Origin of the sequence: Pseudoalteromonas sp. CuT4-3 (genome assembly GCF_035666335.1) — a bacterium.
Lineage (GTDB): Bacteria > Pseudomonadota > Gammaproteobacteria > Enterobacterales > Alteromonadaceae > Pseudoalteromonas > Pseudoalteromonas atlantica.
Window position 1 is genome coordinate 3342501 of sequence record NZ_CP142030.1, and the last position, 57342, is coordinate 3399842.

57 protein-coding genes (2 of these 57 running past the window's edge) are annotated in these 57342 nt (G+C 42.5%); 20 read left to right on the forward strand and 37 right to left on the reverse strand.

Annotation, left to right across the window (positions count from 1 at the left end; all coding sequences use genetic code 11):
• The gene (locus tag VOI46_RS15475; protein WP_095206617.1) for an IS3 family transposase occupies positions 1-807 on the forward strand; it begins 362 nt to the left of the window's first position. Within the gene, positions 1-807 belong to an annotated coding region that runs on past the window's edge; the region does not span the whole gene.
• Positions 808-928: 121 nt separating this feature from the next.
• On the opposite strand, the gene rplQ is transcribed toward VOI46_RS15475, so the two are convergent.
• The 18 genes from rplQ to VOI46_RS15565 all read right to left on the reverse strand — a co-directional run bounded on the left by rplQ (position 929) and on the right by VOI46_RS15565 (position 11652).
• Positions 929-1330 (reverse strand): 50S ribosomal protein L17, encoded by a 402-nt coding sequence (gene rplQ / locus VOI46_RS15480; RefSeq protein ID WP_004589197.1) that lies wholly within the window; start codon positions 1328-1330, stop codon positions 929-931.
• 39 nt (positions 1331-1369) lie between these two features.
• Entirely contained in the window at positions 1370-2356 is a 987-nt protein-coding gene (gene rpoA, locus VOI46_RS15485; protein ID WP_004589198.1) for a DNA-directed RNA polymerase subunit alpha, read from the reverse strand.
• A 24-nt stretch (positions 2357-2380) separates the two neighbouring features.
• The gene (gene rpsD, locus VOI46_RS15490) at positions 2381-3001 is read right to left on the reverse strand and encodes a 30S ribosomal protein S4 (RefSeq protein ID WP_004589199.1); all 621 of its coding nucleotides are present in this window, start codon (positions 2999-3001) and stop codon (positions 2381-2383) included.
• 21 nt (positions 3002-3022) lie between these two features.
• Positions 3023-3409, reverse strand: a complete 387-nt coding sequence (gene rpsK / locus VOI46_RS15495) for a 30S ribosomal protein S11 (protein ID WP_002959471.1) — start codon at positions 3407-3409, stop codon at positions 3023-3025.
• Positions 3410-3421: 12 nt separating this feature from the next.
• On the reverse strand, positions 3422-3778 hold the full coding sequence (gene rpsM, locus VOI46_RS15500; protein ID WP_004589200.1) for a 30S ribosomal protein S13: 357 nt from the start codon (positions 3776-3778) through the stop codon (positions 3422-3424).
• Positions 3779-3903: 125 nt separating this feature from the next.
• On the reverse strand, positions 3904-4017 hold the full coding sequence (gene rpmJ, locus VOI46_RS15505; RefSeq protein ID WP_002959476.1) for a 50S ribosomal protein L36: 114 nt from the start codon (positions 4015-4017) through the stop codon (positions 3904-3906).
• A gap of 22 nt (positions 4018-4039) precedes the next feature.
• Positions 4040-5368, reverse strand: coding sequence for a preprotein translocase subunit SecY (gene secY, locus VOI46_RS15510; RefSeq protein ID WP_004589201.1), 1329 nt, complete (start codon positions 5366-5368; stop codon positions 4040-4042).
• 10 nt (positions 5369-5378) lie between these two features.
• Complete coding sequence (gene rplO / locus VOI46_RS15515; RefSeq protein ID WP_004589202.1) at positions 5379-5813, reverse strand: 50S ribosomal protein L15; 435 nt, start codon at positions 5811-5813, stop codon at positions 5379-5381.
• A gap of 4 nt (positions 5814-5817) precedes the next feature.
• Complete coding sequence (rpmD, locus tag VOI46_RS15520; RefSeq protein WP_004589203.1) at positions 5818-6000, reverse strand: 50S ribosomal protein L30; 183 nt, start codon at positions 5998-6000, stop codon at positions 5818-5820.
• Positions 6001-6002: 2 nt separating this feature from the next.
• Complete coding sequence (rpsE, locus tag VOI46_RS15525) at positions 6003-6509, reverse strand: 30S ribosomal protein S5 (RefSeq protein WP_004589204.1); 507 nt, start codon at positions 6507-6509, stop codon at positions 6003-6005.
• Between the two features lie 9 nt (positions 6510-6518).
• Positions 6519-6869, reverse strand: coding sequence for a 50S ribosomal protein L18 (rplR, locus tag VOI46_RS15530; RefSeq protein WP_004589205.1), 351 nt, complete (start codon positions 6867-6869; stop codon positions 6519-6521).
• Positions 6870-6878: 9 nt separating this feature from the next.
• On the reverse strand, positions 6879-7412 hold the full coding sequence (gene rplF, locus VOI46_RS15535; RefSeq protein WP_004589206.1) for a 50S ribosomal protein L6: 534 nt from the start codon (positions 7410-7412) through the stop codon (positions 6879-6881).
• Positions 7413-7425: 13 nt separating this feature from the next.
• Positions 7426-7818, reverse strand: a complete 393-nt coding sequence (gene rpsH, locus VOI46_RS15540; RefSeq protein ID WP_004589207.1) for a 30S ribosomal protein S8 — start codon at positions 7816-7818, stop codon at positions 7426-7428.
• 21 nt (positions 7819-7839) lie between these two features.
• Complete coding sequence (gene rpsN, locus VOI46_RS15545; RefSeq protein ID WP_004589208.1) at positions 7840-8145, reverse strand: 30S ribosomal protein S14; 306 nt, start codon at positions 8143-8145, stop codon at positions 7840-7842.
• Between the two features lie 10 nt (positions 8146-8155).
• Positions 8156-8695 (reverse strand): 50S ribosomal protein L5, encoded by a 540-nt coding sequence (gene rplE / locus VOI46_RS15550; RefSeq protein ID WP_004589209.1) that lies wholly within the window; start codon positions 8693-8695, stop codon positions 8156-8158.
• Positions 8696-8711: 16 nt separating this feature from the next.
• Positions 8712-9026, reverse strand: a complete 315-nt coding sequence (gene rplX / locus VOI46_RS15555; protein WP_004589210.1) for a 50S ribosomal protein L24 — start codon at positions 9024-9026, stop codon at positions 8712-8714.
• Between the two features lie 10 nt (positions 9027-9036).
• Positions 9037-9405 carry a 50S ribosomal protein L14 gene (gene rplN, locus VOI46_RS15560; RefSeq protein WP_004589211.1) on the reverse strand — a complete coding sequence of 123 codons (369 nt, stop codon included), beginning with the start codon at positions 9403-9405 and terminating at the stop codon, positions 9037-9039.
• A gap of 276 nt (positions 9406-9681) precedes the next feature.
• The gene (locus VOI46_RS15565) at positions 9682-11652 is read right to left on the reverse strand and encodes an AsmA family protein (protein WP_004589212.1); all 1971 of its coding nucleotides are present in this window, start codon (positions 11650-11652) and stop codon (positions 9682-9684) included.
• Positions 11653-11862: 210 nt separating this feature from the next.
• Between VOI46_RS15565 and VOI46_RS15570 the strand changes: the two genes are divergently transcribed.
• The 4 genes from VOI46_RS15570 to VOI46_RS15585 all read left to right on the forward strand — a co-directional run bounded on the left by VOI46_RS15570 (position 11863) and on the right by VOI46_RS15585 (position 14764).
• Entirely contained in the window at positions 11863-12282 is a 420-nt protein-coding gene (locus tag VOI46_RS15570) for a hypothetical protein (RefSeq protein WP_004589213.1), read from the forward strand.
• Positions 12283-12290: 8 nt separating this feature from the next.
• Complete coding sequence (locus VOI46_RS15575) at positions 12291-12491, forward strand: helix-turn-helix transcriptional regulator (protein ID WP_004589214.1); 201 nt, start codon at positions 12291-12293, stop codon at positions 12489-12491.
• 145 nt (positions 12492-12636) lie between these two features.
• Positions 12637-13800: a hypothetical protein gene (locus tag VOI46_RS15580; protein ID WP_004589215.1), complete on the forward strand. Its 1164-nt coding sequence runs from the start codon at positions 12637-12639 to the stop codon at positions 13798-13800.
• A gap of 277 nt (positions 13801-14077) precedes the next feature.
• Positions 14078-14764 (forward strand): TorF family putative porin, encoded by a 687-nt coding sequence (locus VOI46_RS15585; RefSeq protein WP_004589216.1) that lies wholly within the window; start codon positions 14078-14080, stop codon positions 14762-14764.
• Between the two features lie 264 nt (positions 14765-15028).
• Here the strand turns inward: VOI46_RS15585 and VOI46_RS15590 are convergent, their stop codons facing one another.
• Positions 15029-18607 (reverse strand): M1 family aminopeptidase, encoded by a 3579-nt coding sequence (locus tag VOI46_RS15590; RefSeq protein WP_004589217.1) that lies wholly within the window; start codon positions 18605-18607, stop codon positions 15029-15031.
• Positions 18608-18616: 9 nt separating this feature from the next.
• Positions 18617-19498, reverse strand: coding sequence for an ABC transporter ATP-binding protein (locus VOI46_RS15595; RefSeq protein ID WP_004589218.1), 882 nt, complete (start codon positions 19496-19498; stop codon positions 18617-18619).
• Positions 19499-19684: 186 nt separating this feature from the next.
• Here VOI46_RS15595 and VOI46_RS15600 point away from each other — a divergent pair, with 186 nt between their 5' ends.
• Positions 19685-20362: a nitroreductase family protein gene (locus VOI46_RS15600; protein WP_039972480.1), complete on the forward strand. Its 678-nt coding sequence runs from the start codon at positions 19685-19687 to the stop codon at positions 20360-20362.
• A gap of 6 nt (positions 20363-20368) precedes the next feature.
• Here VOI46_RS15600 and VOI46_RS15605 read toward each other — a convergent pair whose 3' ends face one another.
• Complete coding sequence (locus VOI46_RS15605) at positions 20369-20677, reverse strand: metalloregulator ArsR/SmtB family transcription factor (protein ID WP_004589220.1); 309 nt, start codon at positions 20675-20677, stop codon at positions 20369-20371.
• Positions 20678-20776: 99 nt separating this feature from the next.
• On the opposite strand from VOI46_RS15605, the gene VOI46_RS15610 reads away from it, so the two are divergent.
• The 3 genes from VOI46_RS15610 to VOI46_RS15620 all read left to right on the forward strand — a co-directional run bounded on the left by VOI46_RS15610 (position 20777) and on the right by VOI46_RS15620 (position 23154).
• On the forward strand, positions 20777-20965 hold the full coding sequence (locus VOI46_RS15610) for a DUF2892 domain-containing protein (protein WP_004589221.1): 189 nt from the start codon (positions 20777-20779) through the stop codon (positions 20963-20965).
• Positions 20965-21309: a rhodanese-like domain-containing protein gene (locus VOI46_RS15615; RefSeq protein ID WP_004589222.1), complete on the forward strand. Its 345-nt coding sequence runs from the start codon at positions 20965-20967 to the stop codon at positions 21307-21309. Before VOI46_RS15610 ends, VOI46_RS15615 begins: the two co-directional genes overlap by 1 nt.
• 66 nt (positions 21310-21375) lie before the next feature.
• Positions 21376-23154, forward strand: a complete 1779-nt coding sequence (locus tag VOI46_RS15620) for an alkaline phosphatase D family protein (RefSeq protein WP_004589223.1) — start codon at positions 21376-21378, stop codon at positions 23152-23154.
• Here the strand turns inward: VOI46_RS15620 and VOI46_RS15625 are convergent.
• Positions 23151-23690 carry a PH domain-containing protein gene (locus VOI46_RS15625; RefSeq protein WP_004589224.1) on the reverse strand — a complete coding sequence of 180 codons (540 nt, stop codon included), beginning with the start codon at positions 23688-23690 and terminating at the stop codon, positions 23151-23153. The genes VOI46_RS15620 and VOI46_RS15625 overlap by 4 nt on opposite strands.
• A 248-nt stretch (positions 23691-23938) precedes the next feature.
• Here VOI46_RS15625 and VOI46_RS15630 point away from each other — a divergent pair, with 248 nt between their 5' ends.
• The 3 genes from VOI46_RS15630 (at position 23939) to VOI46_RS15640 (ending at position 27151) form a co-directional block, all read left to right on the forward strand.
• Positions 23939-24856, forward strand: a complete 918-nt coding sequence (locus VOI46_RS15630; RefSeq protein ID WP_004589225.1) for a homocysteine S-methyltransferase family protein — start codon at positions 23939-23941, stop codon at positions 24854-24856.
• Positions 24857-24888: 32 nt separating this feature from the next.
• The gene (locus VOI46_RS15635) at positions 24889-26214 is read left to right on the forward strand and encodes a basic amino acid/polyamine antiporter (protein WP_004589226.1); all 1326 of its coding nucleotides are present in this window, start codon (positions 24889-24891) and stop codon (positions 26212-26214) included.
• A gap of 187 nt (positions 26215-26401) precedes the next feature.
• Positions 26402-27151, forward strand: a complete 750-nt coding sequence (locus VOI46_RS15640) for a MipA/OmpV family protein (protein WP_004589227.1) — start codon at positions 26402-26404, stop codon at positions 27149-27151.
• Between the two features lie 86 nt (positions 27152-27237).
• Here the strand turns inward: VOI46_RS15640 and VOI46_RS15645 are convergent, their stop codons facing one another.
• From VOI46_RS15645 to VOI46_RS15665, 5 genes are all read right to left on the reverse strand, one after another.
• A complete protein-coding gene (locus VOI46_RS15645; RefSeq protein WP_004589228.1) occupies positions 27238-31542 on the reverse strand; it encodes an alpha-1,6-glucosidase domain-containing protein in 4305 nt (1434 codons plus the stop codon).
• 22 nt (positions 31543-31564) lie between these two features.
• A complete protein-coding gene (locus VOI46_RS15650; RefSeq protein ID WP_004589229.1) occupies positions 31565-34438 on the reverse strand; it encodes a TonB-dependent receptor in 2874 nt (957 codons plus the stop codon).
• Between the two features lie 166 nt (positions 34439-34604).
• Positions 34605-35222 carry a LysE family translocator gene (locus tag VOI46_RS15655; RefSeq protein ID WP_004589230.1) on the reverse strand — a complete coding sequence of 206 codons (618 nt, stop codon included), beginning with the start codon at positions 35220-35222 and terminating at the stop codon, positions 34605-34607.
• The gene (locus VOI46_RS15660; RefSeq protein WP_004589231.1) at positions 35223-35405 is read right to left on the reverse strand and encodes a hypothetical protein; all 183 of its coding nucleotides are present in this window, start codon (positions 35403-35405) and stop codon (positions 35223-35225) included.
• Positions 35406-35585: 180 nt separating this feature from the next.
• The gene (locus VOI46_RS15665; RefSeq protein WP_004587550.1) at positions 35586-35984 is read right to left on the reverse strand and encodes a DUF3224 domain-containing protein; all 399 of its coding nucleotides are present in this window, start codon (positions 35982-35984) and stop codon (positions 35586-35588) included.
• Positions 35985-36075: 91 nt separating this feature from the next.
• On the opposite strand from VOI46_RS15665, the gene VOI46_RS15670 reads away from it, so the two are divergent.
• Entirely contained in the window at positions 36076-37854 is a 1779-nt protein-coding gene (locus VOI46_RS15670) for an ABC transporter transmembrane domain-containing protein (RefSeq protein WP_004587549.1), read from the forward strand.
• Here the strand turns inward: VOI46_RS15670 and VOI46_RS15675 are convergent.
• Complete coding sequence (locus VOI46_RS15675; protein WP_004587548.1) at positions 37851-38483, reverse strand: OmpA family protein; 633 nt, start codon at positions 38481-38483, stop codon at positions 37851-37853. The genes VOI46_RS15670 and VOI46_RS15675 overlap by 4 nt on opposite strands.
• A gap of 215 nt (positions 38484-38698) precedes the next feature.
• Between VOI46_RS15675 and chrA the strand changes: the two genes are divergently transcribed.
• On the forward strand, positions 38699-39853 hold the full coding sequence (gene chrA / locus VOI46_RS15680; RefSeq protein ID WP_004587547.1) for a chromate efflux transporter: 1155 nt from the start codon (positions 38699-38701) through the stop codon (positions 39851-39853).
• On the opposite strand, the gene VOI46_RS15685 is transcribed toward chrA, so the two are convergent.
• From VOI46_RS15685 to speA, 4 genes are all read right to left on the reverse strand, one after another.
• Positions 39813-41069: a mechanosensitive ion channel domain-containing protein gene (locus tag VOI46_RS15685; RefSeq protein WP_004587546.1), complete on the reverse strand. Its 1257-nt coding sequence runs from the start codon at positions 41067-41069 to the stop codon at positions 39813-39815. The genes chrA and VOI46_RS15685 overlap by 41 nt on opposite strands.
• Entirely contained in the window at positions 41066-41986 is a 921-nt protein-coding gene (locus VOI46_RS15690; RefSeq protein WP_282337909.1) for an acetyltransferase, read from the reverse strand. The genes VOI46_RS15685 and VOI46_RS15690 overlap by 4 nt, the downstream gene beginning before the upstream one ends.
• A 28-nt stretch (positions 41987-42014) precedes the next feature.
• Positions 42015-42893 (reverse strand): acyltransferase, encoded by an 879-nt coding sequence (locus VOI46_RS15695; protein ID WP_004587544.1) that lies wholly within the window; start codon positions 42891-42893, stop codon positions 42015-42017.
• A gap of 64 nt (positions 42894-42957) precedes the next feature.
• On the reverse strand, positions 42958-44838 hold the full coding sequence (gene speA, locus VOI46_RS15700) for a biosynthetic arginine decarboxylase (protein ID WP_282337910.1): 1881 nt from the start codon (positions 44836-44838) through the stop codon (positions 42958-42960).
• Between the two features lie 197 nt (positions 44839-45035).
• On the opposite strand from speA, the gene speE reads away from it, so the two are divergent.
• Complete coding sequence (gene speE, locus VOI46_RS15705; RefSeq protein WP_054983340.1) at positions 45036-45899, forward strand: polyamine aminopropyltransferase; 864 nt, start codon at positions 45036-45038, stop codon at positions 45897-45899.
• A gap of 55 nt (positions 45900-45954) precedes the next feature.
• Here the strand turns inward: speE and VOI46_RS15710 are convergent, their stop codons facing one another.
• On the reverse strand, positions 45955-47178 hold the full coding sequence (locus VOI46_RS15710; protein WP_282337911.1) for a hypothetical protein: 1224 nt from the start codon (positions 47176-47178) through the stop codon (positions 45955-45957).
• Positions 47168-47791, reverse strand: coding sequence for a methylamine utilization protein (locus tag VOI46_RS15715; RefSeq protein WP_324738086.1), 624 nt, complete (start codon positions 47789-47791; stop codon positions 47168-47170). The genes VOI46_RS15710 and VOI46_RS15715 overlap by 11 nt, the downstream gene beginning before the upstream one ends.
• Positions 47792-47950: 159 nt before the next feature.
• Between VOI46_RS15715 and VOI46_RS15720 the strand changes: the two genes are divergently transcribed.
• Positions 47951-49993 carry a glycoside hydrolase family 97 protein gene (locus tag VOI46_RS15720; RefSeq protein WP_282337913.1) on the forward strand — a complete coding sequence of 681 codons (2043 nt, stop codon included), beginning with the start codon at positions 47951-47953 and terminating at the stop codon, positions 49991-49993.
• A 45-nt stretch (positions 49994-50038) separates the two neighbouring features.
• Here the strand turns inward: VOI46_RS15720 and envZ are convergent, their stop codons facing one another.
• Positions 50039-51355 carry a two-component system sensor histidine kinase EnvZ gene (envZ, locus tag VOI46_RS15725; RefSeq protein WP_024033891.1) on the reverse strand — a complete coding sequence of 439 codons (1317 nt, stop codon included), beginning with the start codon at positions 51353-51355 and terminating at the stop codon, positions 50039-50041.
• 5 nt (positions 51356-51360) lie between these two features.
• Positions 51361-52080, reverse strand: coding sequence for a two-component system response regulator OmpR (gene ompR / locus VOI46_RS15730; protein ID WP_004587537.1), 720 nt, complete (start codon positions 52078-52080; stop codon positions 51361-51363).
• A gap of 497 nt (positions 52081-52577) precedes the next feature.
• Here ompR and greB point away from each other — a divergent pair, with 497 nt between their 5' ends.
• The 4 genes from greB (at position 52578) to VOI46_RS15750 (ending at position 56660) form a co-directional block, all read left to right on the forward strand.
• Positions 52578-53051 carry a transcription elongation factor GreB gene (gene greB / locus VOI46_RS15735; RefSeq protein ID WP_004588245.1) on the forward strand — a complete coding sequence of 158 codons (474 nt, stop codon included), beginning with the start codon at positions 52578-52580 and terminating at the stop codon, positions 53049-53051.
• A gap of 132 nt (positions 53052-53183) precedes the next feature.
• Positions 53184-53495, forward strand: coding sequence for a hypothetical protein (locus VOI46_RS15740; RefSeq protein ID WP_004588244.1), 312 nt, complete (start codon positions 53184-53186; stop codon positions 53493-53495).
• Positions 53496-53545: 50 nt separating this feature from the next.
• Entirely contained in the window at positions 53546-54127 is a 582-nt protein-coding gene (locus VOI46_RS15745) for a CBS domain-containing protein (RefSeq protein WP_004588243.1), read from the forward strand.
• A gap of 211 nt (positions 54128-54338) precedes the next feature.
• On the forward strand, positions 54339-56660 hold the full coding sequence (locus VOI46_RS15750; protein ID WP_004588242.1) for a Tex family protein: 2322 nt from the start codon (positions 54339-54341) through the stop codon (positions 56658-56660).
• Between the two features lie 83 nt (positions 56661-56743).
• Here the strand turns inward: VOI46_RS15750 and VOI46_RS15755 are convergent, their stop codons facing one another.
• A protein-coding gene (locus VOI46_RS15755) for a putative metalloprotease CJM1_0395 family protein (protein ID WP_004588241.1) crosses the window boundary here: on the reverse strand, positions 56744-57342 show its 3' portion. The gene runs 253 nt beyond the window's last position; only the last 599 of its 852 coding nucleotides appear in the window; the start codon falls outside the window, past its right edge — the gene reads right to left on this strand; the stop codon is at positions 56744-56746.

A 57342-nucleotide genomic window follows, 5' to 3' on the forward strand; every position in this document is an offset into this window, starting at 1 on the left:
TTATGTAAGTTATTATCTGTTTCTAAGGCTGGGTATTACAAATGGTTGAAACAGTCGTCGAATCCAGTTGAAAGAAAAAATGATTTTTTACTTCAGTTTTTAATAAAAAGAAGTAATGAAGAGCACTGCATACCTGGTTACAGAAAATTGTGGCAAGCCGCCATAGCCGACGGATATGATTGCAGTAAAGGCCGAGTGCAGCGTTTATTACAAAGCGTAGGTTATCGCTCTAAATCAGGTAAGCGTCGCTACACCAGTGGTAATAAAAAGCAGGGTTTTATAACGACAGAGAATCTACTTGCTCGTCAATTTGATGTTGAAGAGCCTAATAGTGTATGGGTATCGGATATAACTCAGGTGCGCTGTAAAGAAGGCTGGCAGTACTTATGTGTCATTTTAGATTTATACTCACGCAAAGTTGTGGGCTGGGCAACAAGTCGAATTAATAATGCGGTTTTAGTGATTAAAACACTAAAGAAGGCTTGGAATGTGCGCAAGCCGAACGGGCAACGTTTACTGTTTCATTCAGATCAAGGGAGCCAGTATCGAGCTAAAGAGACTATATCGTGGTTGAACAAGCGAGGTGTAACGATTAGCATGTCGAGAAAGGGGAACTGCTGGGATAATGCCTGTTCAGAAAGTTTTTTTGCTCAGTACAAAAAAGAATGGATGAGTAATCTAAATGAACTGAGTCGTAGCGAAATGACAATACAAAGTCGTTTTTATATTGAGAATTACTACAACTCAGTGCGAATGCATGGGACGATTGGAAATGTTAGCCCCATACAATATGAATCAATGAATTAAAACCCCGTGTCTACTTTATCGGGGTCAGATCAATTATCAAGTAACTATTTGGAGGGATGTCAAATTTTAGGCATTAAAAAGCCGAGCATTAAGCTCGGCTTTTTGGTGTCTCTTTAAAGACTTACTCTGCAGACTGCGCGTCTTCTTGAACTTCTTCGTTAGTCGCTGGGCGACCTACTAGTTCAATATAAGCCATTGGTGCATTATCACCAGCACGGAAGCCACACTTAAGAATACGAGTGTAACCACCTGGACGGTCTGTATTACGAGGACCGATTTCGCTGAACAATTTACCAACTACTTCATTATCACGCGTGCGAGCAAACGCTAAACGGCGATTTGCTACACTGTCAGTCTTAGCCAGTGTGATTAAAGGTTCAATTACACGGCGTAACTCTTTCGCTTTAGGCAAAGTAGTTTTGATGATTTCATGTTTCACCAAAGAACCTGCCATATTGCTGAACATCGCTTTACGATGGCTACTGTTACGGTTTAATTGACGACCACTCTTACGATGGCGCATGACCCTATCCTTCTAACTAAACTAATATAGTGATTTAGATTATTCAGCTAGGCTTGCAGGCGGCCAATTTTCTAGGCGCATGCCTAGAGAAAGACCACGTGAAGCTAGCACGTCTTTTATTTCAGTTAGAGACTTCTTGCCTAGGTTAGGCGTTTTAAGAAGCTCAACTTCAGTGCGCTGAACTAAATCACCGATATATTGAATTTGCTCGGCTTTCAAACAGTTTGCTGAACGTACTGTTAGTTCAAGATCATCAACTGGACGAAGTAGAATAGGATCGAATTCTGGCTTCTCTTCTTTCTCTTCTGGCTCAGTTACATCACGTAAATCTACGAATGCATCTAATTGCTCAGCTAAGATAGTAGACGCACGGCGGATCGCTTCTTCAGGATCTAAAGTGCCGTTTGTTTCCATATCAATGATTAACTTGTCTAAGTCTGTACGTTGCTCAACACGGGCTGATTCAACCGAGTACGCAATACGTTCAACTGGGCTGAATGATGCATCAAGCAGCAATCGACCAATTGGACGCTCATCGTCATCAGAGGATAAACGACTAGATGCCGGCACATAACCACGACCACGCTCAACACGAATACGCATGCTGATCTCGCTGCTATCTGTCGTTAAATGACAAATAACGTGATCTGGATTAGCAATTGTTACATCGCCATCGTGCTGAATATCAGCCGCAGTCACAGGGCCTACACCAGATTTAGTCAGGGTCAGAAAAACTTCATCTTTGCCTTCTAACGTTACTGCTAAACCTTTTAGGTTTAGTAGTATTTCAATGATGTCTTCTTGTACGCCTTCTTTCGCGCTGTACTCATGCAATACACCGTCGATTTCAACTTCAGTTACTGCACATCCAGGCATAGATGATAACAGTATACGGCGTAAGGCATTACCCAGAGTATGGCCAAAGCCACGCTCTAGTGGTTCTAAAACTACTTTAGAACGCGTTGGGTTGATAGCGTCGATATCGACTAACCTTGGTTTTAGAAATTCTGTAACAGAACCCTGCATTTTATCCTCTCTTAACTCTTAACTTTACTTAGAGTAAAGTTCGACGATTAGTTGTTCATTAATGTCCGCAGACAGATCTGAACGCTCAGGTAGGCGCTTGAAGCTACCTTCCAATTTCTTACCGTCAACTTCAACCCAAGTCGGCTTTTCACGTTGCTCAGCCAACTCTAGAGCAGCGATGATACGTGCTTGTGTTTTAGACTTCTCACGGATTACTACAGTATCTTCTGGAGCAATTACGTATGAAGGAATGTTCACAACACGACCATTAACTAAAATCGCTTTGTGGCTTACTAACTGACGTGCTTCAGCGCGTGTGCTAGCAAAACCCATGCGATATACAACATTGTCTAAACGTTGCTCTAAAAGCTGTAACAAGTTTTCACCTGTATTACCTTTAAGGCGAGCAGCTTCTTTGTAGTAATTACGGAATTGCTTTTCTAATACACCGTAGATACGACGTACTTTTTGCTTTTCACGTAATTGTAAACCGTAATCAGATAAGCGACCTTTACGAGCGCCGTGCTGACCAGGTGCAGTCTCAAGTTTACACTTAGAGTCGATAGCTCTTACGCCGCTCTTAAGGAACAGGTCAGTACCTTCACGACGACTCAGCTTGAGCTTAGGGCCCAAATATCTTGCCATGTTATTTCTCCTAACCTATTGTTAAACGCGACGTTTCTTCGGTGGACGACAACCATTGTGTGGTATTGGCGTCACGTCAGTAATGTTGGTGATACGGTAACCAGCAGCATTCAAAGCACGTACAGCAGATTCACGACCTGGACCTGGACCTTTAATGAAAACTTCTAGATTTTTTAAACCGTATTCTTGAGCAGCAGTACCTGCACGCTCTGCAGCAACCTGAGCAGCAAATGGTGTAGATTTACGTGAACCACGGAAACCTGAACCACCGGCAGTAGCCCATGATAGTGCATTACCTTGACGGTCGGTAATTGTTACAATAGTGTTGTTGAAAGACGCATGAACATGAGCCATACCATCAGCAACTTGCTTTTTAACCTTTTTACGACGAATTGGTGTCTTAGCCATAATACTATCCCCTTATCGCTTAATAGGCTTACGAGGACCCTTACGGGTACGCGCGTTAGTCTTTGTTCTTTGACCACGTAGTGGTAAAGAGCGACGGTGACGTAGGCCACGGAAACAACCAAGGTCCATAAGGCGCTTGATATTTAGAGTAACTTCACGACGAAGGTCACCTTCTACAGTGTACTTGCCAACTGCATCACGCAGTACGTCAAGAGTTTCGTCTGAAAGTTCACCGATTTTTGTGGTCTCGGCGATACCAGTCGCTTCTAAGATAGCCTTAGAGCGAGTCTTACCTATGCCATAAATAGCTGTTAAACCAATAACTGCATGTTTATGATCAGGGACGTTAATGCCAGCGATACGGGCCACTAACACATCTCCTATATTTGAATTTGGTAATCAAAAGTTTGAAAAGCCCGTAAGGATACTCAAACGAAGACCAAATCACAACTAAAAACACAGGCCGAGAAATCTCAGCCTGCACGACTGTTTACTTAGCCTTGCCTTTGCTTATGCTTAGGCTCACTGCAAATTACGCGTACTACACCAGCACGTTTAATAACTTTACAGTTACGGCATATTTTCTTAACGGAAGCACGTACTTTCATTGCTCAACTCCGTAAACTGACCTTATCGGCCGTAGCCTTTAAGGTTCGCTTTTTTCAGCACAGAATCATACTGATGTGACATCAGGTGAGTCTGTACTTGTGCCATAAAGTCCATGATTACTACAACGATAATCAAAATTGATGTACCGCCGAAATAGAATGGCGTTTGCCATGCCATAGTCATGAATTCGGGCACCAGACAGATAAAGGTTATATACAAAGCACCTGCCAATGTCAGGCGTGTCATCACTTTATCAATGTATTTAGATGTCTGCTCACCTGGACGAATACCTGGGATAAATGCGCCAGATTTCTTCAGGTTGTCTGCTGTCTCACGCGGGTTAAAAACCAACGCTGTGTAGAAAAAGCAGAAGAAGATGATAGCTGCTGCTAGCACCATCGCATACAAAGGCTGACCTGGAGTCAACGTTGTTGCAATAGCTTGTAGCACATCAGCGACCGGACCTTCACCCTGGCCGAACCAGCTTGCAATTGTACCAGGGAACAGAATTATACTGCTAGCGAAGATTGGTGGAATAACACCCGCCATGTTTACTTTTAGTGGTAAATGCGTGCTTTGAGCAGCAAATACTTGACGACCTTGTTGGCGTTTAGCGTAGTTAACAACGATACGACGTTGTCCACGTTCGAAAAACACTACAAGATAAGTAACAGCGAATACTATAACCGCAACCATCAACAGTACAAAAACATTCAAATCACCTTGGCGCGCCATTTCGGCTGTCGAACCAATAGCAGACGGCAGGTTAGCTACAATACCAACAAATATAAGAACTGAGATACCGTTACCGATACCGCGTTCTGTTATTTGTTCGCCCAACCACATTAGGAACATAGTACCAGTTACTAAACTCACCACTGCGGTGAAATAGAAACCGAGACCCGGGTTAACAACTAACCCTTCCATCATGCCCGGTAAGCTAGTTGCAATACCGATTGATTGGATAGTAGCAAGCACAAGCGTGCCATAGCGTGTGTACTGGCTAATTTTTTTACGCCCTTGCTCACCTTCTTTCTTAAGCTCTATAAACGGAGGATACATATGCGTTAATAGTTGCGTAATAATCGAAGCCGAGATATACGGCATAATACCCAGTGCTAACACTGAAGCTCGCTCAAGCGCACCACCGCTAAACATGTTGAACATCTCAACAATGGTGCCCTTTTGTTGCTCGAAGAAATCGGCAAGTACAGCGGCGTCAATCCCAGGGATTGGCACAAATGAACCTAGACGGTAAATAATGATAGCACCTAAAACAAATAGTAATCGACGCTTCAATTCCGAAAGTCCACTTTGTGCACTTTGTGTATCTTGACCTGGTTTAGCCATTAGTACTTCCTTAGTCTTCTACCTTGCCTCCGGCAGCTTCAATAGCTTCGCGAGCACCTTTAGAAGCCTTAAGGCCTTTAACGGTAACAGCGCGTGAAACTTCGCCAGATTTAACAACTTTAACGAACAGAACGTTCTTTTTAACTAGACCAGCTGCTTGTAACGCGTTTAGGTCTACCACATCGCCTTCAACTTTAGCGATTTCAAAAAGGTTTACTTCTGCAGATACTAACGATTTGCGTGAAGTGAAACCAAATTTAGGTAGACGACGTTGCATAGGCATTTGACCGCCTTCAAAACCAACGCGTACTTTACCGCCAGAACGTGATTTTTGACCTTTGTGACCACGGCCACCAGTCTTACCAAGACCAGAACCGATACCACGACCAACACGTTTTGGAGCAGTTTTAGAACCTGCAGCAGGTGAAAGTGTATTCAAATGCATGAAATTAACCCTCTACCTTAACCATGTAAGAAACTCGGTTGATCATACCACGTACACATGCTGTGTCTTCTAACTCAACAGTGTGGTTGATACGACGTAAACCAAGACCGCGTAATGTAGCTTTATGCTTCGGTAAACGACCGATAGAGCTCTTTACTTGTGTTACTTTTACAGTTTTATTTGCCATGGTTACCCCAGAATTTCGTCTACGCGCAGACCACGTTTAGCAGCGATTGACTCAGGAGAATTCATGTTCTCTAGAGCTTGAATCGTTGCACGTACTACGTTGATCGGGTTGGTAGAACCGTAACATTTAGAAAGTACGTTCTGCACACCAGTAACTTCTAGTACTGCACGCATAGCACCACCTGCGATGATACCAGTACCTTCAGATGCTGGTTTCATGAACACTTGTGAGCCAGCATGACGTCCTTTAACAGGATGCTGTAATGTGTTGCCATTTAGGTCTACATTGATCATGTTGCGACGTGCTTTTTCCATTGCTTTTTGAATAGCAGCTGGAACTTCACGAGCTTTACCATAACCAAAACCTACTTTACCTGCGCCATCACCAACTACAGTTAGTGCAGTGAAGCTAAAGATACGACCACCTTTAACTACTTTAGACACACGGTTTACCGCGATTAGCTTTTCAGCTAAATCAGGCTGTTGTTGCTTTGCTTCTACGTTAGCCATTGTCTACTCCTAGAATTGCAAACCGGCTTCACGCGCAGCATCAGCTAGCGCCTTCACACGGCCGTGATATTTAAAGCCACTGCGATCAAAAGCAATCTTTTCGATGCCTTTGTCAGCCGCACGTTCTGCAACCGCTTTACCAACTGCTTGTGCAGCTGAAACGTTGCCTGTGCCTTTAACTGTTTCGCTAATAGCTTTCTCAACAGTAGAAGCAGCAGCCAGTACAGTACCCTCAGCATTAACTACTTGAGCGTAAATGTGACGTGGCGTGCGGTGGATAACAAGACGCGTTGTGCCTTGTTCAATATAATTTCTACGAGTGCGTTTAGCACGACGTAGACGAGCTGTTTTTTTATCCATCGTCTTACCTTACTTCTTCTTAGCCTCTTTACGGCGTACATTCTCATCTGAATAACGAACACCTTTACCTTTATAAGGCTCAGGTTTACGGTATGCACGAATGTTAGCAGCTGTTTGACCAACTAACTGCTTATCTACGCCCTTAACTAGAACTTCTGTTTGGCTTGGAGTTTCAATCGTAATTCCCTCAGGAACTTCGAAATTAACTGGGTGCGAGAAACCAAGTGTTAAGTCTAAAACTTTACCCTTAGCTGCAGCACGGTAACCAACACCTACTAACTGAAGTTTCTTCTCGTAACCTTCATGCGTACCAACAACCATGTTGTTGATTAGAGCGCGAGCAGTACCTGCTTGAGCCCATGCATTAGCTACGCCTTCACGAGGTAAAGTTGTAATAACGTTGTCGTTAACTTGTACTTCAACAGCGTTGTTGATAGTACGAGTAAGTTCACCGTTTTTGCCTTTAACTGTGATGTCCTGGCCTTTTAATGTAACTTCTACACCGGCAGGAACATTGATTGGTGCCTTTGCTATGCGAGACATAGTTCCCCTCCGATTAAGCTACAAAGCCAATGATTTCACCACCAACACCAGCACTACGTGCTGCGCGGTCTGTCATTAGGCCTTTAGAAGTTGATACGATAGCGATACCAAGACCACCCATTACCTTCGGTAATTCGTCACGTTTCTTATAGATACGTAGACCAGGGCGGCTAACACGCTGGATATTTTCAATTACAGCTTTGCCTTCGAAGTATTTCAACTCGATAGAAAGCTCAGGTTTCGCTTCGCTGTTTACAGCGAAATCTGCGATGTAACCTTCGTCTTTTAATACTTTAGCTACTGCTACTTTCAGCTTTGAAGTTGGCATCGTTACAGATACTTTCTTCGCTGATTGACCGTTACGGATACGTGTAAACAAATCCGCGATAGGATCTTGCAAGCTCATAGTCTTACTCCCGTGATACTATTACCAGCTAGCCTTTTTAAGGCCAGGAATTTCACCGCGCATAGCTGCTTCGCGAACTTTAATACGGCTCATGCCGAATTTGCGAAGGAAACCATGTGGGCGGCCCGTAATGTTACAACGATTACGTTGACGTGCAGGGCTAGAATCACGTGGTAAAGCTTGAAGCTTAAGTACCGCGTCCCAACGATCATCTTCAGATGCGTTAACATCGCTGATGATAGCTTTTAGTGCTGCACGCTTTTCAGCGTACTGAGCAACTAGTTTAGTGCGCTTTGCTTCGCGCGCTTTCATAGAATTCTTTGCCATAACCCTACCCTTATTTCTTGAATGGGAAGTTAAACGCTTCTAACAACGCACGGCCTTCCTCATCAGATTTCGCAGAAGTTGTGATTGTGATATCCATACCGCGTACACGGTCTACTTTATCGTAATCAATTTCTGGGAAGATGATTTGTTCACGTACGCCCATGCTGTAGTTACCACGTCCATCAAAAGACTTAGCACTCACACCACGGAAGTCACGGATACGTGGGATAGCGATTGATACCAAACGCTCAAAAAAGTCCCACATACGCTCGCCGCGTAAGGTTACTTTACAGCCTATTGGGTAGCCTTCACGCACTTTGAAGCCAGCAACAGATTTGCGTGCTTTAGTGATTAAAGGTTTCTGACCAGCGATAGCTTCTAGATCCGCAACAGCGTTATCTAAAATCTTCTTGTCAGCTAGGGCTTCGCCCACGCCCATATTTAATGTGATCTTTTCGATCTGAGGGACTTGCATGACAGAGCTGAAACCAAACTTCTCTTGAAGCTCAGCAACTACTTTGTCTTTATATACTTCATGCAGTTTCGCCATCATTCTACTCCAACTATTAGATAGTTTTACCAGTAGATTTAAAGATACGTAATTTCTTACCATCTTCAATCTTGAAACCTACACGATCTGCTTTACTCGTTTCCGAGTTGTAGATCGCAACGTTTGATACGTCGATAGACGCTTCTTTCTCAACAATGCCGCCAGCTTGGTTCAATTGTGGAACCGGCTTTTGGTGTTTCTTGATTAAGTTAATGCCTTCGACAAATACTCGACCAGACTCGGTAACAACTGAAAGCACTTTGCCGCGCTTACCTTTGTCTTTACCTGCTAGTACGATTACTTCGTCATCACGACGGATTTTTGCTGCCATGATAGACTCCTTACAGTACTTCTGGGGCTAGTGAAACAATTTTCATGAACTTATCATTACGAAGTTCACGAGTCACAGGGCCGAAGATACGAGTACCAATTGGCTGCAAGTTATCATTTAAGATAACAGCCGCATTGCTATCGAAACGGATCAGAGAACCGTCCGGACGACGAACGCCTTTTTTGGTACGCACAACTACCGCGTTTTTAACATCACCTTTCTTCACTTTACCGCGAGGAATAGCTTCTTTCACAGAAACTTTAATGATATCGCCAACTGCCGCATAGCGACGGTGTGAACCACCAAGGACTTTTATACACTGCACTTTGCGAGCGCCGCTGTTATCAGCAACTTCCAGCTGAGTTTGCATTTGGATCATGTTAATGACCTCCGGTGTAGTAATTACAACTTGCCTTAAATTTGTTTAAAATCAAGGCACTTCGATTAAATCCCACTCAAAAAACAACAGAGTTGTCTCTTAAGGGCGGGCAATTGTACCAGCATTGGCTAGTGAGTGGTAGGTTATTTTTTAATTAATTTAAGGGAAGGACAGATTAAAACTGAGTAAAAACCGCTATGTAGCTATTTTACAAGTGGTTATAAAACAATCAAGGCGCAAATAGCGCCTTAATTATTTATTTGTGGGGTTTAATAGTTAGCCAAATAAGCCTTTTAGTTTATCTTTGACTTTGTCCTTGGCTTTTTCTTTTGCTTTCTCTTTGGCGTCATCGAGTTTTTGTTTTGCTTCATCTTTAAGCGCGTTGCTTACATCTAGCTTAAAGCCAACGTCATGAAATGGGCCTTCTATACGCAGTGGGATTTTAAAGCCTGTACTATCATCTGTAGTGCCTTGCCCTTCAATCGAATCAACAATGCCGGTCACTAAGCGATAATCAACATTGGTTTTAGGCAAATCTACATCGCCCTCACCTGTAATACGAATAAGTGGGCTCATCAGCGATAGGTCGTTATTATGGCCCACGCCATTAGTAAAGTTAAAGCTACCGGTGAGCGCAGAAAAATCTGTTTGCTCTGATTCTTCAAAGCCTGTATCTAGCCCTTCACTCACAGCTCCAAGGTTACCCGTAATAAGCTCTTTGCCTTTGCGAACCATCTCAGCCACGTTTGCGCCTTTAACAGCACCATCGGCAAATTCAAAGCCAACCTTGCCATTTAATGCACTAATAAAGGTTTTTTGACTTTGCCCAGTTGTGGTTAAATTCCAATTTAATGACCCTTTACCCATAAGCTTATCAAAGCCAGCCGCATCAGTGAGTAACGGTTGTGCGTCTATGTCGGCTAAATCAAAATTTGTGCTTATTTTATACGGCGTTTGCTGCGCATTTATGTTGATAACCCCTTTACCAGTGCCCTCATATGCTTTAAAGCTATCTAAGCTTAATTTAGCAACGCTGTTGTTTAAATCGACTGTAAATTGATTAGCACCTAGCTCAATATCGTTAGCTTTTAAACCGCTTGAGCGAATAACTACATTAGCATTAAGTGCATTTAATGCGCTTAAATCAATTTTAGTATCGTCCCAAACAATCGGCTGCGCAGCTTTAGGTTCTTCGCTTTGCGGCGCTTGCTGCTTAGCGACTACCTCCGGTAAGTAGGGATTCAAATCAAGCATACCTAGGTCTATATTGGCATTAACCGCTAGTTTATTGCCTAAGTTTACTTCACTTTTTCCTTTAATCTCTAATTCATCTAGGGTAGCAATCAGCTCTTCTAAGTTAAACGTATCATCTATAAGATGCATTTTACCGTTTACACTAAACGCATTAAATGCATTTTCTTTAGCGTCTAAGTCTACCCCTTGCCAAGTTGCTAGCTCTTTAACAGAGTCGCCACTTAGCGCTAACTCGCCTTTTATATCTTTACCTTGGCGAGCAATACTGCCGTTAAAAGTAAGATCGACCAAGCGAGAGTCTACGCTTTGAGCAACCTCAAATGTCGCCCCTTCAATTGCCTTTGCCGGCGTATCCAGTTTTACATCAAGCTCAAAGCGCTCTTGCATATATGTAATGCCGCCTTTGATCTCTAGTGTCTTACGTAGTGAAGGAAGTAAAATAGCCAATTCCAAGTCACTAATTTGTTGTTTAGCGCCTGTTTGCCCATCTAGGTAAGTAAAGGTACCACCGTAAATAGCCACTTCACCTAACTCTATATCAAAGTTCTCTGGTAGTTTAACTGACTCGCCTGATTGAGTTTGCTCTTGCGGCTGCTCTGCTACAGCATCAAACAACTGCCAGTTAGCTTTACCGTTTTTATCAGTTTCTAATAAAATATTGGGCTCGTTAATAACAAACTTATCTAGTTTGAATTCGCCGCCAAATAACGATAACCATGGTATATGCACAGCTAATTGCTCCATACTTGCCATGTCGTCGCGCGAGCCTGTCTGCATGTTTGCAAAGTGCACATCGTTAAGCTCTAACTTTAATGCAGGAAATACACTAAGCGTTTTATCACCTTTAATAGTAAGTGTGCGCCCTGTTGTTTTTTCAACCTGCTCAGATACTTTATTAAAAATAGTATCGGTTGGGATTAAAAACGGAGCGGCAATAATTAACGCAATACAAAGTAAGAGTATTACACCAACAATTTTGAGTAAGGTCTTCATGATCATCCTTTCAAACGTGCAAATAATGTTCTTATCATAGCGAGTGTTAGCTTTAAAATCATTGTCGTTGTGATAAAAAAGCACTTTATTAAATATTACCGTCTTATCCTGAACCGCCCCTGAAACATTTTGATACCTTTAGGTTACAAAAAAATAGTGACACTGTGAAACCTATAGGTTACATAATGTAAATTTTAAAAGGAAATGAGTATGTCGAATCATGATATTAAAAATGAAGAAAAGTTTATGGGCCAAAATGCTTGGTTCTCATTATTCATGGGAGTCACTTTATTAATCATCAGTGTTTACCCACTGCTTACTCAAACATCAGCCCCACTATTGTTTTTTGGCACTGCTGCCTTTTTAGGTTCATTCTGTATGTTTGTGATCAGAGGCGGGTTTACATGGAAAATGAAATACCACCTTACCTACAAAGATGAGTACTTAAACACTATCGACACTATTGCCTATAAACATGTAGTTCTTGGTTTACTTTTTAGTATGGGTGGCGTGTATTTACTCTCAGATGATTTGGCTTTAGAAGTGTCTCACACCATGATGGCCTCGTTTTACCTTGCTGTAATGTGTTTAATATACGGCGTATCAATTCTTTGGCAAAGCAAAGATTAGGAGCAAAAGTGCAAAATCAAATTGCAAAATACCGTAAAGAAGCAGGCCTTTCGCAGCAAGAGTTAGCAGATCTAATTGCAGTTTCACGTAAAACTATAAGTACTGTGGAAACGGCAAGGTTTACTCCTTCGGTAATAATTGCGCTTAAAATAGCGAGGCACTTTAAAACTTCTGTTGAAAGCTTGTTTACGCTGCAAGAGCATGATTAAACCTCGGCAATCATGGTGCTTATATTAAGCATCATGATTGCATCCCTTGAATTGTTAGGTATGATGCACGGCCCTGTTGCTATTGGCGTATTTGCGCTAAAATAAAGCAGCTAAAAAATGTATCTACTCGGAGACTCTACAAGGCATGAAAAAACTGCTAATTTCACCGTCAAAAATGGCGCTAGGCGAACAAGAAAGTCAAATTTACCAAAACATCTTGAAGCAAGCTTCAGAACTAAGCCTAAACCTAATGGCCGTGAAAGTAGAAAACCACCCAGAGGATTTTTTAGGCTGGTGTTATGAGCTGCTAAGTGCAAGTAAAGACCGTATAAATTACGATTTACTAGAGCCACAGCAACTACCACTTTTAAAAAAGCTGCATGACCAGTTAACTTCTGCAATTAGCTTTTTACAGCTTAAAACACTACGTGTAGCACCTTGGCCTGTTATTAGTATGTTTGTAGAACAACACAAAGAACTTATTGCACTGGACGAACAGCTTCGCCTTACCACGTATTTGCACAGCATCCGTGAGCAAGCACTAAAAGATATGATCCCAGAGGATTTACTGGCATTTAGTGGTAAACACACTGCCACGCTCGACCCAAGCACCTATAACTTTGATGTTGAATGGTTCGCATCAACAAAAAGTGCAAAGGGTTTTCATCAAATGCTAGCCGACTTGCCTGGCGCGTTTGACGATGCACTTGCTAACATCCCGCTTGAAGGTGATGTGAGCGAAGCTGATTACCAACAGTTTGTTGTTGCTTATTTACTTGCCTTTAACGGTAGCGATGAAAAGCCAACCCTTGCTCCTGCTACACGTTTATTAGCAATGCGCCGCCCAGATGTGTTTACGCCAATTAGTAATAGCCGTCTTGATGCATTATGCGCAGCTTTAGGTATTACAAAATTAAACAATCGCGACTTTGAGCGCTACTGGCAAGATATAGTACAAAGCATTCATGCTATGTCGTGGTTTAAAATGGCTAATGGCAGCAATGAACTAGAAGAGCAACTAGTTAGTATAAAAGCGTTATTACCGTGCTTTTTTTACTATGCAGATGCCAGCACGGCCGACAACTCAAATTATATTAAGCTATTAAATAAACCTAAACGCAGCACAACAAGTGCGGGAAAACCACAGCGTAGAGGTAAAGAGTCAGCCGAAATACTTGTAGACCGTGCACTTGCAGCCGATGACATTCCCGAGCATATTCGTAGCAAACGCGACTCTATTATTAGCGAAGTACAAAAAGGCCGCGGAGTAAACGAAACAATTAGTCTTATGCGCACTATATTTGGCTAAATTTACCTAACCTAACTGTATTTTTCTGGTGCAGTTAGGTTAATTTATGCACCAGCAGTGTGCGTTTTTTAATTAACCACCTCAATCATCCCCTCTTCTAAAACTTCTCAACATATTGTTTTATAAAAGTAAAAAACCAGTTTTATAGAAATTATTTTAAGCTGGCACATACAGTGCAATTGCATTCCCAGTTAAACAATAAAACACCGCCAGTCAAAGGGTTGCCAATAAGAGAATAAAAACCTAGGCGATAAAAATCATATAACGGGAAATGGACATGCTAAAACTAAAAAAAACCATCGCAATTAGCGCAATAGCTTTATTAGGTGCTACATCTTTAACATCAACAGCCGTACATGCAGAAGTAACAGCAAACGCAGCGGCTACGTCTAACTACTTATGGCGTGGTCAAGAGCAAACTGGGGGCGATGCTGCTATTTCTGGCGGTATTGATTACGCTGACGAGTCAGGCTTTTATGTAGGTACTTGGGCATCAAATGCTTCATGGGCCGATGAAATGACTTACGAGCTTGATGTTTACGCGGGTTTTGGTGGCGATATTAACGACACATTTAGCTACGATGTAGGTTACATTTATTACGCTTACCCAGATGCAGCTTCTGAGGCAGATGCTGATTTCTCTGAAATTTACGGTAGCATCAGCGCAGAAGGTTTCACCTTTGGCGCTGCAATCCTTGCCACTTCAGCGGCAGATGGCGATGGCACCGACTTTGGCGATTCATTATACCTAAATGCCGATTACAGCTTTGCTGTTGGCAGCAATGGTACTGAGGTTGCGCTACACTTAGGTCACTACTCTGGCGACTTTATAGGTGATGATAATATTATTGATTACGGTATCTCTGTATCAAAAGATGGTTTTACTTTTGGCGTATCTGACACCGACATGGATGAGTCAGATGTTAAAGTTTACGTAGGCTACGCTGTAGACTTTACGCTTTAAAACAAAATGTGTTACTTGCTGCAACACTAAGGGCCTTTTGGCCCTTTTCTCGATTAGGGCACCTAAATACCCACAGCGCCTTTTAATTTTAGCGACTAAAGCACCTTACTATATAACCCACTTCAGTTAACCGCCGAGCTCCTCGCTGCTATTACCTCTTTTTACCAATATGCTAATTCGCTTTATTAAGCTTTATTGCACATTGGTATTAGCAATTCGCTAAAACAAAAAAGGCCGCATTAAATGCGGCCTTTCCGTTAATCGTTAAAACTTAGCTAGGTTGTTTTTACTGTCTTTATCTACAAGCTTAATGTATGGGTCTACCCCTGCGTACACTGGCTTTTCTTTTACTTTTAGCTCAATAGTATTAGTACCAGAGACTATTTGATGCTTTTGCGAGTAAATCACAAAGTCTTCAGCGAGAAGGTTTTCAGGATCATCGCTAAATAATGCAATATCAATTAGCTCATCGAGTGGCTGCTCGGTTTCTTCACCTTGTCCATCGGCATGCTGCTTAGTTGCTTCAACGCTCAGTGTTACTGTATAAAAACCTTCGCTATCAACATCATCTGTAACCGACACTGCTTCCATTTCAAGCTCATAAAGCGTTATATATTTAAACTGATCATCAATAAAACGTTGTTCAGCTTGTGTTGCATCTCGCTTTAAATAACTAAGTAAATCAAGTGTGGTTGGGTATGGCGTTGCTTGGTATTTAAACTCATTCAAAAATGCTTTAAGTGCGGCATTTAAGCGTTCTTCACCTAATCGGTCATACAAAGCCATCATCGCAACCGAGCCTTTATTGTAATGAAGATATTGTTGAGACTGCGTTTTATACAGCGGCATTTCTTCAAAGGCTTCGCCTGTGCGGCCCATTAAGTATCTATCTAACTCGTACTTTAAGAACTTACGAAGCTTCTCGGCGCCAAAGCGTTTTTTTAGCACCATAAGCGCACTGTATTGGGAGAGCGATTCAGAAATAACGGCACTGCCCTCTACATTAGCCCCAGATACTTGATGCCCCCACCATTGGTGTGCAACTTCATGTGCGGTTACATAGTAAGGTAGGTCAACTTTACTCTCATCTCTTAAGTCTGTAATAAAGCCAATACTTTCTGAGTAAGGTACCGTATTGGCAAAACTTTGCGCAAACGAGCGATACTTAGGAAATTCGATAATACGTAACTGCTTATGCTGATATGGCCCAAAGGCTTGCGTGTAGTAATCTATTGAGTCTTGTACCGACTCAATCATACGGTCAACATTCCATGCATGATCTTTGTGGTAGTACACCTCAATATTTACACCGTTATGTTCAACCTTTTTGCTTTCAAGCTCCGCCGAAAGAACAGAATAAAAGTTTATAATTGGAGCATCCATTTTATAAACAAAAGTACGTCGTCCGTCTTTTACACTTTCACTTTTTAAGTAACCAGGTGTAATAGCAAATTGTGACTCATCGGTGGTTACCGTTGCCTTGTAGTTTATAAATCCATTAGCAGGCCCAAACTCATTTTGCGTATAATAGCGGCTGTCTTCTAGTTTATGTGCACGTTCAAGCTCGGGTAAGTCGTGCTTACGGCGCTCATACTTATCCGCAATTTGAAAATACTTTTGATAACCAAAATTTGGGAATAATTCTCTATTATTTACAAATGTACCGTTATGCACGAGTTGAGTATCAGAGCCTCTATCAACAAAACCGTCGTGTTCACGAGAAACTGAAAGCTCACCTTCGCGTACTTCATTAGGCATTAGCGGTTGTTCAAACTCAAACCATACCATGCCAAAATCGGTTAAACGCTCAACTATTTTTCCGCCCGCCATTTTTACATCCCAGCTTTTAGATTGGCTAGGCTCGTTAATTAACACACGGGTTATTGGCTCGTTTGCGGTATTGGTAAACTTAATTTTAGCCACGGCGTTTAAAGCACGCTTTTTAGGATAAATATCAATGTGTAAATCAACATCAGTTATTATAGGCAGCGGTAAGTCTTTGTATTGTGAGAACTCTTGCTCATACCTTACTTGTAGCGCTTCGTTATCATCACTTGTTACAAACTCATTGATTACACGGGTGTTGTAATAAATGTTATAACCCGCGCCCACAAATACCAATAAACTTATAACGGCTGCAATCTGGCCTTTTAAAGACATGTTGTAACGCACTAAAGATAAACGCGTACGCAATGTTTGCGATGGACCACGGTGCCATAAAGCAAACCCTACAATAGCTAAAAACACACTCAATGCACCCCAATATAGGGTATACCAATGCGCGCCTTGTAAAAAATGCCCGTAACCGTTTATGTCTGAATACGGTACGCTGCTGCTTTGTGAAAAATGATACATATGATGCTCAAACCCGTAAGCACCCATTACCATTTGAGCAATGTAATATAGAATAAACAAACCCATACCTATGTATTTATTAGGGCTAATTATTTGTAAAAAGAACGCCAAAATAGCCATCATAATTAAAGGCAATAATGTAAGGTAACCCAACCTAAATAAGTACTGGCCAAGCTCTAAGTTAAATTGCCCCTTAAATAGTTGCACCGCAATGGTAAACATCATACCTACTAAATAAAGGCCACAAACCGCAGTGATTAGCGCAATAATTTTAGATACCCAAAACACACTGTTATGCACCGGGTAGCTGTCAACAATATCGCCCATACCACTGTGGCGTTCTCGCCAAACCAGCTCTGCGCTGTAATAAGCAATAATAATAAACATAAATATAGCGGAGGCGTTTTGAATAATGCCCACCATGTTTTGTGTGAGCGGCCAATCTGTTGTGCCATATGCGCCAATAGGCGCAAAAAGTGGTGCGAGTAACGTAATAATACTGACGCCCGCTAAAATCATAAAAGGAGCACTTAATATAACCTGCTTAAGCTCAAATAAGCTGCGCATTACTAATTGCGATTGCGTATTGACCCCTTTTGACTTGTAGTTTTTAGCGCTGCTAATAAGTGCTGCTTGTTTATTTTTTACAAACGTAGAGACAGCAAATTGCTTTTTCTGTTTTTTAGTGACTACGCGGTTAGCTAACTTTCCGAGGCCAAAAAACATCGCTAAACTTATTGCTACCCATAAAATACGGTTAATTAAAAAATCGCCCGAAAGCGTTAACACTTCAGTATTTTTATCACTTACAGTCCAGTAACGGGTTAAGTCAATTAATGAACCAGTGCCAAATGGGTCTGCGTAAACAACAATATTTCTAAACGCTAAATCGTCAAAATAGATACTCGCCAATTGGTAGCTTATATAGATCACCACGGCCGTTACATATACCGCCATTATGGTTTTAAAATAAACCGCCACACTATTAAAAATAGCACTGAGGACCAATAAGCTTGGCACTGCTAAATATAAGAAAGGCGCAGCGTAATATATAAACTTATTAGGGCCAACTAGCTCACTATCAAGCCAGCCAACCAACAAGCCAAACTGAGACCCCAAAAATACGCCTAGTGGCACGCTTAAAAACACGATAAGTACAACTAAGTAAGCACCAAAAAAACGCCCTGATTGATAAGCAAGCGGGTTAACGGGCTTACTAAACACCAGCTCATCCATTTTGGTCTCGCTGTTGCGAATCGCTGAGCTTGCAACAAAGTTAACCACTAAAAACATAGCAAGCGTACAAAAGGTAACCGTTAAAACCATAATGGTATAAGGCGAGTTCATATGAACATTAGCCCCACCTAGCGGAAACTTACTACTGGAGCTTATAAAAAACGCCATAAAAAAGAAGATTAATGAGGTCACATAAAACGAAGGCTGGCGCACAAAATAGCGCAGCTCAAACGCGAGCATATTAAAAAACATAGCGCCCCCTTATGCTACTTGGCTGTTACGATGATTAAGCAACGTAGAAAAATATACATCTTCTAGGTTTGCACTGCTGAGATCAAAACCTTCAGGGGCTTCATTGGCTAATACATGTAATATGGTTTGCCCTGCAAATAAGCGTTTTGAAATAACAGGCAGTTGCGGCTCAAGCTCTAGTGCTTCTTCTTGGCTCATGGCTTTACGCCAAATTTGGCCTTGGAGTTTATCGGTAAGGGCAATGGGGTTACCCTCTAATAATATTTTTCCGCCTGCCAGTACGGCCATGTTTGGGCAAAGCTCTGCCACATCTTCAACAATGTGGGTCGATAATATAACGACTTTTTGCTCGCCTAAGCTTACTAACAAGTTATGAAAACGATTTCGCTCTTCAGGGTCTAGGCCTGCTGTTGGTTCATCAACAATTAGTAAATCAGGGTCACCTAGTAAGGCTTGTGCAATACCAAAACGCTGGCGCATACCGCCCGAAAAGCCACTTACCGCTTTTGAGCGATGTTGATATAAATTAGTATGTGCAAGCAAGCCTTCTACCGACTCTTTACGCTCGCCTTTGTTATGAATGCCCTTTAAAACAGCCATATGGTCTAGCAAGTCGTAAGCACTTACGCGAGGGTATACACCAAAATCTTGCGGTAGATAACCTAAACGTTGGCGCAAAGCCTGTGGGTCTTTAAAAACATCAATACCATCAAAAGTAATTGAACCCGAATCGGCAGATTGCAACGTAGAAATAGTACGCATTAGTGATGATTTACCGGCGCCATTTGGCCCTAGCAGCCCAAACATTCCTTTTCCTATAGATAAATCAACACCTTGTAGTGCATGTACGCCATTATCGTAGGTTTTAGATAACCCTGTTATTGATAGCATTTTTACTTCCTTGAATTTTAAATAGTTTTTTTATTGCGCTTTTTATACCACATTAAAAAAAGGAACATAAGTTACACCACGGTTAATTTTGTAACAACAAATAAACACGATAGGTAATAATACTTGCCTCGCATTTATTCAGTCGGTATAAAAACCACACACACACTTTATAAGAAGCGTAAAGCCATGCAAAAACATCAAAGCCAACCACTAAACGACTTTATAGAATACCCTCACGATGAAATGCTAAAACGGGCAAACGAATTTTTACAAACCAGCCAGCGCCGCCATAGTATTCGCAGCTTTAGCGACCGACCTGTGCCTAAAAATATAATTGAAGCCTGTATTAAAGCAGCAGGTACCGCGCCAAGTGGAGCGAATCATCAGCCGTGGCATTTTGTAGCTATAAACAGTAGCGATGTAAAAAAACAAATAAGAGAGGCCGCTGAAAAACTAGAGCGCTCTTTTTATGAAGGCAGAGCAGGAGAAGAGTGGCTTGATGCGCTAAAACCATTAGGTACCGACGCCAATAAACCTTATTTAGAGCATGCGCCTTGGCTTATTGCAGTGTTTAGTCAAAAAAAAGGCGGTGTGAATACGGATGATAAAAACACCAATTATTATGTGCACGAATCAGTAGGGCTAGCTACTGGGTTTTTAATACAAGCCCTGCACCGCTGTGGCTTAGCTACGCTTACCCATACACCTAAACCAATGAGTTTTTTAACCGACATTTGTAAGCGCGACAAAGACAACGAACGTCCTTACATGTTACTTATTGCGGGCTACCCAAGTGACGATGCAACTGTACCTGCCCATGCACTTGATAAAAAGTCGCTTGATGAGATTGCCACTTTTATTTAAAGCAAATTACTCAGCGGTACTTTGCTTACAAAACCATTCGTATAGTAACGTAATAATCGACTCGACCTTTGGGTCGATTAACGAATAATAAATTGTGTGTCCCTCACGGCGAGTTGCCACTAGCTGGGCGTTACGTAAACTCGCCAAATGCTGAGACAAAGCAGACTGCGCCAACGGAACATTTTGATTTAACTCACCTACACTTTGTTCACCTTGCAATAAACTACATAAAATCATTAAACGGTTTTTATTTGCCATTAATTTTAAAAATTGCTCTGCCTGCTGAGCGTTTTCGGCAAGTTGTTCAATATTCATTGTGATACTTAATTATTTTGCGTGTTTTAATTATAGACTTTTACATTAGTAAGTTCTAATATAATTAACATTAGAAAAAACTAATGTTAAGGTCAATTCATGAAAATAAGTGACGCCATACTCTTAATTGGCGGAAGTGCCGTTACAATTTCTGTGCTTTTAAGCTACTTTGTTGATAGTAACTTTCAATTTTTAACGTTATTTATTGGTATTAACTTAGTGCAATCCGCCTACACTAAATGGTGCCCATTAATGACTTTTTTGCGCAAAAGAGGATTTACAGACTAATGCTTACTTCAATTCCTGATTTACTAAAAATTATCACACCTAACCAACGCCGTATTGATGCAGCGCAAGCTAAGCAAGAGCTAGAACAAAATAAAGGTTTACTTATTGATGTACGCGAACCCGCTGAGCATGCCAATGTAGCTGCGGTAGGGGCAATAAATATTCCACGCGGATTACTCGAAATGAAGCTAATGGAAATAGAAAAAGACGCTGCACGCCCTATTTACTTACATTGTGCCAGCGGTGCCCGCGCCACTTTAGGTGCAGAAGCGCTAACCCGCGTCGGCTACGAAAACGTTACCGTTATTACGTGTAATGCAACGCAAGTAAGTGAAGTTTTTTAATTGCTTCACAAAAAAGTAACCTAAATTGCCTACACTTTGCTTTTTACACTTTACAGGTACAAAGCAATGGCATTTACACGGAGAAGTTTTTTAAAAGCATCGGCAGCAGGATTTGGCGCTGCCGTATTATCACTTGGTTTAACAGGTTGTCGATTTGACGATGATGACGACACACCCGTTAGCTTTGACCACGGCGTTGCCAGCGGCGACCCGCTAAGCGATAGCTTAATTATTTGGACCCGTGTAACCCCACTCGATGTAACAACTAAATCGTTAAAAGTACAATGGCAAGCCGCCACCGACCAAAGCTTTACAAATATTGTTCACGATGGTGAAACACATATCAGTGACACCACCGACTTTACTCTTAAAGTTGATTTACAAGGGCTTGATGCCAACACCGTTTATTACTATCGCTTTAATGCACACGGAAAAACCTCCCCTATCGGACAAGGTAAAACGCTTCCTGTCGGTGCGGTTGATCAGGTGAAATTAGCCGTTGTATCGTGCGCAAATTACCCTGCCGGGTATTTTCATGTGTATGGCGAAATTGCTAAGCAAAGCGATTTAGATGCGGTACTGCACTTAGGTGATTACATATACGAATACAGCAATACGGGTTATGCAACCGAAGACGCCGCGCAGTTAGACCGCCTGCTACCCTTAGATAACAGCAGCGAAATTATCGCACTGACCGATTATAGAAAACGCTATGCAAATTATCGCCTCGATGCCGACTTACAAGCAGCCCATAGCCACTGTGCATTTATAACAGTGTGGGACGACCACGAAATCACCAACGACACATGGCGCGAAGGCGCAGAAAATCATAACGAAGGTGAAGGCGAATTTAGCCAACGTAAACTCAATGCACTACAAGCCTACTTTGAGTGGATGCCAATTCGTAATGTAGCCGACAAAGAACGTATTTACCGACGCTTTGAGTTTGGTAATTTAGTCTCTTTATACATGCTAGATACTCGTGTATTAGCCCGTGATGAGCAGCTTAACTATAGTGATTTTGATCTTACCTCCCCTGCCGGGCAAAGCGCATTTGCTGCAGCAATAGGCGCAACTGACCGTGCATTATTAGGCAGCGAACAACTTACCTGGCTTAGTGATGCCATCACGACCTCAAGCACACAGTGGCAAGTGTTAGGGCAACAAGTACTAATGACAAAAATGCACTTACCAGTAGAGGTCATGTTACTACTTGCTAGCTTACAAAGTGCTCAGGCAAACGGAGGCGATCCAAGTGAATTGCTCGCACAGGCCAATGTATTATTTGCAGAGCTGGCGCAAATTAAAGGCCGTGTATTAGCGGGCGACCCAAGTGTAACCGAGGCAGAGCTTGCGCGTGTTCAAACCACCATACCGTATAACCTTGATGCCTGGGATGGCTACGCCTACGAGCGAGAAGTATTATTAGGTACCGCTATTGCAGCACAAAAAAACTTAGTAGTTTTAGCCGGAGATACTCATAACGGCTGGGCGGGACAACTTAAAACTGATGCCAGTAACCCTATTGCAGCCTCACAAAATGCTGGGGTGGAATTTGCAACGGCATCGGTTTCATCACCAGGGCTTGAAGAATATTTAGCGCTAAACACACAAGATGCGCAAACCGTAGCGCAAATAGAGCAAGTAATTGCCTTATTAGTTGATGACCTTGCTTATAATAATTTAGTAGAGCGCGGCTATTTAACCGTTACATTTACACCTGCAAAAGCCAGTGCTAAGTGGAATTATATAAGCACAATTAAAGCGCGCGAATATCAGGTTGTTGAAAGCCGTACCAAAGAGCTAAGTATGCTGGCAGGTCAGGCTCAATTACAAAACGCTTAACGCTTCGCCTCTAAAGCTGCCAAACGCGTATCTATGCGCTCTACTACCTCAACTAAGCGAGCAAGTAATACTTGGTTGAGGTGTTCTTCAGCAAGCTCCTGTGTTTTAGGGGCTTGCGCAGCTAAGTTATCTTTTTGCTCAAGTATGGCTTCTCTAAACTCACTGGCATTTTCAACACCAAGTAATGACACCAATGCGCCATGACCCGACTGCCCTGCAGTTTCAAAGCTTAAGCGGTATAACCCAAAAAAGCGCATAAGCGGCCCTTGGTTCAGCCCCACATCGGTTATTTTTTCAAGTGGTATAGATTTTTCTTCTTTAAATAAAATGCCGCGTTTAACAACCAGCTTTTGCGTGAGTAATTGCGCCGACATAGCGGCCAAAATTTTACCTGCCACCAGCCATACAACAAATAACACCACAGGTATAAGTGGAATGGTTACTAATGCAACGGCACTAAAAAAGCATGCCATGGTCATCCAGTATTGCTTCACTTTGGGATCAAAGCTGGCACTTTTTAAAATAGGGTTGCTCATTGGTTTATCCTTAATCTACTCAAACACAGCGCTTTACTGCTAGTAAATACACTGCTTGTTTAAGTTACGTGATCAATTACTTCAATGCAATTTAACGAGGTTGTTAAGCAATGATAACGCTTAGTTAATACGCCTATTATTTTAATTTATAGGGTTGTTTAACCTAATTGTGTGCTTTATATTCTGGCTAATGGCTTTATAGACGTCTAAACATCCAAAGTGAAATTATCTCATACAAAGGAAACATAATGACAACTCATACTCTAACTTTACTCGATGGCGGCATGAGCAGAGAGCTCACTCGTATTGGTGCGCCATTTCAGCAACCTGAGTGGTCAGCATTGGCAGTAATAGAAGCCCCTGACAAAGTAACGCAGGCTCATAGTAACTTTATACAAAGTGGTGCCACTGTTATTACCACAAATAGCTATGCATTAGTGCCTTTTCATATTGGCGAAGAACGCTTTAACCAATCTGCTAAATCACTGGCTGCAACCGCCGGACTAGCGGCTCAAAAAGCGGTTGAGCAACACAATAAAGGCACAAAAATAGCGGCAAGTTTACCTCCTATGTTTGGCTCATATCGCCCAGATTTATACCAAGCAGAGCAACTAACACGCATTGCCACGCCTCTAATAGAAGGCCTAGCACCTTATGCCGACCTGTGGTTAATAGAAACCCAAAGCCTCATTCAAGAAGCGCTCGATATTAAAGCACTAATCAGTAAAGTAAGTGATAGTCAAAAACCTGTATGGGTTGCCTTTACCCTTGACGATGAAAACCCCAACGAGCAAGCCACGTTACGCTCGGGCGAGTCGGTGCAAGATGCGGTCACTGCAATGCTAAAAGAAAATGTAAAAGGCATTTTATTTAATTGCTGCCAGCCTGAGGTAATAGAGCAAGCTTTAGTTCTAACCCAAAAGGAATTAAAAGCACAAAGAGCAGAGCATGTTCAAGTGGGGGCTTACGCAAATGCATTTGCGCCACAAACTAAAGAAGCCACAGCTAACGAAGGGTTAGATGAGGTTCGCAAAGACTTAACCCCGCTTTCTTACTTGCAATGGGCTAAGCAATGGCAACAACAAGGTGCCAGCATAATTGGTGGCTGCTGCGGTATAGGCCCTGAACACATTGCAATGTTAAATCAGCACTTTGCCTCTTTATAACGCTAATTATTAGCTTACATGTAAGTAGTAAAATGAAAGAAAATAAAATTGGATTAGTCGCACTTACCGCGCTGGTATTTAGTGCAATGGTAGGGGCTGGGATATTTAGTCTGCCACAAAATATGGCCGAAGTGGCCGGTGTAAATGCTGTTTTAGTAGGCTGGCTTATCACCGGTGTAGGTATTTTATTACTTGCAGGGTGTTTTTTACAATTATCTCGCGCTAAGCCAGAGCTCGACGGCGGCATTTATATTTATGCTAGAGAAGGCTTTGGCGAACTAGCAGGCTTTTTATCTGCATGGGGCTATTGGCTTTGCGCCACCATTGGGGTGGTGGGTTATTTAGTCGTGGCTTTTGCTGCTTTAGGCGCATTTGTAGATACGCCAACATTCACTCTATTTGGCCAGGGTAATACCCTTATGGCGTTTATTTGCGAATCTATTATTTTATGGGCTGTGCATTTAATTATTGTTAAAGGCATTAAACAGGCCTCTTTCATTAACCTGCTTGGCACTATCGCTAAAGTGATCCCGCTGTTGCTATTTATCGGCTTTGCTTATGCTTATTTTGACCCTAACATATTTAAGGCAAATCAAAGCCATGTGAGCGTGCAAACAGACTTTATTGATCAAGTAAAAAATACCATGCTTATTACTTTATGGGTATTTACCGGTATTGAAGGGGCTGCGGTGCTCTCTGCTCGTGCCAAAAACCGTAATGATATTGGCCTAGCAACGGTGATAGGCGTTGTTGCAGCGCTTATTTTATATATTGCTATTACCATGCTGTCATTTGGAATAATGAATCAAAGCACTATTGCCCAACTTAGTAACCCTTCAATGGCGGGCATTATGGCCATGATAAGTGGCACTACAGGCAAAGTTATTATAAGTGCGGGGCTTATTGTGTCGGTACTGGCTTCTTACTTAAGTTGGATTATTTACGCCGCCGAAGTGCCTAACAGCGCGGCTAAATACGGCGCATTTCCTAAGGTTTTTAAAAAGCAAAATCATAACGGAACCTCTATAGCGTCATTAACTTTAACCAGCCTTACAGTGCAACTTTGCTTAGTGCTTATTTTATTTACTGGCGAGAGTTATAACACCTTAGTGCTTGTATCAACGTCTATGATATTGGTGCCGTACTTTTTAGTTGCCGCCTATATGGTAAAAGTCGCCTTTGCACAAAAGCTCTCAGTCCCAATTAAGCTAATGGGGTTAGGCGCAAGTGCGTATGGTTTATGGCTTGTTTATGCTGCGGGGCTGAACACATTAGCGCTTTCACTTATTTTATATATTCCAGGCACGCTATTATTTATGTATAGCCGTAAACAATTTAAATTAAATCAACACGCTTAAAGCATCCATACTCAGGTTTTATCTGTATTAAAAGCCTGAGTATTAACCCACTTACATTCAGATAAACTTTCATACACTCTCTTACAAACGCCAATCAAAAATATAGCTACACTAAAGCCTAATAGCGTTGCGGCACACTTTACTTATCGCAAACAATTTTCACTTTTTACTTAACACCAAGGCTCCCATGAACACTTATATACAAAACTCACTACGGTTATTAGTTGGCACACTTGCACTTGGCAGTATTACTGCTCAAGCTGAGTCGCAGTTTTCATTAGGGGGCGGTGTCATTTCTACCAGCTCACCTTATGCAGGTACCGACAGTGAAACGCTATTTTTACCTATCATTACTTACGAAGGCGAAAGGCTTAGTTTTAAAGGTTTGTCGCTTGATTATAAATTAGTGGAGGAGCAAGGTTTTAACTGGTCATTAGTTTTAGAGCCAGGTGATAACTTTGATACCTCAGATTCAGACCTTGCAGCCATAAAAGCCTTAGACGATAGAAAGCTATCACTCTACGCAGGCACGCAGGTTAGCTACACTGCAAGCTTTGGTAAAATAAGCGCCAGTGCTACTCATGATGTAATAGGCCACGGCGATGGCGCTAAATTTAAAACCAATTACAGTTACCCTATTAAGTTATCTAAACAACTAATGATCGTTCCTTCTGTGGGTGTTGAGCTAAATAGCAGTGATGTATCTAACTATTATTATGGTGTAGCACAGGGCGAATCTACCACCTATGCGCCTTACGAACTTAGTTCTACGGTTAACTACAATGCGGGTTTATTTTTAATGTATTACATTAATAAAAACTGGAACGTAAATGCCATGGTTAACTATAAGCAGCTCGATTCTGATATTGAAGACTCACCCATTATTGATACCGATAACACCACGACTGTGATGATGTCGGTTAACTATCGTTTTTAATGTCCCTTTTGTTAGGCATTAATTAAGCATTAAAAAAGCCGAGCATACAGGGCTATGCTCGGCTTAGGTTTGGAAAAATATAACTGCTACTGCTTATTAATAAGTATGCTTACATTTTCTCTATCTGGGCCTATTACATTAAACGTGTAGGTACCTTGTTCGGTAATATTCAGTGCTATATTGGCACCTACCGCTTCAAGTGGTGTTAGTTCATCAATTACCACTACCGGCGTATCGCCTGCTCCACCGTAATCCACTGTGCTCCAATCTTCAGACGCTACTTTAAATTCGTAGTCGCCTACTTCTAATTCAATAGAAGCAGAGTAAATTGCATCACCCTCGTACATAAGCGGGTTATCAGTACTCCATTCATTTAAGCTGCCGCGAATAAATACCGGTGTTTGTGCAAACATTTCGCCGTTGAGCACTTTTAGCGATACGTTATTTAAATCACTGGCGTCAAATGTAAATTGGTATTCACCTTGCTCGGCAATGTCTATGGTCATATTCGCGCCCGCAACCGACAACTGCTCAGCAGTGCCAACCATTACACTGGCATCACCCTCTGCCGAGCCATAATCAACCGTGCTCCAATCTTCTGACGCTATTTTAAATTCATAGCTTGCAGCGCTCAGTGTTTTAGTAAAGGTGTAAATGCCTTTACCTTTATAACTTAGCTCATCGGTTACTCCCCAATCATTAAGCGTACCGCGCACATAAATAGCGGTGCCTACAAATGGCTCTTCGTTGTATAAAGTAAGCGTTGGATTTTCTGGGTTTGAAGCATCAAGCGAAAATACATAGGTTGCATCAATGGCAGCGCTGAAGGTCATGTTTGCACCTGAGCGCGTTAATGGCTCACTTTGATTTTCAACTACCTCTTTATCAGCGTCTGTAAGCGCACCAAAATCAACTGTAGACCAATCTTCTGAGGCAATTTTAAATTCGTAGTCGCCAGCACTTAGTGCAATTGCTATACGGTATTCACCCTCGCCAATATATTCAAATGCATCACGTGTGCCCCAGTCGTTTAAAGTTCCGCGCACAAACACAGCGGTGCTGCCATAAGGTACTACATCAGGCGCGCCTACGGTCGCATTTGCACTTAAACCAACACCTTGGCTCTCACCTTGGTTTTTAGTAAAAACAGCTAGTGTGTAAGGCGGTACAGTAAATGTGCCTTCGTTATCGCCTTGGGAAAAATTGGCGCTGGCCATGCTTGCATCAACACTGTTTTTTAATACGTCGTGTAATTCAAAACCCGCTGCAGTGGCAATAGTATGGCTAAGGGTTTGCTCGGTTGCGTTAATCACCACAACAAGTGCGTCAAATGCTGGGTCTAAGTCTGTGAGTCCTTCGCCATCATCAATGCTCATTACAATTAAGCCATGTTGCTGCGCTTTACCTACGTTATGAAAACCCACTCGCTCAATGACATCTTGCTCTGTGGTTAATCTAAATAGTGAGCTGCTGCTACGTATTTGTAAAAACTCGTTAAATACATCGCCTGCATAAGCTATGTCTTGCGGCATTGCCTGTGCATCTGGATTAGCAGAGATAGGCATAATTTCAGACCATTTTTCTTGGTTCTTCTCTGCGTTTGGTAAACCAATGTTCCAGTTATTATTCTCTTTGGTTAAATCAACAGCATTAAACCAATCACCGGCATTATAGCTATCACGATCCATTGACTTTGAACGCAGTAAATCAGCGCCCAATTGCATAAATGGAATGCCTTGGCTCATAAGTGGTATAGACAATGCCATGTTGTGCGCGCGCACACGTTGCTCAATACTCATGCTTGATGCATGTTTGTATTGCAACTGATCCCACAGTGTTTCGTTATCGTGTTTTGATACGTAATGAATGCTATCCGCTGGGTCTAGTGCATACGCCGTTGGCTGAGTGTTCCAAGTAAAGCTATTACCTTTAGATGAATTACCTTTAAAGTCTTTTAAAATGTAATTTTGTAAGTTGCCCGCCAGCGATAACCGTAACGTGTCTTGTTCGGCTAGGTTGCCATCTGTCGGGTTATTGCTAAACATTGCACCACCACGCACGGCTTCACGAATACGGTCGTTAAATGTACCCACCTCTGAGCCTGCCATATCAGCCTGTTTAGCTTGTGTGAATAAACGATTGTTAGCTACTTCACCAAAATCCCAGCCTTCACCGTAAAAATAGTTATCAGGGTCAACGGCTTGCACGGCTTCACGCGCAGCTAATATTGATGATTTAGGCATATGCCCCATTACATCAAATCTAAAACTGTCGTAGCCAAATTCACGCGCTAAAATAACCAATGAATCAGTAACAAACTTATCCATCATTACATGCTCTGTCGCTGTATTTTCACAACACGTTGAGCGCTCTATTTCACCACTTACTTCGTTATAGCGATGGTAGTAACCCGGTACTAGCTTATCAAATACCGACTTATCCCAAATACCCGATGATGTTGTGTGGTTATAAACCACATCAAGCACAACACGAAGTCCTACTTCTTGCAGTGATTGCACCATGGAGCGGGTTTCTTTAACGCGGGCAATGCCCTCTGGACTTGAGGCGTACGAGCCTTCAGGCGCTATAAAGTAATGCGGGTCGTAACCCCAGTTAAAGCCGTCTAAATCACGCATCGCACTGGCTAATGCTTGTGCATCGTCTGAGCCAGGTAGGTAACTTTGCATAATATCGACAATCGTGCTGCTTTTATCTTCGATTTTACATGCATCAGCTTCATCGTTAATACGCTCACATAATTTACCTAAGGTGTCTGTAATTTCCACACGCTGTGAGGCATCCTCTTCAATGGTGCCAATATCAGTCACTGGCAGTAAATGAAAGTGTGTTAAGCCTTTATCTGCTAATTGCTTAAGGTGCTGCATTGGCACGCTTTCAAGTTCAGTGAATGCAAGGTATTTACCACGGTTTGCTTCGCTTACTGACTGATCACGCACACTAAAATCACGTACATGGCCTTCATAAATAACCGCATCTTCTGGGTTAGTAATAGTAGGCACGATACGCTCGTCCCAGCCCTCTGGTTTAGTGTCATCATCGGCTAAATTAATCAGCTGGCTGTATAAACCATTGGTAGATACATTGAGTGAGTAAGGGTCTGTACTCCAAAGCGACTCTATTTGCTGAGTCAGTGGGTGGTAAACATCAAAATTAAAGCGGTAATAGTGGCGGTCGTATTGCGTATCTAAACTTGCCTGCCAAATACCTGTCTGTGTATTTAATGTCATTGGTATAGAGTGCACTTGTGTTTTTGCATCATCAAACACGTTTAGCACCATGTTATTCGCGGTGGGTGCCCACACAGTTACATCAATCGCGTTATTGCCATAAGTTACGCCAAGTACAGCTTCGTTAGCATCGTCTTCGCCTTGTGTATAAAGGGCATCGAGTGCTTTAGCGGTTTGCACATAGCTTGCTTCTAGCAGCTTACCTTCACTATCGTAACCGGCAATAACAAGCTGCGATTTTATAAGCGCTTTAGCCGTGTTTGTATCCCAACTTCCTTCGTATGCGTTCCAAGTGGTTAAATGCGGTACTTTTGCCGCTTGCTCATCAGTTAAACTGCTTGATTGCAGCGTAACAGTATCGCCGTTTAAACCAGTATCTATATCCACTTCCAGCTCAGCCGTAGCTGATGAATGCAACTTAATTAGGCTTGTAAGCTCGTTACTTGGTTTATACAAAATAGTATTTAAATCAATCCAATGCGCTGAAGCACCTGTTATAGCAACTGCGCGTTCGCCCAAACTTAAAATAGGGTATTCAAACACCGAAGGCTCACCATGAATGGTAAAGTTCATACGTTGAAAGGTTTCATCGTCTTGCATCAGCGGCATAGTTAAATCCACATCACCAAACGCTTTACCCGTGCCTTCTGTACCAATATGAATAATAAAATTGGCACATTCGTTATAACCCTCTTTAAGGTTAATTATCCAGTACGCACCGTAGTTAGGGTCAATACCATCGTATTCATGGCCGTTAGCCCAATCGCTGGTATCAAATGGCGGTGCATAAGCATCGCATACCTCGTTATTCCACGAATGTAATCGGTAGCCTTCGTAGTTATCATCGGCTAGGCGGTTATAAAATAAAACCGCCTCTCCTTCCCCTGCAAATACCACAGGGTCTGGCAGGGTTGGGTCGGCACCAACCACACAGCTTTCGTTATTTTCATCAGGTATTGTCGGTGCGGGGCACGATATAGGTTCAGGATCGACACATTGCGAGCCTGCTTCGTTTGGTACTTGTGGCACATTACAGGTTAAAAGCTGCTGCCCCGACTCAACTTCATCTGTCCCACCACATCCTGCTAATATCATTAACCCTAAGGCTATTAGCAAATATTTAGACATTGTTATAATTTTCATTTTTAAACGCTCCGTTTGCTAATTAATGACTGTATGTAAAACCAAGATAAAACTGACGACCAAAGTACTGAGTCGTCCCTGTTCGTTGCTCTGAGCCAAAGTAACTTTGGGTTGGTTCATCGGTTAAGTTATTAACTTGCAAAAGCATTGTTAGCGAGTCGCTAAAGCGATAAGAGGTTTGAAAGTCGACAACGGTTTCGGCATCAAAATTAACCACTTGCTCGTTAATGGCAACCTGCTCTGATACAAATTCATCGCGGTAACGCACATTAAGGCGGGTTTCAAAATCATCCATTGAGTAAAACACCGTGGCATTAAGCACGTTATTAGACAGCCCAGGTAAAGATTGCGCTAATGTATCGCCCCCTAAACTGGTAATCGATTCAATTTCACTTTCGGTGTATGAGTAACTTGCATTAGCGCCTAAGCCATTAAATGGCGAAGGTAAAAAGCTAAACACTTGCGTATACGCAAGCTCTAGCCCTCTAATGTAGCCACCTTCACCGTTATTAACTGCCGTGGTGTAAATACCGTTAGTTGTGGCAACTTGCTCGCCACTAACGGGGTCTTCTATAAAGTCAGGAACGTTAAAGCCGTTGCCTTTAAAGTCGAAGTTTTCGATTGATAGGGTTTCAACAAACGAGTCTATATTTTTATAAAATAACGCCGCAGCGATAGTGCCATTACCTTCTTCAAAATAATATTCGTAAGATAAGTCGTATTGGTCGGCATAAAAGGGTTTTAAAAATGGGTTATTAGTACTTGAACCATTAATAACACCATCATCACTCACATTTGCACTGGCATCGCCCGCTAAGCGGTTAATTGGCGCACGCGACATTACTTTAGCCGCAGCAAAGCGTACAAGTGAATTATCGTTAAGTTGCAGGTTTAAATTTAATGATGGTAAGTAGTCGGTGTATTTAGTGCCTAATACATTAGGTGCGTATAAATTATTTACAATGCCGTTCTCATCAACAATATTTTGCGCACCTAAGCGCGCATCGCCTGCTACGTTCTCTAGTACCGTTGCAGATTGGTCGGTTTCAACGCGGCGCACACCCACATTACCCGATAGGTCGAGCCCGGCAATTTGCGTGTTAATGTTTACCATAACGTACGCAGCTAGCACATCTTCAAACACCGAGCCGCTTTGCAGCACTGACCACGAATAGTTAGTTGTGTAACCTTGCGCGTCGTCTACGCCATCGGCATTACCCCATGTTTGAACAGGCTCTGGCGTACCATCTGGAAACCACGCATTAAGTGCTTTGTCTAAATCAATGGCTAAATACGACGGGAAGTAACTAAACTCGCCCTGCCAATCAACCACTGACGCCATATCGTCGGTTAAACGCAAAGGGGGTTGCGTTGCTGAAAACGCCCCGTCGTTACCGTACTCAAATACCGAGCGTTTACGGCTGTATTCTCTATCTGAGTAGCGCGCACCAAACTCTACTGAGCTAAATATGTCGCTTTCTAGCTCGTATTTAAAGTCGAGCCTAAATGCCGTTACTTCATCTTCTGTTTGATCTGGGTAAATACCGTATTTGCTGACCATTACACGGTCTATATCACTAAAGGCGGCTGCCTGATTAAACCCAACGTCAGGTAAATTTAAGCCGTTTAATTGATAGTTAATTGCTACGTTGTTATCAAATACTGGCGTTTCTGCATTGGCATCTTCTGCTACTAAGCTCCACAGTAAGCCATTTCTAAAATTACTTTTTGCGCGAGAAAGCGACACATCGGCATTTACGTTTAATCTATCGGTTACCTGCCAATCGGCATTAACGCCAAAGCTGTCTACTTCGTCAAAGTCTTGGTTGTCGTCGTTCACTATTTCAACGCGGGTATAACTTTGCGAAGTGCGGTTAACCGCTGCGCCTATTACGGCATTACCATCAAGCTGAGCGTTAGCATATGCAGCTGTTGGCCCGCCTAATTTAACCCTCAGGCCGCGAGCAAATGACTCTTTATCAAAGCGAGATAAAAACGCATCACCTTTTAATTTAAAGTTATCTACCGGCGCCCACTCTATAGCTGCTAAATAACCATTACGGGTTTCTTCGCCGCCTAAATGCTGTAGCTCAAAACCTTCGCTAATGTATTCGTTTTCTGGGTTAGCTAAAGGGCCATTGGTATCGTTAGCTGCGCCATCAACGTCTTTTGTGTCGTTGTACGCAAGGCCAATAAACTGCGTTGCTACACTTGGCTGAAACAAACGCGCATAGCCCAGCGCTACGCCTAACGTGTCGTCTAGGTATTTTCCTTGATACGAAAAACTAATCCGGTCGCCAAATTCAGTGGCATCCGATACCTCTGAGGCGCGGTCGTTATACATACCGCGCACATTAGCTACAAATTTATGCGTTTGATCATTATTAAGTGGACTGGCGGTTTCAAGCTCTACCGTACCGGCCACGCCACCTTCAATAAGCGATGCCTTTGGCGATTTGTATACCGCCGCAGAGCTAATTAATTCTGACGGATATTGGTCAAACTCAATACTGCGGCTGCCACTTGTAGATACTTGCTCGCGGCCATTAAGTGTTGAAAATACAAACCCGCCCGACAGCCCGCGTATATTAATTTGCGCCGCTTGCCCACCCGTTCGCACCGCTGAAATACCAGGTAATCGTGTAAGTGCATCGGCCATTGAAATATCAGGCAGTGCCCCTAAATCATCGGCAGAAATTTGTTCTGACACAGTATCGCTAAAACGCTTTTGATTTAAAGATTGAATTAAACTGCGACTAAAGCCTCGCACTTCAATAATTTCTAAATCTTCAGCTTGTGTGCTGGGTGATTGATTTGTTGAGTCTTCGTTTGCAGCCAATGCACTATTAGCGGCAAATAAAGCCAGCATAAGTGCACTTAGTTTAAACTTGTCCATGTGTGTGAACCTTTGAGTTATTGTTGTCAGGTGTTGCTGTGTTGTTTAAAACACAACCAACAAATTGTAACTAAAAGGTAAAATTAATGTGATGAATACGTATGCAGGGCATGAGGGTTAGGCTGCAGGGGCATATAGGCACGCGCCCCTGCATCGGGAACGCGATTTAAAGGCTTAGCACCACTTTTATCGCAAGGGCAATAAATACGACTCCCAGTATTTTATCAAGCCACGGACTTTGCTTGGTAAAGCCAAAGCGATTCTTTGAAACCTCTGTCAGCAACGCCACCAGCAAATACCAGCCGGTATCAATTACAAACACGGTTAAACACATAATTATGCCCACGCTTAAAGTAAGTAGCTGAGGGTCAATAAACTGCGAAAACAAGGCTAAAAAGAAAATAGCGAGCTTGGGGTTCAAAAAGGCAATAGCAAAACCATCTTGTAAAGCTTGGCCAGCACTTACTTCACTTTTTTGTACTTCAAGTTCGTTATTGCTCGGTTTTGCTAGCAATATTTTTATACCTAAATACGCCAAATAGGCTGCGCCTAAATACACCAGTATTTGATAAACAGTCGGAAACTGCATCATTAAAGCGCCTAGCCCTAATAACGATGCACCTGCGTATAACCCAACACCGGTACCATGGCTGAGCGCGGCAAGCATTCCGTTTTTCATACTGCCGTTAAGTGAGTGCTTTAAAACCACCGCTAAACTTGGCCCTGGCGACATTGCGCCCATCATACAAATAGCCGCTAGGCTTAACCATACTGTAAATGTCATTTAAAGCTCGTCAGTTTCAATAAATAATGTATAACCATGCACTTGCCCATAAAAACCGGTTATTGGCACTGCGCTAATTACTTTCCAGCCATCTTGATTTAATTCCTGTATGCGGTCATTCAGTGCGGCTATATCTACGCCACCCAAAAAACGAGTCTTTCTAAATTCGATTACTTTTTGCATTTTAATCCTTGTGTATCTTATACCAATTCGCTTATTTAAGTGATCTTTTTTGAGGACGGAAAAACGTGTTGATAGCTAGGCAAAAAATTCGCTATTTAGTTGTTCTAAATTAGAATTTTTTAACGCAGGTAGCGACACGTTTAGGCCCGCAAAATGATTAAGTAATATTGCGGATTGGTATTATAAGGTGTATTCAAAATCGTAGTAGTGAATCCCTTGCTCAATACGTATTTTCATACTGCCCGTTAACCCTTCTAGCTCATGAGTGCCTGAATCGGGAATTACATTTAAAATTAGGCTGTCTTGGCCTTTATCCATAGTACCAAAATGCTGTAATACAAAGCTGCCTTTTTTACCTTCAAGCTCGCCTATTACTTGCTCTATAGCAACATAACCGGCACTGCCTTGTGTAGGAGTCATGGCGCTTAGCATTTCGCCTTGGCTGGTGGCATTTAAGCTACCTTTAAATGTTTTATCTATCGACATACGCCCTAAATTAACGCCGTTTTGGCCGCTTGCGTAGCCTTCTATTGGGGCCAGATTTACATTAAATTCTCCACTTACGGTTGCAGTAGTCATAACGTTTCCTTATTGATGCTAATGTTTAAAAGTATTGATTTTTATTATCTTAGTGCCATATCTATACCTTAACCTTTAAAAAGAATCCACTATGTCAAAAACAAGCCCTAAGCCCGAAAAAGCCGCTTTTAGTAGTTTATTACCTATTTTTGCGTTTATTAAACCGTATAAATGGATGGTAGTGGCGGCACTTGGCGCCCTTTTAGTCACCGCTGGTGTTAACTTATCATTAGGGCAAGGGGTTAAGTTTGTCATAGATCATGGCTTTATTGCTGGCTCCCAAGCGCAGCTACAACAAGCTGTATTAGTGCTTATTGGTTTAATTAGTTTATTGGCCGTGGGCACCTTTAGCCGCTTTTATTTAATGTCGTGGATTGGCGAACGCGTTAGTAACGATATTCGCAAAGCGGTGTTTAATCGCATTGTTACCTTGCACCCCAGTTACTTTGAAGAAAACCGCAGTGGCGAGCTTATGTCGCGTTTAACAACCGACACCACTTTGCTGCAATCGATTATTGGCTCTTCCTTTTCTATGGCGCTGCGCAGTGCATTAATGTTAGTGGGTGGCTTGGTAATGCTGTTAGTGACTAACTTAAAGCTTACGCTCGTAGTGGTTGCGTGTGTGCCGCTAGTATTAGTGCCGATGATGGTATTTGGCAAAAAGGTTCGCAAACTTGCAAGTTCTAGCCAAGATGCAATAGCCGATATAAGCACCTATGCCGGCGAGATCATTCAAAATATTAAGGTAGTTCAAAGCTATAGCCACGAACAGCGTGAGCAACACGCCTTTGCACTTGAAACCGAAAAAGCCTTTAACGTTGCCAAAAGCCGTATTAAACAGCGCTCTTTTTTAATTGCTGCGGTAATATTTTTAACCTTTAGTGCGATTAGCGTAATGCTCTGGGTAGGCGGTAGTGACGTACTGGCAGGCACTATGACAGGCGGTGAGCTAGGCGCCTTTGTGTTTTACGCCATTATGGTGGCCATGTCGGTGGCTACCGTAGCCGAGGTTTACGGCGAGCTACAACGAGCTGCTGGTGCGGCAGCGCGCCTACTTGAATTACTGGCCGTTAAAAGTGAAATAGAAAACCCTGTCACTCCACAAGACGAAAAGCTATTAATAAAGACTGACAGCCCCGCCATTGCACTTGAAAACATTAGCTTTAACTACCCATCTCGCCCCGATGTAAGCGCCCTTAACAAAATAAACTTAACTATAGAGCAAGGTAAAACAGTGGCTATTGTAGGCCCCTCTGGCGCAGGTAAAACTACGTTATTTGAATTACTACAGCGCTTTTACGACCCTGCTCACGGCGAGATTAAATTTCATGATGTAAATATTAAAGACATATCGCTTACCACCCTTAGGGACAAAATGGGCATGGTGGCACAAAACCCTATTTTATTTAGCTCAGATGTAATGCATAACATTCGTTACGGCAACCCAAACGCCACTGACGAGCAAGTATATGCGGCCGCAAAACATGCTCATGCCGATGAATTTATTAAGCAATTACCGCAAGGTTATAACAGCTTTTTAGGTGAGCAAGGCGTAAGACTCTCGGGTGGGCAAAAGCAGCGTATTGTATTGGCACGCGCTATTTTAAAAGACCCAGAAATACTGCTTTTAGATGAAGCCACCAGTGCACTCGATGCGCAAAGTGAGCACCACGTACAAGCCGCGCTTGAGCATTTAATGCAAAATAAAACAACGTTAATTATTGCCCATAGGCTGGCAACGGTTAAACATGCCGATGCGATTGTAGTAATGGAAAATGGGGAAATAAAAGCAACAGGGAGCCACCAGCAATTGCTAGCAAGCTCCCCTTTGTATCAGCGTCTTTGTGAATTGCAGTTCAACAAAAACTAACCCTCTGTGTTTGGCACTATTTGAATTTCTACACGGCGGTTTTGAGCTCGGCCGTTAGCGCTATCGTTAGTGGCTATTGGGCGGGTTTCGCCGTAGCCTGTAGTGCTAATACGTGCAGCCATAATTTGCTGGTTCACTAAGTAGTTTTTAACGCTTTGCGCACGCTCGCGCGACAGGTTCATATTGTAGCTGTCTTTACCTGTGCTATCTGTGTGGCCTTCCACACTTAGGTAGGTTTTTTCGTATTTGTTCATTACTTTAGCGATGGCGTTTAGGGTATCGTTAAAACCTGATGAAATATAAGATTGGTCTGTCGCAAAGGTAATATTTGATGGCATAACCAAACGTAAGTTATCGCCCTCACGTACAACTTCAACCCCTGAGCCTGCTAGTTCATCACGAAACGCTTCTTCTTGCTTATCCATGTAATCACCTACAGCAGCACCCGCTAGTGCGCCAATAGCTGCACCAATAAATATACGCTTGTCTTTATGATTACCCGTTGCTTTACCTAATACGCCACCTGCGGCTGCGCCAATTGCGGCGCCCTTGCCTGTGTTGTTCATTTCGCAACCACTTAGCAATACAGCTACTACGGTTACGCTTAAAAGTGATTTAGTTAAAGTCATGTGATGTCCTATTCATTAAGAATTATAAAGCGAGTATGCAAATACATGTATGAACAAACTATGAAGAGCATGTTAAAAGCAGTTCGCTTTATACCAATCCTCTTAATTAAGTGGATTGGTATTATTTGTAGATTACGAATTAATGTATGCATTTAATAAAAGTGTCATACTCCTTTGTGACAATTTAATGAACTTTAAAAAAGGATATAAGCTCAATGTTAGTCGCTATTTTTAGACAGTTTTTTTTACTTGGCTGCATGAGTTTTGGTGGCCCTGCTGCCCATTTAGGCTATTTTAAACGCCACTTTGTAGACACATTAAACTGGTTAAGCGATACCCGCTACGCGCAGCTTATTAGTTTAAGCCAAGCGCTGCCCGGGCCTGGTTCAAGCCAAGTGGGCTTTGCAATTGGTGTTGAGCGAGCGGGGGTTATTGGTGGCATTACCGCATTTATCGCTTTTACCTTACCGTCTTTTTTAATCATGTTGTTATTAGCGGTAAGCGCGCATCAGTTTGATGCTGTTTACTTTGCTATTATTGCAGGCTTAAAACTGTTTGCGGTTGTTATTGTGGCCGATGCAACACTTACTATGGCAAAAAGCTTTTGTACCAGCGCTGCGCTCAAGCTTATCGCAGTAATGAGTACCTTGGCTTTATTACTATTTCCTTTACTTGGCACGCAAATAGCTATTTTAGTGAGTGCCGCTGCTATAGGCGCAATTTGGCCTCTGTTACAACTCAACACCCATACTGATGCTAAAGCAGATACTAAAAGCGCGTTTAGGTGGCTCCCTTTAGGCTTATTTGTATTACTACTCGCTGTTAGCTTTATACCTTTAGGTGATGACCTTGCTTTGTTTGCTCCTTTTTACCAAGCGGGCGCTATGGTGTTTGGAGGCGGGCATGTGGTATTGCCTGTATTGCAAGCTGGCGTACCGGCGCTAAGTAACGATCAATTTTTAAGTGCGTATGCCAGTGCTCAAGCTATCCCTGGCCCCATGTTTACAATAGCCACTTACTTAGGCGCGCAACTTACTTCAGAGCAACCCTTAATAGGGGCCATAGCTGCAACCCTACTTATTTTTACACCGGGTTTTTTATTAATGCTGGCGTTTCAAAAAAGCTGGTTAAACCTGGCAAGTAAACCTCGCTTTGCAAGCTCTATTGCGGCGCTTAACGCTGCCGTAGTTGGCTTTTTAGCGGCGGCTTTGTACTCACCTATTTGGACATCGGCCGTTCACAACCTATGGCAGGTTGCACTGGTTATTGCTGCTTTTGCATGGCTAAGAATGAAAAAGCCACCTATTTGGTGGCTATTAGCTTTATTTATTAGTGTGGGTCTTGTTCTGCACTATTTGCCATTACTTTAAAGGTCGGCTTATCGGTTTGCTGTGCATTAGGCGGGCTTAATTGCCCGCTAACACTTTGATATGCTCTAAGGCCAAATACTGGCAACACTGCCAATAAGTGATCCATAATTTCGGCTTGTAAATGCTCGTAAGATATCCAGCGTTTGTCTTCACTAAAGCAATAAAACTCAATTGGTAAGCCGTGGTTCATTGGTTGTAGCTCACGCACCATAAGCGTAAGTGAGGTATTTATTCTATTATGCTGCTTTAAATAGCCCTCCGCGTAGCGGCGAAACAAGCCTAAGTTAGAGACCGGATCAGGCAACGAGGCAACACGTATATATTCGTGCAGTGGTATAGCTGCATCTATTTGTTTTCTAAATTCGTCACTTACTAAGCATATGCTGTGCATATCAATATTAAGCGAGCGCTTAATACGTCGACCGCCAGACTCTTGCATTCCTCGCCAGTTTTTGAACGACCCTGCTACCAGCATATAAGTAGGAATAGTCGTAATGGTGTTATCCCAGTTACGCACTTTTACGGTGTTTAGCCCTAAGTCTATTACTTCACCGTCGGCGCCGTAGTTTTCTACTTGAATCCAATCGCCGTAAGTAACTAATCGGTTTGCCGCAATTTGAATACTGGCTACAAAGCCTAAAATAGTGTCTTTAAAAACCAATAAAGTAACAGCGGCTATCGCACCAAAACCCGACAAAATATAGGTAGGCGATTTTTCAAGCACAATGCTGACTATTAAAATTGCACACACAATAAAGGTGATCAGCTTAACAACTTGTAATAAGCCCTGAATTGGCACTTCGCGGGCAAAATCTAGCTGGTTATAAATAGCGCCGGCAATGCTTACAATGCTGCTAAAAATAAAGCCTACATGAATAATTAATATACCTTGGCCAATGGTTTTTAGTATTTCGGCACTGAGCTCATTAACAGGGTAAACGCTGTCGAAGGTTGCTAAAAAAAGCACGCTACATAACATACCGGCTATGCGCTTATTAAGTTTTGTGAGCAACGGAGAAAGTAACCCTATGCGCTCTGGAGATAACTTAGTCACCACTTTTTGAATGCCTGGCAGCATTAATCGGCGTGTAAATAAATACACCACTAACAACGAAAAAACACCAATAGAGGCTGCAGTAATTGCACTTAAAAAATCTGCGTCGGGTACTTTTTCAAACCAAGGAGCGATTAGCTCCTGCAGGTGGGTATTGGTCATAGTGTTTCTATTTCCTTACAAATGGGTGGCTCAGGTAAATCGTGTTGGGCATAAATGCTGGCAAGTTGCGCGTCTTTAGCAACCCATAGCTCATTAACGTACTTTTGAAAGTGGCTTCTAAATGCTTTGTCGTGTTGGTAACTACCTAACATTTTCTGGTTTATAGCAACCACGTCAATAGAAACATAAATTGAATCAAGCTCGCCCTTTAAAATATTACGACAAACATGGCTCGTGCTGCCGCTGTACACCACACTAGTATTTAGCATGGCGTCAAATTGCTCGCCAAGTACCTCAAGTGCAAAGGCAATGCCGCCCGCTTTGGGCTTGAGTAAATGTTTAAACGGGCTTTGCTGGCTTGCATGCTTTGCGTGCGTGTAGCGGGTGCCTTCAACAAAATTAATTATGGTGGTGGGATTATTCCTAAAATTACGACAGCTTTGCTTGGTACGCTCAACATCTAGCCCTTTAAGCTTGGGGTTTTTAGCAAGCTGCGCTTTAGTTACGCGCTTCATAAAAGGCATGCCCATAGCCCATGCGCCAGAGCCAATAAATGGCACATACTTTAATTCGTCTTTTAAAAAAAACTTTGGCGCAGGTAAAACATTAATTGAGCTAAGTACCACAATATCTGACCAGCTCATGTGGTTACAAATTAGTAAGTACCAACTTTTTGAATTTACATCGCCGTTTATGTTTACTTTTATGTTGGCGCAGCCCAGCCACAAGCCAAACCGATTGCCGTTACACCAGCCTCGGTACACGCTATGCAGTATGGTGTTAATTATAGAAAAAGGCAGGACAAGCTTTATTAACCCTAGCATTAATACTAAGGTGCCAAAAATGATTACATTTGAAAAAATCACGCAGCCTACAATTAAGCCGTTGAGCCAATTTGGTAACCACTTTTTTAGCATAATTGTAAGCCCATTTTTTATTACCTTATTATTTATGGTTTTGTTCGAGCTGCAAAAGCGTGTGCTCTTTTTCTTCCCATAAACGGTTTAATTCACTTTGAAAGCCGACTCTAAACTCAGAGTCGCCAGTGTAATCACCGATCAACTCCTCGCTTACTGGGCGAATGTCTACATGCACATTAATTTGCTTCACTTTGCCGCCGGCAAAGTCCATAAACGTAGGGATGCCATCGGGGTAATGAATGGTCACATTAACCACTTTAGAGATTTGCTCACCCATGGCTTGCATTACGAATGCGATCCCGCCTGCTTTTGGCTTTAATAAATGCGGAAAAGGGCTATTTTGGCGAGCATGTTTTTGTGTTGTAAAACGTGTACCTTCTACAAAATTAACAATGCTTACTGGCATTTCTTTAAATTTTTCACAGGCTTTGCGGGTGGTTTCTATGTCTTTACCACGTAGCTTTGGGTTCTTTTTTAGCTGCGCTTTGCTGGTGCGGGTCATAAACGGAAAGTCGAGCGCCCACCAGCACAGACCTAAAATTGGCACGTAAATTAGCTCTTTTTTCAAAAAGAAATTTAAAAAAGGTATTTTACGATTAAATACACGTTGCAGTACTAATATATCTACCCAGCTTTGGTGGTTAGCAATCACTAAGTACCAGTCTTTTAATTTGGTTTCTTCAAGGCCGGTAACGTTAATTTTTGTTGGCGTGAATAAGCGTTGGTTAATGCTATTAACCGACACCCAAATAGTGGCACACTGTTTAGCAACCCAGCTTAAAAGCTTTTGCATAGGCTTGATAGGGATTAATTTTAATAGCCCACAAACAAAAATAGGCACAAACCAAATAAGTGTGTTTATTGTATAAAGCATAATACTTAATACACTGCGGATTACTGACATTTATTTACTTTCCTTTAAACAATGCGCGCCAAACAGCGACGCTTTTAATTCTGAGAGTGTACGGTTAATCTTCGAAGTAAGTATAACCTTCAAGCCCGGCATTAAGCTCGGTTAAATACCCTGCTTTACACTGCTCAGACACTGCTAGCTTGTTGACCAATAATTCAAAGTTTTGTGCCAAAATGGCGCTATCATAGTCAACAAACTTTAATACATCCTTAACGCTATCACCTTTAATAGCATTGGTTAATACATAACCGTCCTCGTTAAGCTCTACATGCACTGAGTCGGTGTCGCCAAATAAGTTATGTAAATCACCTAAAATTTCTTGGTAAGCCCCCACCATAAACATGGCTATATGGTATTGCTCGCCATGTTGGTACTCAGGTATAGGTAAACTGGTTTCTATGCCCGCGCCTTCTACGTACTCACGAATTTGCCCATCGGAGTCACAGGTAATATCTTGAATAATAGCGCGCTGGGTAAGCGGTTTATCTAAATTTTCGATAGGCATAACTGGAAACAACTGCTCAATGCCCCATACATCAGGTAACGACTGAAACAGTGAAAAGTTAACAAATAGCTTATCGGCTAGCTTTTCGTGTAAATCGTCAAGTACCTCACGGTGCGCACGCGCGTTATTGCTAAGTGATGCGCGTACTCGGTGCAAAATAGTAAAGTATAATTGCTCTATTTTCGCCCACTCTAGCATGCTTACTAACCCATGCACGTATTGGTCGTGCGCTTCGCTAAATAAGTGCATCGCATCGTGGTAAATCTCTAGCGCCATACGCGGGTTTAAACGCTGTAAACACTGCCACATTTCATCAAGCACTAGCGCACTGTTTTTAAGAGGCGGTTCTGGATTTGGATGATTTGGCGCTTTTTCTACGTCTATTACATCGGTAATTAACACCGCGTGGTGCGCTGTTAAAGCACGCCCTGATTCGGTGATAATGGCTGGGTGCGTAAGTTGATGTTGGTCGCACACCTCAGCAAAAGCATTAACCACATTACGTGCGTATTCTTCAACGGTGTAGTTCATCGAGCACGCACTGCGTGAGCCTGAGCCTTCGTAGTCAACCCCTAAGCCACCGCCTACATCAACGGTATTAAGCGGCACTCCTAGCTGGGTAAGCTCAGCAAAGTGGCGCGCGCATTCTCGCAGGGCGCGGTGTATATCGCGTATGTTGGCAATTTGAGAGCCAATATGAAAATGCACCATTTGCATTAAATGTAATTTATTATGCTTTTTAAGCACCTCAACAGCACTAAGCACTTGGCCTGCAGTTAAGCCAAATTTGCCTTTTTCGCCGCCGGTATTTTGCCACTTACCTTTGCCTACTGAGTTTAAGCGAATACGTATACCAATGGCAGGCTCTATGCCTAGGTTATCTATTTCTTCAAGTAAGGTCGTCAGCTCTGAGAGTTTTTCGACGACTATTTTAACGCTGTGCCCCATGGCTTGACCAATACAGGCTAAACGTAAAAATTCACTGTCTTTATAGCCATTACAGACAATAGTAATGGGTTTATCGGCTACCCCTAAAATTGCCATAAGCTCAGGTTTTGAACCGGCCTCTAGGCCAACTAAACCACTTGGGTGCGCCAATAGTTTACTGACCACCGAGCGTTGCTGATTAACTTTTATAGGGTATACACACGTGTACTTGCCTTGGTACTCGCGACTGCTGCGCGCTAAGGTAAATGCATGGGTGAGTGTATCTACTCTATTTTTTAAAATATCGGTAAAGCGCACCAATACCGGCAATGTTAAACCTTGTTGCTTAAATTGCTCTGTGAGCTGCGTTAAAGAAATCGCATTTTTAGATTGGTCACCATCTGGGTAGGCAACCAGCTCGCCTTGTGCGTTAATATCAAAATAGCCATCGCTCCAATGAGCAACATTATATGTAGCGCGTGCTGTTTCTAAACCCCAAGTCATGGCAACTCTTCTTAAATCAATTAGCTATAAAGGCGCATTTTAATACGTCACTACCCCCTACGCTAACAAAAATTGAACTTTAACTCGATACTGGCTAACTTTATTGGCAAAGCAGTTAAAATTTCATTGAGCAAAACGCGAAGCACTGGCAGAATTGCCCCTTTTTCATACTCAACTTAAAAAGTGTAAAAGCAACTATGGCAAATTTAGATCAAAGTAAGTGGTTTACAGAAATTAGCGACCGCGATGGCAGCGCATTTTCATTACGTATTAACAAAAAGTTGGATGAAAAACAGTCTCCTTTTCAAAAGGTAGAAATGTTCGAAACCACAGACTTTGGTAATTTAATGATCATCGATGGCTGTACTATGGTAACTACACGCGAAAACTTTTTTTACCATGAGATGATTAGCCACCCTGCACTTTTAGCGCACCCAAATCCTAAAAACGTGGTCATTATTGGCGGCGGCGATTGTGGTACATTACGTGAAGTTTTAAAACACCCAGGTGTAGAAACCGTAACGCAAATAGATATAGACGAAGTAGTCACGCAAATGTCGTTAAAATACTTCCCAGAGCTTTGTGAGTCTAACAACGATGCACGCGCAACTGTTATGTTTGATGATGGTATAAAATACATGCGTGACGCTGCGGGCGAGTCTATTGATGTTGTTATTGTTGATGGTACAGACCCAGTAGGCCCAGGCGAGGGATTATTTAACCACGCGTTTTACACTAGCTGCTTAAATGCATTACGCCCTGGTGGTATTTTAGTGCAGCAAAGCGAATCGCCATTAATGCATATGCCACTGCTAGTAGAAATGCGCGAGGCCATGCTAAGTGTGGGCTTTAACGACTTACAAACACTGCCATTTCCACAGCCAATTTACCCAAGCGGTTTATGGTCAGTAACGCTTGCTCGTAAATCACAAGCATTTAATGGCTTTAGAGAAGCCGATGCCGAGCAAGTTGCACAACAAAGCGAATACTACAACAGCGGTATTCATCACGGCGCACTTGCTACACCAAACTTTATGAAACGCGCATTTGATAAAAAATAATTCACACTTTTTTTGAAACTAAAAGGGAGCTTTAAAAGCTGCCTTTTTTTGTACTTTAAAAGCGCCATTGAGCGTTAGCCATAAGCTGCTGCGATATTCGCTGAGCAAAGCCACTACCCGGCCTATTTTGTACAAAGCTATGCAGCGCCGAGCCTTCAACACCTATTTGTAGCGTATCGGTTAATTGGTAACGCCATGTGGCTGTTAAGCCTTCGCCGTGGCTGGCGTTAGGGTCAAATGCGGTGGTGTCATCGTCATCTACTTTAAAATAATCATACCTAAGCGATAACCTATGCTTACCCGCTTTATGGCTGAGCATTAAATAATGGCTATAAAAACGGTTATAAATAAGCTTATTAGCCCCCATTTCGGTTTTACCATCGAGTAGCTGGGCAATCAAACGGGTTTTACCTGTAAGTTTATATAACCACGCTAAACTGCTAAAGCGAGTATGCCAAGCATACTGCCCTGTTGTGCGATTAAAAATGCTGGGATCGGCGTTATTATCGTAATAATAAAACCTAAACTGCGAGCGTTTTAAATAATCCCAATGCACGCCGGCATAGTAGCCAAAGCGGCCATCTACTTCTTCAAAAGGCAGCACTTGGTTAGCTTGCCAACGTAATTCGTCACTATTTAATGCCGCAATAGGTGCAAATTGTACACTTTCGTTAAATGTTGTTTGCCTGTCGTGCAGCGCAAAGCCGCGCCAAGAAAGCAACGTCCCTGTTGGGTCGTTCCCTTTATAAATAGCAGCGCTCACACTAAAACTATGCTTAGAATTAAAACGTTTACCTGGGCGTTTAATGCTAAGCTCACCACCTATGGTGCGAAGCTCTTCGCCAAGCCAACTGTTTATGGCCGAATTAGTATAATTGTAAGGCGAGGTCCATCCTATATCGGGGTTTTCTAGCGACATACTAGGATAAAACCCACCGAGCTTTACATGCCATTTATAACGGCTGTTTACTAACGGCTGATACTGTAAATACGCTTGGCTTAAACCTAATGTGGTTTTCGGCTCTTGATTAGCATTAACAACGGCATGTGCGCTCCAGGCGCTACTTAAATCGGCCTTAAAGTCTATAATTCCTTGCGATAACAAAATGCTATCACTGCTATCTCCATGGCGATATAAACCAATACCGCCATCTTGAAAGCTTTGTGTATCGTCGCTTGCAACCGCACGTACCTGAATAAGCCCTTTAACTTGCGAAAAAGCCGGTAGGCTCATAAAAAGTAGGCCAAGTAATACTGTATTTTTGCGCCTAATAGTCATCAAATTCATCCGTAGCAAAGTCTATTTGCTCGGCTATGGCCTGCTTTACGGTGTAGTGTATAGGTGACTCGCTTACATTAACGCTGTGAGTTTCTACGTTGCTTATATCGCTAAAGCCAGAATGCCATACACTCATGCTGTATTGCCCATTAGGGGCTGTTAAATTAACCCTACCGTTGTCGTCGGTAATTGCAAAAACGGTGCTATCAACCACCACAATATAGCCCAACATCCAGTCATGAATATTACAGCCAAGCTCAACCACCCCAGTTTGATCAAAGGTTATGGGGGCTTTAGGTTGCTCTTTGTAAAGTTTCAACTCAAAGGTTTTAGCTTTAGAAAACGAATAAACGTGGTGCATGATAGAGTCGGCATTAGGAAACTCTACCTTTGCATTTTGCGGAACAACTAACGTACGCGGCGTAAACTCGCGGTTTTGTTGGCTCATTGCATAGGTTTTACTTTCTTGATTGCCGGCCTGAATTGATGCCCCGCTTAGCCACACTACCGCATTTGCTAAAGGCTGATTATTGGCATTTTTTATAGTTATTGTTGTTGCTGCTGCGCAAGTACTCATACATAGCAGTAACACACTTAGTAAGGGTTTTATCATGGGGCTAATCGCTATAATCAATTTGTTTACATTATAGACCGATTAAACCGTTAAATTCTTTCTATTCTTTAAAATATTGAATACGTATGTATACAGTCGTATTAACAACTCACTGCCATTATCCTTAAAGGTCACCACCGACTCATCAAAGGACACACAATGAGAACATCCGCACTTTTACTACTGGCGTTTGCTGGCAATAGCTTTGCACAAACCGCTGTAGTTGAATCACCAAACTCACAAATAAAAGTGACTATTTCAGATGAAAATAGCACACCCAGCTACGCTATTAGCTTTAAAAACAAACCAGCTATAAACGCATCGCGCCTGGGTTTTGAATTTAAAACCCAAGCTGCATTTAGGGATGGTTTTAAAATTACCCATGTTAAGCAGCAAAGCGTAAATACCCAGTGGCAACAACCTTGGGGCGAGCGACAAACGGTTACTGATAAACACAACGAAGTTGCGGTTACGTTTGCAAAAAACGAGCCTAATAGTGCAACCTACACAGTGCGCTTTAGAGCTTTTGATAGTGGCGTTGGGTTTAGATACGAAGTACCAAAACAAGCAGGCTTTGATCAAACACACATTACCAAAGAGCTCACCGAATTTGCCATTAACAATAACAACAATGCCACCGCATGGTGGATCCCCGCCCGCGGCTGGAACCGATACGAATACGTTTACAACACCACCGCATTAAATGACGTCCCCCTTGCACACACGCCGTTTACCTTAAAAACCAATGACGGTACCCATATAAGCATTCATGAAGCAGCCTTAGTTGATTACGCAGGCATGGTGCTTAATCAGCGCCGCCCAGGCACTTTTAATGCCGATTTAACACCCTGGTCAGACGGCATTGCCGTTAAAAAACAAGGTGCGTTTAATACCCCTTGGCGCACCATTCAAATTGCCGACAGTGCGGTCGGCTTAGTCAATTCAGACATAATATTAAATTTAAACGAGCCTAATAAACTAGGCGATGTGTCGTGGGTAAAACCTGGTAAATACGTGGGTATTTGGTGGGGCATGCATATAAACACGCAAACCTGGGGCAGCGGCGAAAAACACGGTGCCACTACACAAACCACTAAGTACTACATGGATTTTGCCGCAGAATATGGCTTTGATGGCGTACTAGTAGAAGGCTGGAACATAGGCTGGGACGGTGATTGGTTTTTTAATGGCGATGTATTTAGTTTTACACAACCCTACGACGACTTTGATATAGCGGCCCTTACTCAATACGGCAAACAAAAAGGCGTGCAGTTAATTGGCCACCACGAAACATCGGGTAATGTAAGTAACTACCGTGACCAAATGGAGGATGCCTTTGCCCTTTACGAAAAATCAAACGTAAGCCAAGTTAAAACGGGCTATGTAGCGGATGGCGGTAACATAAAACGCATAGACGAAAACGGCATTGCCCGTCATGAGTGGCACGACGGCCAATTTATGGTTAACGAGTACCTTTACAACGTAAAGCTGGCTGCTAAACATAAAATTAGTATTAACACCCACGAGCCAATAAAAGACACAGGCCTGCGTCGTACCTACCCAAATTGGATTGCCCGCGAAGGGGCACGCGGCCAAGAGTTTAATGCATGGGGCACGCCTCCCAACCCACTAGAGCACATTCCTATGCTGGCGTTTACCCGTATGCTGGCAGGGCCTATGGACTTTACCCCTGGCATTTTCGATATGGGCTTTAATGGCTTAGGCGATGATACAAACCGCCCACAAACAACGCTTGCCAAGCAGCTTGCACTTTATGTTGTGCTGTATAGCCCAATTCAAATGGCCGCCGACTTACCTAAAAACTATTTAGCCAAGCCTGATGCATTTCAATTTATTCAAGACGTACCAACCGATTGGCAGCAAAGTATTGCGCTTGATGGCGAAGTGGGCGACTTTATTGTTTTTGCCCGTAAAGAGCGCAAACGCGATAAATACTCAGGAAACGATTGGTACTTAGGCGCCGTAACCGACGAGAAAGCCCGAACTATTGAGGTAAAACTCGACTTTTTAGAAAAGGGTAAAAAGTTTGAAGCGCACATATACCAAGACGGTAAAAACGCTGAATGGAAAAACAATCCGTACGATTTAGATATCGAAAAGCGCGTAGTTAGCGCAAACGATAAGCTAACTTTAAAACTAGCAACAAGTGGTGGTACAGCAATCCGCTTTAAAGCACTTTAAGTTTTAATACTATTAACGTTATGGAAATAGCCAACTCTGCACAGCTTACTGTGCAGAGTTTTGTATTTTTATAGGTAAATAAATTTGTGCACTTAGGCCGCCTTCTGGGCGGTTTTCTAGCTTAACTTTACCATCGTGCATATCAATAATACGCTTAATAATGGCAAGGCCTAAACCACTCCCCTCACTACCACGCGCAGTGTCACCTTGTTTAAAAGGCTCAAACACCGATTCTAGTTCGCTTTCTGGTATACCGGGGCCGTTATCGTTTACCGCTATCACAACGTATTTTTTGTTTGAATTAAAGTAGCTTAATACTTCTATATCGCCGTCTGAATAGCGCAGCGCGTTTTCAATCATGTTAGTAATTACACGCTTAATAGCCACACTACTTAACGGGACAAGCCCTACGCTGGGGTTGCCTTTAAAGGTAATAACGCGTTGCTGTTTAAGCTCACAATTAACCACTTCAGTCACTAGCGCATTTATATCTTCGCAAGCAAGCTCATCTGTTTTGTGGTGGCGTAAATACTCAATAAACTGATCGATAATGCCATTCATATCTTCAATGTCGTAAATGATGCCTTCGCGAAGGTAGTCATCTTCATCGTTCATCATTTCGGTGGCAAGGCGGATACGAGTAAGCGGAGTGCGTAAATCGTGAGAAACACCGGCCATGAGTAAACGGCGATCGTTTTCAAGAGCGGCAATACCGCGCGACATTTGGTTAAATGCACGGGTAACTTCTATAACTTCACTGGAGCCTTCTTCTTCAAGCTTACTACTAAAATCGCCCTTACCCACTTTCACGGCTGCTTGCTGCAACGCCTTTAATGGGCGGTTTAAGTGCCGAGCAAATAGCCAGCCGCCTAACACACTTAAAAAACCAATACTTGATAAATAAAACGTTAAAAATTCGAGGTTATTTTCTTGATACCCGCTAAGCGGTACTTTTACCCAATAACCGGGTGCTTGCGGCGCTTCTACCCAATAAATCAGCGGGTCGGTTTGACTAATACGCACCCGAGCAGAACCATTTAATTGCTCAGACATACTACGCGACAGCATCGAGTATTCTCGGGTTTGACCCAGCCCTTGGCGCATTGCCTCGCGCTGCGTCATCACTTCTATACCTGTAATTTCAAAAAACTTTTCAGATACTTCGTCGTTTATCTCTACGCCGTCTTCCCAGTCTATAAATACCGTTTTAATTTGCTTTGCCAGCATTAAATTTACTTGTTCTATGGTTGGTTTTACAACGTAAAAGCTCACCGTTACATACGACACTATTTGGTTAATTAGCAGTAAAGCGGCCACTAAAAATACAGTTTGTCCAAACGCACTACGCGGAAAAAATCCCATATAAACTACTTATCACCGTCAGGAACAAACACATAACCCAAACCCCATACAGTTTGAATATAGCGCGGGTTGGCAGCATCTACTTCTATCATGCGGCGCAGTCGCGATACTTGCACATCAATACTGCGCTCAAGCGCACTGTAATCTCGCCCACGGGCAAGGTTCATTAGTTTATCGCGGCTCAGTGGCTCGCGCGGGTGTGATACAAGCGCTTTAAGTACGGCAAATTCACCACTGGTGAGTGAAATGGTTTTATCGCCCTCGCTCATTTCGCGCGTGGCTAAATTAAGCGTAAATTGCCCAAAGGCTATTAAGTTTTCTTCCGCTGCGGGTGCGCCCGGCACTTCTTTGGCGCGGCGGCGTAAAATAGCTTTTATGCGAGCCAGTAATTCGCGCGGGTTAAACGGTTTCGGGATGTAGTCGTCTGCGCCTAGTTCAAGGCCTATAATACGGTCGACCTCATCGCCTTTTGCTGTCAGCATCACAATAGGGATTTCGTTTTCTTTTTGGCGTAGCCGGCGGCAAATAGATAAACCATCTTCGCCTGGTAGCATTAAATCAAGCACCATTAAGTGAAAGTTCTCTCGCTCAATGAGTCTATCCATTTGCTCTGAGTTTGCGGCGGTTCTAACAATAAAGCCTTGCTCTACTAAATAACGCTCTAGTAAGCTGCGCAGGCGCATATCGTCATCTACAACTAATACTTTTGTGGTTTCGTGTCCCATTGCGTGTTTCTTATTTTTATTTCCAATTAATAGTTAATATAAATGAAAAACTTAATAATCAAAATCTAATTGCGCGCTTAGATTGTTACTGAACATTTCAAAGTTATAATATTAGGGCGTGTTGACCTTTGCGGATTGAAATTTGTTCAATCTAGGGGCGATTAAATTGCGGCGCGAGCTTTGTAACCTAGTGGGCTAAGTAAAAACCGAGCAAAGCTTCCGCGTCCTGCTCACGCCCCTTACCTACATCCATGTAGGCAACAAAGAGTTTATCGCCCCTAGGCAGAACCCGAAGGGCAGCGCATGTTTGGCATTTATGCTGCGTTATCACCTATTTATGGGGAATAACCACACTTCATAGGCTCTGCCTTGCCTAAAAACCAAACATACTGCTGCAAATTCGACCATCAAAGAACAACACGCCCTAAAGTTTACACTCGACAAATTTTAGCAATTTTAATAACGTGCACAGCATTAGAGTTAATGAATAAAAGCCCATGAAAACAAATTTAATAACCCGCGAAGGTTACTTACAATTACAGCAAGAGCACGACCATTTATGGAACGTTAAACGCCCTGAAGTCACTAAAATAGTGAGTTGGGCGGCAAGCCTTGGCGATCGCTCAGAAAATGCAGACTATCAATATAATAAACGCTTACTGCGCCAAATTGATCGTCGTGTTCGGTATTTGCGCAAACGCCTACCCGATTTAAAAGTTATTGATTACTCGCCGCAGCAAGACGGTAAAGTATTTTTTGGCGCATGGGTAGAAATAGAAAACGAGCAAGGCGAGGTTAAAAAATTTAGAATTGTAGGGCCTGATGAAATATACGACCGTAAAGACTACATATCAATTGACTCACCTATGGCGCGTGCCCTGATAAAAAAACAAGTAGACGATGATTTTGAGGTACCTACACCGCAAGGTAAAAAAGAATGGTATGTAAATAGTATTGAATATCAAAAATAGTCCCCCATAACATTATTAATAAATAACTACTTTGATTCAGATCAGGTAAATTTTTTATTGTGTAATATATCTCATTAGGATATATATTGGTTTAGCAGGTTTATCTTTAACCTGATTTTTAAGGTAGTGGCTATGTCAAACTTAGTACAGCGCATATGTAGTAATGCCGTATTGTTTGCACTTTTAATGAGTGTGAGTTTGACTCTGCATGCCAATACCACCGAAGTAAATATAGATAACGCCAGTGTATCTAATCATTTTATCGCTTGTGAATTTCCTGACCAAGCAACCCCCGACATTGACTTAGATTCTCATGTTAATGCATTTGCTATTAGGTTGTTTCAACCGCTACCTAATGCTGTTTCATCTTTTTACCAAAGTACAAACCTATACCGTCCTTTTAGTACGGCATATCAACGTGGTCCACCTAGCTATTTAATTTAATTCACAATTTTACTTTTTGATTAAATTTTATAACTAATAAGGTGACTACTATGTCTAACTTTAAAGAATTACGTACCCAAAATATTTCTCATGGCGTTATTGCAAGCACGTTTGAAGATCAACAAGCCACTATTGATTTAACATCTCCGGCTTTAACCGTAATCAATAACTTTACCCAAAAAACGCCAATTCGCGCTCAATACGACACTCCTATCAGCGAGGCGCTTAAACAAGTACTAGCAGAGCATTCTGACTATGTATTGGTGACTGATGATGCGCAAAAATTAATTGGTATTGTTTCAAGTGCCGACCTACAAAGCGCTAAAATTACGGCCATTGCACAGCGTTTAAATACCAGCCGCAATGAAGTGAGCTTACGCTACATTATGACACCTATTAGCCAACTTAATGGCGTAAGTATGCAAAGCCTAAGCTATGCAAGTATTGGCGATGCACTACAAACAATGGAGCATCAAGGCAGCATGTTTTTATTAGCAACAACCACTAATAACGAAATATGCGGATTAATTTCGGCGCGTCAAATAGCTAAAACGTTACACATTCCAGTGCATATTACTCCAATTGCTCACACGTTTAGTGATGTTTTAGAAAGCGTAGAGCACCCTCACTAAAGCGCGCTTTTACGCTTTGTCAGCTCAGCCAAGCCAACCATCTTAAAGCAAGCAAAATTGCTTGCTTTAAGAGCTTTTTATTACAACCTGCTGTGATATTATTCAACTAATAAATACCTACCAAACTCATTAAATAGCAACTTTAATAAGCTGGGTATAACAGTACCAGAGGGATTTTCTGGTTTTATTTTTTGTATTAAAAGGTTTATGCATGAGCGATATCTCTGCACGTTTAGCCACTGAGCTAAATGCACAACAGCAACAAGTTGTTGCTGCTACAAAATTACTTGATGAAGGCGCAACGGTTCCTTTTATTGCGCGTTACCGTAAAGAAATTACCGGTGGATTAGACGACACGCAATTACGCCTTTTAGAGCAACGTTTGTCGTACTTACGCGAGCTTGAAGAGCGCCGCAGCTTTATTTTATCAACCATCGAATCGCAAAATAAATTAACGCCAGCACTTAGTGCCGATATTACCAGCGCACAAAGTAAAACTGAGCTTGAAGATTTATACCTTCCTTATAAAGCTAAACGCCGTACCAAAGGGCAAATAGCCATTGAAGCAGGCCTTGAGCCACTTGCCGATGCGCTATTTAACGATGCAAACTTAGAGCCAGAGCAACAAGCGCAGCAGTTTATAAATGCCGACAAAGGCATTGCTGATACCAAAGCAGCCCTTGATGGCGCTAAATTTATTTTAATGGAACGCTTTGCAGAAGATGCCAAGTTATTAGCTAAATTTAGAAGCCACATTAGCCAACACGGCGCTATACAAAGCACACTTATTGACGGCCAAGAGCAAGCCGGTAGCAAATACCGCGACTACTTTGACCATCAAGAACCTCTTAAAAAGGTCCCTTCTCACCGCGCGCTTGCTATGTTGCGCGCGCGTAACGAAGGTATTTTACAGCTGAGTATTAACCCAGAGCCAAGCAGCGAAAATGCAGCCCAGCTATGCGCGCAAATGATTGCTGATCACTACCGTTTAGATGTGAAATATAAAGCAGCTAGCACATGGCTATTAAGTGTTGTGCAGTGGGCATGGAAAATAAAGCTTGGCCTACACCTAGAAAATGAATTTTTAGCAGCTATGCGAGAAAAAGCCGAAACCGGCGCTATAGATGTATTTGCTAAAAACTTAAAAGACTTACTTATGGCCGCCCCTGCTGGGCCGCGTACCACGCTTGGTCTAGATCCTGGTTTGCGAACTGGCTGTAAAATTGCCGTAGTTGATGGCACAGGTAAATTGCTTACAACCCAAACTATTTTCCCCCACGCACCGCAAAATCACTGGGAAAAATCGTTACGTACATTAGAGCAACTATGTCGCCAGCATAAAGTAGAACTTATTGCGATTGGTAACGGCACCGCATCACGCGAGTCTGACAAGCTAGTAGGCGAACTTATTAAGGCCAATGCTGAGCTTAAATTAAACAAAATTATGGTAAGCGAAGCCGGCGCGTCTGTTTACTCTGCGTCTGAATTTGCAGCAAATGAATTTCCTAACTTAGATGTGTCTTTACGTGGCGCGGTATCTATTGCGCGTCGCCTGCAGGACCCACTTGCCGAGCTTGTTAAAATTGAGCCAAAATCAATTGGTGTAGGCCAATACCAACACGATGTCTCGCAAAGCCAATTAGGCCAAACACTAACCGCAGTGGTAGAAGACTGTGTAAACTCAGTGGGTGTTGATTTAAATATGGCCTCGGTGCCGCTTCTTACTCGCGTATCGGGGTTAAATAAAACCTTAGCGCAAAATATAGTAAATTACCGCGACACTAACGGCACGTTTGCTAAGCGTAGCGAACTTAAAAAAGTTGAGCGTTTAGGACCAAAGGCGTTTGAACAAGCAGCAGGCTTTTTGCGTATTAATCAGGGTAAAGACCTACTTGATAACTCATCAGTTCACCCTGAGGCTTATCCTGTTGTTAAACTTATTTGTGAGCGTAACAACCTTGATGTAAATAGCTTAATAGGCAATAGCGAGTTTTTAAATAAGCTGGTTGCTAATGACTACACCGACGAGAAGTTTGGTTTACCTACCGTTACCGACATCATTAAAGAGCTAGATAAGCCTGGGCGCGATCCTCGTCCTGAGTTTAAAACTGCTGAATTTAAAGCCGGTGTAGAAAAAATCACAGACCTAAAACCCGGTATGATTTTAGAAGGTGTGGTTTCTAACGTTGCTAACTTTGGTGCGTTTGTTGATGTAGGTGTTCACCAAGATGGCCTAGTGCATATTTCGGCAATTACTAATAAGTTTATCTCTGATCCGCGCGAAGTAGTAAAAGCCGGTGACATTGTAAAAGTAAAAGTGGTTGAGGTAGATGCCCCACGTAAACGCATTAGCTTTACTATGCGCTTAGATGATGAAATAGACACAAGCAATAAACCCGCTGCCGCGCCGCAAAAGCAACGCAGTAATCAGGGCCAGCAACCGCGTGCAGCAAAACCAAAGCGCGATAACGGTAACGCCATGATGGGTAATGCCTTTGCCGATGCATTTGCTAATGCAAAAGTAAAAAAATAATACCCGTTTACTTCATTAAGTGATGACTACTTAAACTAAAAAGCCGCTCATTGAGCGGCTTTTTTAATTATGCTTAGCTGGTGTTAACCAAACGCAGAAAAACCACTCTCGTTTTGGGGGGAGCTAGTCATTTGATAAAAATTAGCTATACGGCCAGCTCGTGCGTCTACTTCTGGGTCGCGTGTTTGCTCGGTATTAGTATCGCTTTGAGACTCAGCAGTGCTGGTTTCGTTTATTGACAACGCACTTTGTGGCTCTTGTGCTTGCGCTTCATCGTCAGCAGGGGCTGATAATTCAGCTTGCGCTGCGGCCATTTTTTGGGTTGCATCAGCGGCAATGGCTCTATCTGCACTAGAAGGTTCAGCAGGGGCAAGTGCGGCTGCTCGTACCGTTTGCATTTTATCTATAGTGGCTTGCGGATCGCCGGGGATTTCAGATACATCAATTTGTACCTCACCGCCAACAGCGTAATTAGTGCCATCTGGTCCGCGTTGGTATTCATAACTTGGTGAGCCTGCATACTGCCCACCCACCGATGCATGAGCTTGTTCGTGCACACGCACTTCAGTATCGCGCGCTTTAAGCTCTTCAATTTGCTGCTGTTCTAATTCTAGCTGTTGCTGATCTTGCTCTTCTTCGGGGGTGTCTTCGCTTGCTTGTTGCTGTTCGCTACCTGAATCTT

What these genes read in the sequence shown, in the direction of transcription:
- VOI46_RS15600 (WP_039972480.1), top strand. Translation starts at nt 19,685, where the DNA reads ATGCAAAAACATCAAAGCCAACCACTAAACGACTTTATAGAATACCCT.
- rpoA (WP_004589198.1), bottom strand. Translation starts at nt 2,356, where the DNA reads ATGCAGGGTTCTGTTACAGAATTTCTAAAACCAAGGTTAGTCGATATC.
- rplX (WP_004589210.1), bottom strand. Translation starts at nt 9,026, where the DNA reads ATGGCAGCAAAAATCCGTCGTGATGACGAAGTAATCGTACTAGCAGGT.
- rplN (WP_004589211.1), bottom strand. Translation starts at nt 9,405, where the DNA reads ATGATCCAAATGCAAACTCAGCTGGAAGTTGCTGATAACAGCGGCGCT.
- rpsH (WP_004589207.1), bottom strand. Translation starts at nt 7,818, where the DNA reads ATGAGCTTGCAAGATCCTATCGCGGATTTGTTTACACGTATCCGTAAC.
- VOI46_RS15750 (WP_004588242.1), top strand. Translation starts at nt 54,339, where the DNA reads ATGAGCGATATCTCTGCACGTTTAGCCACTGAGCTAAATGCACAACAG.
- rplE (WP_004589209.1), bottom strand. Translation starts at nt 8,695, where the DNA reads ATGGCGAAACTGCATGAAGTATATAAAGACAAAGTAGTTGCTGAGCTT.
- VOI46_RS15715 (WP_324738086.1), bottom strand. Translation starts at nt 47,791, where the DNA reads ATGATAAAACCCTTACTAAGTGTGTTACTGCTATGTATGAGTACTTGC.
- VOI46_RS15640 (WP_004589227.1), top strand. Translation starts at nt 26,402, where the DNA reads ATGAACACTTATATACAAAACTCACTACGGTTATTAGTTGGCACACTT.
- rpsD (WP_004589199.1), bottom strand. Translation starts at nt 3,001, where the DNA reads ATGGCAAGATATTTGGGCCCTAAGCTCAAGCTGAGTCGTCGTGAAGGT.
- speE (WP_054983340.1), top strand. Translation starts at nt 45,036, where the DNA reads ATGGCAAATTTAGATCAAAGTAAGTGGTTTACAGAAATTAGCGACCGC.
- VOI46_RS15685 (WP_004587546.1), bottom strand. Translation starts at nt 41,069, where the DNA reads ATGACCAATACCCACCTGCAGGAGCTAATCGCTCCTTGGTTTGAAAAA.
- VOI46_RS15660 (WP_004589231.1), bottom strand. Translation starts at nt 35,405, where the DNA reads ATGCAAAAAGTAATCGAATTTAGAAAGACTCGTTTTTTGGGTGGCGTA.
- rpmD (WP_004589203.1), bottom strand. Translation starts at nt 6,000, where the DNA reads ATGGCAAATAAAACTGTAAAAGTAACACAAGTAAAGAGCTCTATCGGT.
- VOI46_RS15605 (WP_004589220.1), bottom strand. Translation starts at nt 20,677, where the DNA reads ATGAATATTGAACAACTTGCCGAAAACGCTCAGCAGGCAGAGCAATTT.
- VOI46_RS15570 (WP_004589213.1), top strand. Translation starts at nt 11,863, where the DNA reads ATGTCGAATCATGATATTAAAAATGAAGAAAAGTTTATGGGCCAAAAT.
- VOI46_RS15665 (WP_004587550.1), bottom strand. Translation starts at nt 35,984, where the DNA reads ATGACTACTGCAACCGTAAGTGGAGAATTTAATGTAAATCTGGCCCCA.
- VOI46_RS15745 (WP_004588243.1), top strand. Translation starts at nt 53,546, where the DNA reads ATGTCTAACTTTAAAGAATTACGTACCCAAAATATTTCTCATGGCGTT.
- VOI46_RS15580 (WP_004589215.1), top strand. Translation starts at nt 12,637, where the DNA reads ATGAAAAAACTGCTAATTTCACCGTCAAAAATGGCGCTAGGCGAACAA.
- secY (WP_004589201.1), bottom strand. Translation starts at nt 5,368, where the DNA reads ATGGCTAAACCAGGTCAAGATACACAAAGTGCACAAAGTGGACTTTCG.
- rplR (WP_004589205.1), bottom strand. Translation starts at nt 6,869, where the DNA reads ATGGATAAAAAAACAGCTCGTCTACGTCGTGCTAAACGCACTCGTAGA.
- VOI46_RS15645 (WP_004589228.1), bottom strand. Translation starts at nt 31,542, where the DNA reads ATGAAAATTATAACAATGTCTAAATATTTGCTAATAGCCTTAGGGTTA.
- VOI46_RS15615 (WP_004589222.1), top strand. Translation starts at nt 20,965, where the DNA reads ATGCTTACTTCAATTCCTGATTTACTAAAAATTATCACACCTAACCAA.
- envZ (WP_024033891.1), bottom strand. Translation starts at nt 51,355, where the DNA reads ATGGGATTTTTTCCGCGTAGTGCGTTTGGACAAACTGTATTTTTAGTG.
- VOI46_RS15625 (WP_004589224.1), bottom strand. Translation starts at nt 23,690, where the DNA reads ATGAGCAACCCTATTTTAAAAAGTGCCAGCTTTGATCCCAAAGTGAAG.
- VOI46_RS15595 (WP_004589218.1), bottom strand. Translation starts at nt 19,498, where the DNA reads ATGCTATCAATAACAGGGTTATCTAAAACCTACGATAATGGCGTACAT.
- rpsN (WP_004589208.1), bottom strand. Translation starts at nt 8,145, where the DNA reads ATGGCAAAGAATTCTATGAAAGCGCGCGAAGCAAAGCGCACTAAACTA.
- VOI46_RS15710 (WP_282337911.1), bottom strand. Translation starts at nt 47,178, where the DNA reads ATGACTATTAGGCGCAAAAATACAGTATTACTTGGCCTACTTTTTATG.
- VOI46_RS15655 (WP_004589230.1), bottom strand. Translation starts at nt 35,222, where the DNA reads ATGACATTTACAGTATGGTTAAGCCTAGCGGCTATTTGTATGATGGGC.
- VOI46_RS15695 (WP_004587544.1), bottom strand. Translation starts at nt 42,893, where the DNA reads ATGTCAGTAATCCGCAGTGTATTAAGTATTATGCTTTATACAATAAAC.
- VOI46_RS15590 (WP_004589217.1), bottom strand. Translation starts at nt 18,607, where the DNA reads ATGTTTTTTAATATGCTCGCGTTTGAGCTGCGCTATTTTGTGCGCCAG.
- VOI46_RS15690 (WP_282337909.1), bottom strand. Translation starts at nt 41,986, where the DNA reads ATGCTAAAAAAGTGGTTACCAAATTGGCTCAACGGCTTAATTGTAGGC.
- rpmJ (WP_002959476.1), bottom strand. Translation starts at nt 4,017, where the DNA reads ATGAAAGTACGTGCTTCCGTTAAGAAAATATGCCGTAACTGTAAAGTT.
- VOI46_RS15620 (WP_004589223.1), top strand. Translation starts at nt 21,376, where the DNA reads ATGGCATTTACACGGAGAAGTTTTTTAAAAGCATCGGCAGCAGGATTT.
- VOI46_RS15650 (WP_004589229.1), bottom strand. Translation starts at nt 34,438, where the DNA reads ATGGACAAGTTTAAACTAAGTGCACTTATGCTGGCTTTATTTGCCGCT.
- VOI46_RS15610 (WP_004589221.1), top strand. Translation starts at nt 20,777, where the DNA reads ATGAAAATAAGTGACGCCATACTCTTAATTGGCGGAAGTGCCGTTACA.
- VOI46_RS15670 (WP_004587549.1), top strand. Translation starts at nt 36,076, where the DNA reads ATGTCAAAAACAAGCCCTAAGCCCGAAAAAGCCGCTTTTAGTAGTTTA.
- VOI46_RS15635 (WP_004589226.1), top strand. Translation starts at nt 24,889, where the DNA reads ATGAAAGAAAATAAAATTGGATTAGTCGCACTTACCGCGCTGGTATTT.
- VOI46_RS15675 (WP_004587548.1), bottom strand. Translation starts at nt 38,483, where the DNA reads ATGACTTTAACTAAATCACTTTTAAGCGTAACCGTAGTAGCTGTATTG.
- VOI46_RS15630 (WP_004589225.1), top strand. Translation starts at nt 23,939, where the DNA reads ATGACAACTCATACTCTAACTTTACTCGATGGCGGCATGAGCAGAGAG.
- VOI46_RS15720 (WP_282337913.1), top strand. Translation starts at nt 47,951, where the DNA reads ATGAGAACATCCGCACTTTTACTACTGGCGTTTGCTGGCAATAGCTTT.
- rpsE (WP_004589204.1), bottom strand. Translation starts at nt 6,509, where the DNA reads ATGGCTAACGTAGAAGCAAAGCAACAACAGCCTGATTTAGCTGAAAAG.
- rplO (WP_004589202.1), bottom strand. Translation starts at nt 5,813, where the DNA reads ATGCATTTGAATACACTTTCACCTGCTGCAGGTTCTAAAACTGCTCCA.
- VOI46_RS15565 (WP_004589212.1), bottom strand. Translation starts at nt 11,652, where the DNA reads ATGAAGACCTTACTCAAAATTGTTGGTGTAATACTCTTACTTTGTATT.
- VOI46_RS15740 (WP_004588244.1), top strand. Translation starts at nt 53,184, where the DNA reads ATGTCAAACTTAGTACAGCGCATATGTAGTAATGCCGTATTGTTTGCA.
- chrA (WP_004587547.1), top strand. Translation starts at nt 38,699, where the DNA reads ATGTTAGTCGCTATTTTTAGACAGTTTTTTTTACTTGGCTGCATGAGT.
- VOI46_RS15585 (WP_004589216.1), top strand. Translation starts at nt 14,078, where the DNA reads ATGCTAAAACTAAAAAAAACCATCGCAATTAGCGCAATAGCTTTATTA.
- rpsK (WP_002959471.1), bottom strand. Translation starts at nt 3,409, where the DNA reads ATGGCTAAGACACCAATTCGTCGTAAAAAGGTTAAAAAGCAAGTTGCT.
- rplF (WP_004589206.1), bottom strand. Translation starts at nt 7,412, where the DNA reads ATGTCTCGCATAGCAAAGGCACCAATCAATGTTCCTGCCGGTGTAGAA.
- greB (WP_004588245.1), top strand. Translation starts at nt 52,578, where the DNA reads ATGAAAACAAATTTAATAACCCGCGAAGGTTACTTACAATTACAGCAA.
- speA (WP_282337910.1), bottom strand. Translation starts at nt 44,838, where the DNA reads ATGACTTGGGGTTTAGAAACAGCACGCGCTACATATAATGTTGCTCAT.
- rplQ (WP_004589197.1), bottom strand. Translation starts at nt 1,330, where the DNA reads ATGCGCCATCGTAAGAGTGGTCGTCAATTAAACCGTAACAGTAGCCAT.
- ompR (WP_004587537.1), bottom strand. Translation starts at nt 52,080, where the DNA reads ATGGGACACGAAACCACAAAAGTATTAGTTGTAGATGACGATATGCGC.